At 60.8% G+C, this 54,500-nt stretch carries 57 protein-coding genes, 1 tRNA gene and 1 pseudogene (2 of these 59 running past the window's edge); 40 read left to right on the plus strand and 19 right to left on the minus strand.

What is annotated here, in order from left to right:
• On the plus strand, nt 1-125 hold the final stretch of the coding sequence (locus tag AC5SSZ_RS04430) for a T6SS phospholipase effector Tle1-like catalytic domain-containing protein (protein WP_495437184.1). Its footprint begins 958 nt before the window's first position; only the last 125 of its 1,083 coding nucleotides appear in the window; its start codon lies off the left edge, out of view; the stop codon is at nt 123-125.
• A 420-nt stretch (nt 126-545) separates the two neighbouring features.
• Here the strand turns inward: AC5SSZ_RS04430 and AC5SSZ_RS04435 are convergent, their stop codons facing one another.
• Both AC5SSZ_RS04435 and metF read right to left on the minus strand, forming a co-directional pair.
• Nucleotides 546-1,037 carry a PaaI family thioesterase gene (locus tag AC5SSZ_RS04435; protein ID WP_274838515.1) on the minus strand — a complete coding sequence of 164 codons (492 nt, stop codon included), beginning with the start codon at nt 1,035-1,037 and terminating at the stop codon, nt 546-548.
• 102 nt (nt 1,038-1,139) lie between these two features.
• Entirely contained in the window at nt 1,140-2,009 is an 870-nt protein-coding gene (metF, locus tag AC5SSZ_RS04440) for a methylenetetrahydrofolate reductase [NAD(P)H] (RefSeq protein ID WP_065270680.1), read from the minus strand.
• Between the two features lie 94 nt (nt 2,010-2,103).
• Here metF and AC5SSZ_RS04445 point away from each other — a divergent pair, with 94 nt between their 5' ends.
• Nucleotides 2,104-3,009, plus strand: coding sequence for a LysR family transcriptional regulator (locus AC5SSZ_RS04445; protein WP_274828422.1), 906 nt, complete (start codon nt 2,104-2,106; stop codon nt 3,007-3,009).
• A gap of 66 nt (nt 3,010-3,075) precedes the next feature.
• Here the strand turns inward: AC5SSZ_RS04445 and curA are convergent, their stop codons facing one another.
• Nucleotides 3,076-4,116, minus strand: a complete 1,041-nt coding sequence (curA, locus tag AC5SSZ_RS04450; RefSeq protein WP_065270678.1) for an NADPH-dependent curcumin/dihydrocurcumin reductase — start codon at nt 4,114-4,116, stop codon at nt 3,076-3,078.
• Nucleotides 4,117-4,360: 244 nt separating this feature from the next.
• Here curA and AC5SSZ_RS04455 point away from each other — a divergent pair, with 244 nt between their 5' ends.
• Nucleotides 4,361-5,146 carry an inositol monophosphatase family protein gene (locus tag AC5SSZ_RS04455; RefSeq protein WP_065270677.1) on the plus strand — a complete coding sequence of 262 codons (786 nt, stop codon included), beginning with the start codon at nt 4,361-4,363 and terminating at the stop codon, nt 5,144-5,146.
• 121 nt (nt 5,147-5,267) lie between these two features.
• Here the strand turns inward: AC5SSZ_RS04455 and AC5SSZ_RS04460 are convergent, their stop codons facing one another.
• A complete protein-coding gene (locus AC5SSZ_RS04460) occupies nt 5,268-6,050 on the minus strand; it encodes a rhomboid family intramembrane serine protease (protein ID WP_495437189.1) in 783 nt (260 codons plus the stop codon).
• A gap of 72 nt (nt 6,051-6,122) precedes the next feature.
• Nucleotides 6,123-9,563: a bifunctional proline dehydrogenase/L-glutamate gamma-semialdehyde dehydrogenase PutA gene (gene putA, locus AC5SSZ_RS04465; protein WP_495437191.1), complete on the minus strand. Its 3,441-nt coding sequence runs from the start codon at nt 9,561-9,563 to the stop codon at nt 6,123-6,125.
• Nucleotides 9,564-9,691: 128 nt separating this feature from the next.
• On the opposite strand from putA, the gene AC5SSZ_RS04470 reads away from it, so the two are divergent.
• The 3 genes from AC5SSZ_RS04470 (at nt 9,692) to AC5SSZ_RS04480 (ending at nt 11,011) form a co-directional block, all read left to right on the plus strand.
• Entirely contained in the window at nt 9,692-10,162 is a 471-nt protein-coding gene (locus tag AC5SSZ_RS04470) for an Lrp/AsnC family transcriptional regulator (RefSeq protein WP_065270674.1), read from the plus strand.
• A gap of 123 nt (nt 10,163-10,285) precedes the next feature.
• Nucleotides 10,286-10,861 (plus strand): histidine phosphatase family protein, encoded by a 576-nt coding sequence (locus AC5SSZ_RS04475; RefSeq protein WP_495437194.1) that lies wholly within the window; start codon nt 10,286-10,288, stop codon nt 10,859-10,861.
• Nucleotides 10,862-10,935: 74 nt separating this feature from the next.
• A tRNA-Val gene (locus tag AC5SSZ_RS04480) sits at nt 10,936-11,011 on the plus strand.
• 74 nt (nt 11,012-11,085) lie between these two features.
• On the opposite strand, the gene AC5SSZ_RS04485 is transcribed toward AC5SSZ_RS04480, so the two are convergent.
• The 3 genes from AC5SSZ_RS04485 to AC5SSZ_RS04495 form a co-directional block, all read right to left on the minus strand.
• Nucleotides 11,086-12,177 carry a tyrosine-type recombinase/integrase gene (locus AC5SSZ_RS04485; RefSeq protein ID WP_495437196.1) on the minus strand — a complete coding sequence of 364 codons (1,092 nt, stop codon included), beginning with the start codon at nt 12,175-12,177 and terminating at the stop codon, nt 11,086-11,088.
• 1,031 nt (nt 12,178-13,208) lie between these two features.
• Nucleotides 13,209-13,490 carry a hypothetical protein gene (locus tag AC5SSZ_RS04490; protein ID WP_495437199.1) on the minus strand — a complete coding sequence of 94 codons (282 nt, stop codon included), beginning with the start codon at nt 13,488-13,490 and terminating at the stop codon, nt 13,209-13,211.
• Nucleotides 13,491-13,720: 230 nt separating this feature from the next.
• Nucleotides 13,721-14,023 (minus strand): XRE family transcriptional regulator, encoded by a 303-nt coding sequence (locus AC5SSZ_RS04495; RefSeq protein WP_347510134.1) that lies wholly within the window; start codon nt 14,021-14,023, stop codon nt 13,721-13,723.
• Between the two features lie 193 nt (nt 14,024-14,216).
• On the opposite strand from AC5SSZ_RS04495, the gene AC5SSZ_RS04500 reads away from it, so the two are divergent.
• From AC5SSZ_RS04500 to AC5SSZ_RS04640, 29 genes and pseudogenes are all read left to right on the plus strand, one after another.
• The gene (locus AC5SSZ_RS04500; protein WP_347510135.1) at nt 14,217-14,339 is read left to right on the plus strand and encodes a hypothetical protein; all 123 of its coding nucleotides are present in this window, start codon (nt 14,217-14,219) and stop codon (nt 14,337-14,339) included.
• Nucleotides 14,336-14,662, plus strand: coding sequence for a hypothetical protein (locus AC5SSZ_RS04505; protein WP_495437202.1), 327 nt, complete (start codon nt 14,336-14,338; stop codon nt 14,660-14,662). Before AC5SSZ_RS04500 ends, AC5SSZ_RS04505 begins: the two co-directional genes overlap by 4 nt.
• On the plus strand, nt 14,659-14,907 hold the full coding sequence (locus AC5SSZ_RS04510; RefSeq protein WP_495437204.1) for a hypothetical protein: 249 nt from the start codon (nt 14,659-14,661) through the stop codon (nt 14,905-14,907). Before AC5SSZ_RS04505 ends, AC5SSZ_RS04510 begins: the two co-directional genes overlap by 4 nt.
• The gene (locus tag AC5SSZ_RS04515; protein ID WP_274840212.1) at nt 14,904-15,536 is read left to right on the plus strand and encodes a hypothetical protein; all 633 of its coding nucleotides are present in this window, start codon (nt 14,904-14,906) and stop codon (nt 15,534-15,536) included. The genes AC5SSZ_RS04510 and AC5SSZ_RS04515 overlap by 4 nt, the downstream gene beginning before the upstream one ends.
• A 275-nt stretch (nt 15,537-15,811) precedes the next feature.
• Complete coding sequence (locus AC5SSZ_RS04520; RefSeq protein ID WP_495437207.1) at nt 15,812-16,396, plus strand: hypothetical protein; 585 nt, start codon at nt 15,812-15,814, stop codon at nt 16,394-16,396.
• Nucleotides 16,393-17,088: a hypothetical protein gene (locus AC5SSZ_RS04525; protein WP_495437209.1), complete on the plus strand. Its 696-nt coding sequence runs from the start codon at nt 16,393-16,395 to the stop codon at nt 17,086-17,088. The genes AC5SSZ_RS04520 and AC5SSZ_RS04525 overlap by 4 nt, the downstream gene beginning before the upstream one ends.
• Nucleotides 17,089-17,566: 478 nt before the next feature.
• Nucleotides 17,567-17,977 carry a DUF8602 domain-containing protein gene (locus AC5SSZ_RS04530; protein WP_495437211.1) on the plus strand — a complete coding sequence of 137 codons (411 nt, stop codon included), beginning with the start codon at nt 17,567-17,569 and terminating at the stop codon, nt 17,975-17,977.
• A gap of 56 nt (nt 17,978-18,033) precedes the next feature.
• Entirely contained in the window at nt 18,034-18,483 is a 450-nt protein-coding gene (locus AC5SSZ_RS04535) for a hypothetical protein (protein ID WP_495437213.1), read from the plus strand.
• Nucleotides 18,484-18,486: 3 nt separating this feature from the next.
• Complete coding sequence (locus AC5SSZ_RS04540; protein ID WP_495437215.1) at nt 18,487-20,271, plus strand: terminase large subunit; 1,785 nt, start codon at nt 18,487-18,489, stop codon at nt 20,269-20,271.
• A 3-nt stretch (nt 20,272-20,274) separates the two neighbouring features.
• Complete coding sequence (locus AC5SSZ_RS04545; RefSeq protein ID WP_495437217.1) at nt 20,275-21,498, plus strand: phage portal protein; 1,224 nt, start codon at nt 20,275-20,277, stop codon at nt 21,496-21,498.
• Nucleotides 21,498-21,980: pseudogene (locus tag AC5SSZ_RS04550) on the plus strand (HK97 family phage prohead protease); the annotation flags it as partial. The gene AC5SSZ_RS04545 and the pseudogene AC5SSZ_RS04550, both read left to right, overlap by 1 nt.
• A 216-nt stretch (nt 21,981-22,196) precedes the next feature.
• On the plus strand, nt 22,197-23,402 hold the full coding sequence (locus AC5SSZ_RS04555; protein WP_495437220.1) for a phage major capsid protein: 1,206 nt from the start codon (nt 22,197-22,199) through the stop codon (nt 23,400-23,402).
• 74 nt (nt 23,403-23,476) lie between these two features.
• Nucleotides 23,477-23,704, plus strand: a complete 228-nt coding sequence (locus AC5SSZ_RS04560; protein ID WP_495437222.1) for a hypothetical protein — start codon at nt 23,477-23,479, stop codon at nt 23,702-23,704.
• Between the two features lie 6 nt (nt 23,705-23,710).
• Nucleotides 23,711-24,316: a head-tail connector protein gene (locus AC5SSZ_RS04565; RefSeq protein WP_495437224.1), complete on the plus strand. Its 606-nt coding sequence runs from the start codon at nt 23,711-23,713 to the stop codon at nt 24,314-24,316.
• Nucleotides 24,313-24,645, plus strand: a complete 333-nt coding sequence (locus tag AC5SSZ_RS04570; RefSeq protein ID WP_495437226.1) for a head-tail adaptor protein — start codon at nt 24,313-24,315, stop codon at nt 24,643-24,645. Before AC5SSZ_RS04565 ends, AC5SSZ_RS04570 begins: the two co-directional genes overlap by 4 nt.
• A gap of 174 nt (nt 24,646-24,819) precedes the next feature.
• Nucleotides 24,820-25,299 (plus strand): HK97-gp10 family putative phage morphogenesis protein, encoded by a 480-nt coding sequence (locus AC5SSZ_RS04575; RefSeq protein WP_495437228.1) that lies wholly within the window; start codon nt 24,820-24,822, stop codon nt 25,297-25,299.
• The gene (gene gp17 / locus AC5SSZ_RS04580) at nt 25,296-25,658 is read left to right on the plus strand and encodes a tail completion protein gp17 (protein ID WP_495437230.1); all 363 of its coding nucleotides are present in this window, start codon (nt 25,296-25,298) and stop codon (nt 25,656-25,658) included. Before AC5SSZ_RS04575 ends, gp17 begins: the two co-directional genes overlap by 4 nt.
• Before the next feature lie 51 nt (nt 25,659-25,709).
• Entirely contained in the window at nt 25,710-26,159 is a 450-nt protein-coding gene (locus AC5SSZ_RS04585; protein ID WP_369002841.1) for a phage tail protein, read from the plus strand.
• Nucleotides 26,156-26,527 (plus strand): hypothetical protein, encoded by a 372-nt coding sequence (locus AC5SSZ_RS04590; RefSeq protein WP_495437232.1) that lies wholly within the window; start codon nt 26,156-26,158, stop codon nt 26,525-26,527. Before AC5SSZ_RS04585 ends, AC5SSZ_RS04590 begins: the two co-directional genes overlap by 4 nt.
• Nucleotides 26,528-26,625: 98 nt before the next feature.
• The gene (locus AC5SSZ_RS04595) at nt 26,626-26,856 is read left to right on the plus strand and encodes a hypothetical protein (RefSeq protein ID WP_495437234.1); all 231 of its coding nucleotides are present in this window, start codon (nt 26,626-26,628) and stop codon (nt 26,854-26,856) included.
• A gap of 1 nt (nt 26,857) precedes the next feature.
• A complete protein-coding gene (locus tag AC5SSZ_RS04600) occupies nt 26,858-31,642 on the plus strand; it encodes a hypothetical protein (protein ID WP_495437236.1) in 4,785 nt (1,594 codons plus the stop codon).
• Nucleotides 31,642-32,547 (plus strand): hypothetical protein, encoded by a 906-nt coding sequence (locus tag AC5SSZ_RS04605; RefSeq protein ID WP_495437238.1) that lies wholly within the window; start codon nt 31,642-31,644, stop codon nt 32,545-32,547. Before AC5SSZ_RS04600 ends, AC5SSZ_RS04605 begins: the two co-directional genes overlap by 1 nt.
• A gap of 12 nt (nt 32,548-32,559) precedes the next feature.
• On the plus strand, nt 32,560-33,513 hold the full coding sequence (locus tag AC5SSZ_RS04610) for a hypothetical protein (protein WP_495437240.1): 954 nt from the start codon (nt 32,560-32,562) through the stop codon (nt 33,511-33,513).
• 12 nt (nt 33,514-33,525) lie between these two features.
• Nucleotides 33,526-33,861, plus strand: coding sequence for a hypothetical protein (locus tag AC5SSZ_RS04615; RefSeq protein ID WP_495437242.1), 336 nt, complete (start codon nt 33,526-33,528; stop codon nt 33,859-33,861).
• Nucleotides 33,862-33,864: 3 nt separating this feature from the next.
• Nucleotides 33,865-34,185, plus strand: coding sequence for a hypothetical protein (locus AC5SSZ_RS04620; RefSeq protein ID WP_495437244.1), 321 nt, complete (start codon nt 33,865-33,867; stop codon nt 34,183-34,185).
• A complete protein-coding gene (locus tag AC5SSZ_RS04625; protein ID WP_065270983.1) occupies nt 34,185-34,499 on the plus strand; it encodes a phage holin family protein in 315 nt (104 codons plus the stop codon). Before AC5SSZ_RS04620 ends, AC5SSZ_RS04625 begins: the two co-directional genes overlap by 1 nt.
• Before the next feature lie 73 nt (nt 34,500-34,572).
• Complete coding sequence (locus AC5SSZ_RS04630; protein ID WP_495437249.1) at nt 34,573-35,370, plus strand: glycoside hydrolase family 19 protein; 798 nt, start codon at nt 34,573-34,575, stop codon at nt 35,368-35,370.
• Nucleotides 35,357-35,695, plus strand: a complete 339-nt coding sequence (locus tag AC5SSZ_RS04635; protein WP_495437251.1) for a hypothetical protein — start codon at nt 35,357-35,359, stop codon at nt 35,693-35,695. Before AC5SSZ_RS04630 ends, AC5SSZ_RS04635 begins: the two co-directional genes overlap by 14 nt.
• Before the next feature lie 1,022 nt (nt 35,696-36,717).
• Nucleotides 36,718-36,909, plus strand: a complete 192-nt coding sequence (locus AC5SSZ_RS04640; protein ID WP_495437255.1) for a hypothetical protein — start codon at nt 36,718-36,720, stop codon at nt 36,907-36,909.
• A gap of 452 nt (nt 36,910-37,361) precedes the next feature.
• Here AC5SSZ_RS04640 and AC5SSZ_RS04645 read toward each other — a convergent pair whose 3' ends face one another.
• The 3 genes from AC5SSZ_RS04645 to AC5SSZ_RS04655 all read right to left on the minus strand — a co-directional run bounded on the left by AC5SSZ_RS04645 (nt 37,362) and on the right by AC5SSZ_RS04655 (nt 38,836).
• Complete coding sequence (locus AC5SSZ_RS04645; RefSeq protein ID WP_495437257.1) at nt 37,362-37,736, minus strand: hypothetical protein; 375 nt, start codon at nt 37,734-37,736, stop codon at nt 37,362-37,364.
• A protein-coding gene (locus tag AC5SSZ_RS04650; protein ID WP_495436877.1) for an IS5 family transposase occupies nt 37,733-38,490 on the minus strand; the annotation gives its coding sequence in 2 pieces (ribosomal slippage) (nt 37,733-38,172 and nt 38,172-38,490; 759 coding nt in all). The genes AC5SSZ_RS04645 and AC5SSZ_RS04650 overlap by 4 nt, the downstream gene beginning before the upstream one ends.
• 94 nt (nt 38,491-38,584) lie before the next feature.
• Nucleotides 38,585-38,836, minus strand: coding sequence for a hypothetical protein (locus AC5SSZ_RS04655; protein ID WP_495437259.1), 252 nt, complete (start codon nt 38,834-38,836; stop codon nt 38,585-38,587).
• 564 nt (nt 38,837-39,400) lie between these two features.
• On the opposite strand from AC5SSZ_RS04655, the gene AC5SSZ_RS04660 reads away from it, so the two are divergent.
• Nucleotides 39,401-40,225, plus strand: coding sequence for a class I SAM-dependent methyltransferase (locus AC5SSZ_RS04660; RefSeq protein WP_495437261.1), 825 nt, complete (start codon nt 39,401-39,403; stop codon nt 40,223-40,225).
• Nucleotides 40,226-40,396: 171 nt separating this feature from the next.
• Here AC5SSZ_RS04660 and AC5SSZ_RS04665 read toward each other — a convergent pair whose 3' ends face one another.
• Entirely contained in the window at nt 40,397-40,582 is a 186-nt protein-coding gene (locus AC5SSZ_RS04665) for a hypothetical protein (protein ID WP_495437263.1), read from the minus strand.
• Between the two features lie 518 nt (nt 40,583-41,100).
• On the opposite strand from AC5SSZ_RS04665, the gene AC5SSZ_RS04670 reads away from it, so the two are divergent.
• From AC5SSZ_RS04670 to AC5SSZ_RS04685, 4 genes are all read left to right on the plus strand, one after another.
• A complete protein-coding gene (locus AC5SSZ_RS04670) occupies nt 41,101-41,562 on the plus strand; it encodes a hypothetical protein (RefSeq protein WP_495437266.1) in 462 nt (153 codons plus the stop codon).
• A 692-nt stretch (nt 41,563-42,254) separates the two neighbouring features.
• Nucleotides 42,255-44,858 (plus strand): calcium-binding protein, encoded by a 2,604-nt coding sequence (locus AC5SSZ_RS04675; protein WP_495437271.1) that lies wholly within the window; start codon nt 42,255-42,257, stop codon nt 44,856-44,858.
• 408 nt (nt 44,859-45,266) lie between these two features.
• Nucleotides 45,267-48,170 (plus strand): hypothetical protein, encoded by a 2,904-nt coding sequence (locus AC5SSZ_RS04680; protein WP_495437274.1) that lies wholly within the window; start codon nt 45,267-45,269, stop codon nt 48,168-48,170.
• Between the two features lie 355 nt (nt 48,171-48,525).
• A complete protein-coding gene (locus AC5SSZ_RS04685; RefSeq protein WP_065273505.1) occupies nt 48,526-48,726 on the plus strand; it encodes a hypothetical protein in 201 nt (66 codons plus the stop codon).
• A 683-nt stretch (nt 48,727-49,409) separates the two neighbouring features.
• Here the strand turns inward: AC5SSZ_RS04685 and queF are convergent.
• From queF to AC5SSZ_RS04720, 7 genes are all read right to left on the minus strand, one after another.
• Complete coding sequence (gene queF / locus AC5SSZ_RS04690) at nt 49,410-49,874, minus strand: preQ(1) synthase (protein ID WP_274835668.1); 465 nt, start codon at nt 49,872-49,874, stop codon at nt 49,410-49,412.
• A 16-nt stretch (nt 49,875-49,890) separates the two neighbouring features.
• The gene (gene queE, locus AC5SSZ_RS04695; protein ID WP_495437277.1) at nt 49,891-50,598 is read right to left on the minus strand and encodes a 7-carboxy-7-deazaguanine synthase QueE; all 708 of its coding nucleotides are present in this window, start codon (nt 50,596-50,598) and stop codon (nt 49,891-49,893) included.
• The gene (gene queD, locus AC5SSZ_RS04700; RefSeq protein ID WP_274839510.1) at nt 50,595-50,948 is read right to left on the minus strand and encodes a 6-carboxytetrahydropterin synthase QueD; all 354 of its coding nucleotides are present in this window, start codon (nt 50,946-50,948) and stop codon (nt 50,595-50,597) included. The genes queE and queD overlap by 4 nt, the downstream gene beginning before the upstream one ends.
• A complete protein-coding gene (queC, locus tag AC5SSZ_RS04705; protein WP_274828431.1) occupies nt 50,948-51,649 on the minus strand; it encodes a 7-cyano-7-deazaguanine synthase QueC in 702 nt (233 codons plus the stop codon). Before queC ends, queD begins: the two co-directional genes overlap by 1 nt.
• 155 nt (nt 51,650-51,804) lie before the next feature.
• On the minus strand, nt 51,805-52,140 hold the full coding sequence (locus AC5SSZ_RS04710; RefSeq protein ID WP_495437280.1) for a hypothetical protein: 336 nt from the start codon (nt 52,138-52,140) through the stop codon (nt 51,805-51,807).
• 331 nt (nt 52,141-52,471) lie between these two features.
• The gene (locus AC5SSZ_RS04715) at nt 52,472-53,278 is read right to left on the minus strand and encodes a crotonase/enoyl-CoA hydratase family protein (protein ID WP_274867162.1); all 807 of its coding nucleotides are present in this window, start codon (nt 53,276-53,278) and stop codon (nt 52,472-52,474) included.
• A 72-nt stretch (nt 53,279-53,350) separates the two neighbouring features.
• Nucleotides 53,351-54,500: the 3' portion of an acyl-CoA dehydrogenase family protein gene (locus tag AC5SSZ_RS04720; RefSeq protein ID WP_495437282.1), read on the minus strand. It continues 620 nt past the right edge of the window; only the last 1,150 of its 1,770 coding nucleotides appear in the window; the start codon falls outside the window, past its right edge; it ends in the stop codon at nt 53,351-53,353.

Raw genomic sequence — 54,500 nt, forward strand, 5'->3', positions numbered from 1 at the left:
TGCGCAGTCGCCGTCCGGTGGGCAAGGACCCGAGCGAGCGTCTGCACAGCAGCGCCAAGGGTTTTGTGATCAAGGAAAAGCGCTCGGCCTGGCGCCTGTTCTGGCCCTCGCGCGCAGCACGCTAAGCCTTCGTGTTGATCAAGGGGCGTGGAGGAATGCTTTCCTATGCGAATAGAACGCTTTGATTTAGCAGATAGCTACGAAGCCGAGTGTCAGATCAGTGAGGAACACCAAGTTGGGGATATCTACCATCGACGTGGAAACCGAGTAGGAAGTGGCGCCACACTGACACCGGTTGCCCGGTTTTTTGTCTGGCGTCCTGACTACTCGGAAGGAGTAAATCCGCACTGGCGCGTTGATTGTTACGTAAAGAGGCATCGCTTGTCTGGTGCCCCCGAAAAGCTAGCCAAGGCTCTTTCTGCCGCGCTGTTGGAGCGAGGCATCTGTGAGGCACCGATGTGGATCGGCTGGCACCGGAGCGAGGAACAGGGTGGGCAAGCGGTTGGAGATCTGTTCGAACTAGACTGAAGATCACAAGGTATCGATCAGCCTTTTGCGGGCGGCAGTTTCATCACGATGCAGGTGGTTGAACCTGTCGCATAGAGCTTACCATCTTCGACGCCGCGGATTTCGCCGTGCGCCACGCCGGTTGAGCGCCCCACGTGGTCGGTGACGCCGATGCAATCCACTGTGACGCCCAGTGGAATTGAGCGCAGGATGTTGATCTTGTATTCCAGCGTTGTATAGGCGGATCCCTTGGGCACGCGGGTCATCACCGCGCAGGCCATGGCGCTGTCCAATAGCGTACCGTACCAGCCGCCATGAACGGTGCCCATGGGGTTGGTCATGGAAAACTCTGGCGTGCCACGGAAGACAATGCGGCCGTCGCCAACCTCGTGCAGAGCATAGCCCAGCTGCGCGCCGATGGGCGGGCCGGGCAGTTTGCCATCCAGAATACCTTGCATGAATTCAAGGCCCGAAAGCTGGGTGATTTCCGACATCGGCAGCAGGTCCGCAGGCGATTTTGCAATGAACATGAAAGAGATGCCCCATCCAATTGAAGTGCCCGGCGCCAAGGCCGGGCAATCAGAGTTCCATTTTGGAATGAGGCTAGGCGCGGCTTACGGCGCCAGCAAGTCTTACGCCACGTTCTCGAGCGAGACCTTGGGCGTGATGCCAAGGGCAAAACAGACATCGCGGGTCAGCTCGGGACGGTTCAGCGTGTAGAAATGCAGCTTTTCGACGCCGCCTTCCAGCAGCTCGGTGCAGAGCTCGCTGCACATCGCGGTGGCCAGCAGATCAGCGCGGTCATCGCGCAGCGCCTTTTCAAAGGCATCTTCGACCCATGCGGGGATCTTGGTGCCGCAGCGGCGGGCAAAGTTGCGGGCGCCTTTCCAGTTCTCGATCGGCAGGATGCCCGGCGTCAGTTTCGAGCCGTCAATGCCCGCCTTTTCGCAGGCATCGCGGAAGCGGAAGAAGGTTTCGGGTTCGAAGAAGAACTGCGTCAGCGCTTCGTCCGCGCCTGCGTCCAGCTTGCGCTTCAGCCAGTCGACATCGGCCTGAGCGGTTGCAGCATCGGGGTGCTGGTCAGGGTAGGCGCCGACACGCACGGTGAATTTCCCGGTGTCCGCCAGGGCCTCGATCAGCTCGACAGAATTGGCAAAGCCATCGGGGTGGGGCGTGAACTTGCCTTCGCCCTTGGGCGGGTCGCCGCGCAGGGCAACGATTTCAGACACGCCTGCCTCGGCAAAGCGGTCCGCGATCTCCATCGTTTCGGCCTTTGTTGCCTGCACGCAGGTCAGGTGCGCGGCCACGTTGAGGCCCGAGGATTTATGCAGCGTCGCCACCGCATCGCGGGTCAGATCGCGGGTGGTGCCGCCGGCACCATAGGTGACAGATACAAAGCGCGGGTCCAGCGGTGCCAGAACTTGAACCGTGTCCCAAAGGCGGAAAGAAGCCTCAAGCGACTGCGGCGGAAAGAACTCGAACGAGATGTCAGGGGTCTTCATTAGGGGATCTCCGACTGATTTGACCTCTTGTTGCACACGCAGCATTGTGAGACAAACTCATAATTCTCAAGAACAACATGAGCGACGCGATAGAATGCACATCGAATTCCGCCATCTGCGCACGATCAAGGCCATCCACGAAGCCGGCGGTCTGGCCCGCGCGGCCGAGCAGTTGAACATCACGCAAAGCGCGCTCAGCCATCAGATCAAGGGGCTGGAGGAACAAGCGGGGGTGGAGTTGTTCCTGCGCCGCTCCAAGCCGATGAAACTGTCGCCTGCCGGGCTGCGGCTGTTACGTCTGGCCGAACAGGTGCTGCCGCAGGTCGAGGCCGCGCAGGCCGAGTTTTCCAACCTGCGCGAGGGTCACGCCGGGCGGATGCATATCGCCATCGAATGCCATGCTTGTTTCGAATGGCTGTTCCCCGTCCTTGAAGCATTTCGAAAAAGCTGGTCGGACGTGGATGTGGATATCCGCCCGGGCCTCGCCTTTGACGCACTTCCCGCGCTGCAAAAGGAAGAGGTGGATCTGGTGGTCTCCTCCGACCCGGACACGCTGCCGGGCGTCGAATTCATCGAGTTGTTTGATTACCGACCGGTCTTTGTCGCCTCATCGCAGAACCCGCTGGCGGCAAAACCCTATATCGAGGCTGAGGATTTCCGGGATCAGACGCTGATCACCTATCCGGTGGAAAAATCCCGTCTGGATGTGTTCAGCCAGCTCCTGACACCGGCGGGGGTCGAGCCTGCGTCTATCCGTCAGGTCGAGTTGACCGCCGTGATCCTGTTGCTGGTGGCCTCGAACCGGGGGGTATCGGTTCTGCCGGATTGGGTGGTGCGCGAGGTCAAGTATTCCTCGGACTATGTGACCCGGCCGCTGACCGCAGAGGGGATTACCCGCAGGCTTTATGCTGCGGTGCGCAGCGAGGACCGCGAAAAGCCCTATATGCAAGAGCTGATCCGCCTGGCCAAGGTCGAGGCGCGCAAGCTTCAGCAGCAATAACGCGTTTGGCAGTGCCCCAGCCGGGCTGATCTCGGCGGGGGCGGTTTCTTGGACGTAAACAGGCGGTCAGATCAGTTTGACGATCTGCTTGCCAGTATTGCCGCCCTTCAGCAGCGAGCGGAACGCCTCGGGGGCGTTTTCCAGACCTGTGGCGATGTCCTCAAGGAAGCGGATTTCACCCGAGGCAACCTTGGGCGCGACTTCTTTCAGGAACTCCGGGTAGCGGTCGAAATGATTCGAGATGATGAAGCCGTTCACCGACAGGAATTTCACCAGGATATTGCGCCAGATGTTCGGTCCGGTCAGCGCCACATCCGATGCGCCTGCGCCCAGACCGCCGGCGTTGTACCAGGCGATCATGCCGCAGATCGGGATACGCCCATGCGGGTTCATCAGCGGCAGCACCGCCTCCAGCACCTTGCCGCCGACGTTCTCGAAATAGATGTCGATGCCCTTGGGGCAGGCCTCGGCCAGATCCTTGCGCAGGGATTTCGCATCGGCATAGGCACGGTGATCCAGGCAGGCGTCAAAGCCGAAGGTCTCGGTCGCCAGTTTGCATTTGTCGGCGCCGCCCGCGATGCCGACAACGCGCAGGCCTGCCAGTTTGGCCAGTTGTCCGACCATTGAACCAACGGGACCGGTTGCGGCGGCCACCACCAGGGTTTCGCCCGCTTCAGGTCGGCCATAGGCGGTCAAGCCATGCCATCCAGTAAAACCGGGCATGCCCAGCACGCCAAGCGCTGCAGTGATCGGACCCTGTGCCGGATCCAGCTTGCGCAGTTCTTTGGCTGGCAGGCAGCCGTGGCTGGCCCAACCCAGCATGCCAAAGGCGAAATCGCCCGGTTTGAAATGCGGGCTGTTCGACGCGATGACCTCACCCACGGCGCCGGCCTCCATGGTGCCGCCGATAGGCACCGGCGCGGCATAGGACTTGGCATCGTCCATGCGGCCACGCATATAGGGATCCAGCGACATATAGTGCGATTTAACAAGCACTTCGCCCTCGCCGGGCTGCGGCAGGTCAACGGTTTCAAGGCGGAAATTGTCATCCGTGGGCTCGCCGTCCGGGCGGCTGGCCAGCACGATACGCTGCATCTGTTCGGTCATTTGGATCTCCCTATCCATTGTGTCACTGTCCGTCTCACCTGTGTCTCACTGGGGCGATGCGGCTTATCTGAACTGTGTAGTTCAGTTTTGCGGAATGCAACCATCCTCGAAAATAACCCGACGGCAAAGAAGGCAAAGACGCTGTCCCGGAATTGCAGGGTATTGGCTCTTGGCAAGAAGGGGCAGGGCGCGTATAGGCACGGTTTGACCGGCATCTCCCCGACCGACACAGGAGTCTGCAGATATGATTGGCAGCGCGAACCTTAATGTGATGATCAAGGCCGCCCGCAAGGCAGGCCGCTCCCTCGTGAAAGACTTTCGCGAGGTTGAGAACCTTCAGGTCTCGATGAAAGGCGCGGGTGACTTTGTGTCCCGGGCGGATATTGCCGCGGAAAAGATCCTCAAGGATGAGCTGATGGGCGCGCGCCCGACCTACGGCTGGCTGGCCGAAGAGGGCGGAGAGACCCCCGGCGAGGATCCTACCCGCCGCTGGATCGTGGATCCGCTGGATGGCACCACCAACTTCCTGCACGGCCTGCCGCATTGGGCGATTTCGATTGCGCTGGAGCATAAGGGCAAGATCGTGGCCGGAGTGATCTATGATGCCGCCAAGGACGAGATGTTCTTTGCCGAAAAGGGCGCCGGTGCCTGGATGAACGACACCCGCATCCGGGTGTCGGGCCGTCACCGGATGATCGAATCCATTTTTGCAACCGGTTTGCCGTTTGGTGGCCGCTCGGATCTGCCTGCGACCCTGCAGGATCTGGCGCGGCTGATGCCCGCCTGCGCCGGTGTGCGCCGCTGGGGCGCTGCGGCGTTGGACATGGCCTATGTGGCGGCTGGCCGCTACGAAGGGTTCTGGGAACGTCGCCTGAACGCCTGGGACATGGCGGCTGGCATCATCATCGTCAAAGAGGCCGGCGGGTTGATCGAGGCGCTGGACCCCGAGGAGAGCATTCTCGAATCCGGCGAAGTCGTTTGCGCGAACGAACCGATGTTCGAAGCCTTTGCGAAAGTGATCCGGGGCTGATCCCAAGACAGGGGTGCCGGGGTTATCCCCAGGACGTCCACAAGAATTCCACATGAAGAAGCGCGTGCAATCCCAGCGGTTGCGCGCGCTTCTTCATTTATCCACCTGGGCGGGATTTGGTTTATTTGCCCCAGGGACCCGGCCTTGAATGCGGTTGGCGGCTCTTGCGGGGCAGGCGGGGAACGCGGCTGGGGCTATAGGTGTAATGGGTATCAGGATGGTCGGGGCGACCATGGGTACGGTTCCAGAACACAGGGCCGCCGCGTTTCATCCACAGGGGCAGGCAGAGCGCCATGCCAACGACGAAACCGCCCGTATGCGCCCAATAGGCGACCCCGCCGGTGTTGGGATCAGCGCCAAGCCCGCCGATGAATTGCAGCGCCAGCCAGACCCCCAGCATGATGAAGGCAGGGATCGAAAAGACCCGGAAATAGATGATGAGCACCAGAAGGATATCCACCCGCGCCTTCGGGAACATGAGAAGGTAGCCGCCCATGACCCCGGCAATCGCACCAGATGCCCCGACCGTGGGCACGTTGGACATTGGGCCTGCCATCACGTGGATCAGTCCGGCACCAAGCCCTGCCAATAGGTAGAAACCCAGAAACGGCAGGTGGCCCATCTCGTCTTCGAGGTTGTCGCCGAAAATCCAAAGGAACAGCATATTCCCGGCCAGATGCATGAAACCCGCGTGCAGGAACATCGAGGTGAACAAGCTACTGAGATGGCGACCGTAGGAGAGTTCAGCCGGAACGATGCCGTAGGTATAGTAGAAGCCTGCCATCAGCCGGGGGCTGGTGTAGGTGGTCACGGCATATAGAAACACCGCGATATTCACTGCCATCAGCAGGTAGACGACATAGGGCGTGCGCCCGGATGGATTGTGATCACGCAGCGGAAACATGCGGGAACGCTGGGCCGGTTTCGGCCCAGCGTCAAGCAGTTATCGGGCGGAGCTGTTGCCGGATCTTGAGCGTCAGGCGTTGCCGCCCAGCAGCGCGGCGTTGCCGCCGGCGGCCGTCGTATCGACGCAGACGTGGCGCTCGGCCAGGACCCGGGCACGGTCGGGCTGTCCGGGGATCAGCGGCACGATGGGGCCGTCCCGTTTGGCCAGGGTCTCTTCGATCTGGCGACCGGTGTCCTCATCGCCCCACCACAGGACGCCAGCGATATCCTGAAGGCTCTCAAGCTGCTGCATGTCCAGCATGCCGTTCGCCTGAATGGCGGTGCCGCCAAGCTGCATGACCGCCTTGGCCTGTGCGGCGGCAGCTTTGGCTCCCGGACCCATGCACAGAAGCGGCGGGCGGGCGGTGACGGTCAGCCGGTTGGATTCGCCGGTCGGCCCGGGCAGAGAGGTGGTGACGGGCGCCGTAGCCGTCCCGAGTGCGCCGGGCAGCTGGCCTGCAGCGCCTGACCAGGTCTCTGCGCTGTTTTGACGATCCGGCGCGCAGAAGCGCGACAGGTAGAAGGGGCCACCCGCCTTGGGGCCGGTGCCGGACAGGCCTTCGCCGCCAAAGGGCTGGCTGCCGACGATGGCGCCGATCTGGTTGCGGTTGACGTAGATATTGCCCGCGTGGATCCGGTCGCAGACATGCTGCACCCTGTCATCGATCCGGGTGTGCAGGCCAAAGGTCAGCCCATAGCCGGTGCCGTTGATCTCGGCGATCACCCGGTCCAGATCCCGCGATTTGAAACGCGCCACATGCAGCACCGGACCAAAGATTTCCTGCTCCAGCGCGGCGATGCCGGGCACTTCGATCAGAGTGGGCGCCACAAAGGTGCCGCCCTGCGGTGTCTGCATCTCTTTCAGCACCCGGCCTTCGGCGCGCGCGGCGTCGATATGGGCCAGAATGCCCGCGCGCGCGGTTGCGTCGATGACCGGGCCGCTGTCGGTGGACAGATGCCAGGGGTCGCCAAGGGTCAGCGTGTCCATCGCGCCTTTCAGCATCTTCAGGAAATCATCCGCGATGTCTTCCTGCACATAGAGGCAGCGCAGGGCACTGCAGCGCTGGCCTGCGGATTGAAAGGCGCTTTCGAGGATCGATTGCACGGCCTGTTCCGGCAGCGCAGTGGAATCCACGATCATCGCGTTCAGCCCGCCGGTTTCCGCAATCAGCGGCGCGCCGGGTTTCAGGTTTGCCGCCATGGCGCGGCGGATACGCAGGGCTGTTGCGGTTGAGCCGGTAAAGGCCACGCCGCCAACGCTCGGGTCCGAGGTCAGGGCCGCACCAACGCGCGAGCCGGGACCGGGCACCAGTTGCAGGGCGGAACGCGGCACGCCTGCCTCATGCAGCAGCTGCACGGCGCGATGGGCGATCAGCGGCGTCTGCTCGGCCGGTTTGGCCAGAACGGCGTTGCCAGCAGCCAGCGCTGCTGAAACCTGCCCCGAGAAGATCGCGAGCGGGAAATTCCAGGGCGAAATGCAGGTGAAGATCCCGGCTGGCGCAGCATCCGGAATGCGGGCGGCGTAGTAGCGCAGGAAGTCCACCGCTTCGCGCAGCTCGGCGACGGCATCGGGGATCGACTTACCCGCCTCCCGCGCCAGCAGCGCAAAGAGTTCGCCATAGTTTGCCTCGTACAGATCCGCCGCCTTGTTGAGCGCTGCCGCCCGTTCTGCGGCAGGGGCGTCCCAGGGCTGGGCGGAGGACAGCGCCGTTTCGATATCCGCCGCGCTCGAAGGGGTGAGCTGTCCCACTGGCGTCAGATCCGAGGGGTTGGTCACATCCTCGGCGGCATCCGGTGTGGCTGTGCTTGCCAGCAGGGGACCTGCCTGCCATTGGTGATCGCGCCAAGGCGCGCGGGCGGCTTCGATGGCAGCCAGTGTCGGCGCGTGGCCCAGATCGAACCCCATGGAGTTGCTGCGCTCGGGCGCAAACATCTCGGGGCCAGTGGGGATGCTGCGGCTGACATCGGTAACCGCATCGAAGGGATCGGCGGCCACCACCTCGGGCGGGACGTTCTCATCCACGATCTGGTTCACAAAAGAGCTGTTGGCACCGTTTTCCAGCAGACGCCGCACCAGATAGGCCAGCAGATCACGGTGCGCCCCAACGGGCGCGTAGATCCGGCAGTTGGTGCCGTTCTGCTCCTTGACCATCTGGTGCAGGGTTTCGCCCATGCCGTGCAGGCGCTGGAATTCGTAGACACTGCTGTCGCTGGCCATATGCAGGATGGCGCTGACCGTATGGGCGTTGTGGGTGGCAAATTGCGGATAGATGCGGTCGGTCATGCCCAGAAGTTTGCGCGCATTGGCGATATAGGACACATCGGTCAGCGATTTGTTCGTGTAGACCGGGAAGCCGTCGATGCCTTCGACCTGTGCGCGCTTGATCTCGGTGTCCCAATAGGCGCCTTTGACCAGCCGCACCATGAAGCGGCGGTCGTACTTCTCGGCCATCTCATAGAGCGCATCAATCGCCAGACCGGTGCGCGGGCCATAGGCCTGTACCACAACCCCAAAGCCGTCCCAGCCTGCCAGTGCCGGATCAGAGACCACCGCCTCGATCACCTCAAGCGACAGCGACAGCCGGTCGGCCTCTTCGGCATCGACGTTGAGGCCCATCCCGGCGGCCTTGGCCAGCAGCGCCAGCGCCTTCAGTCGTGGCACCAGCTGTTCAATCACCCGGGCCTCCTGCGCCAGTTCATAGCGCGGGTGCAGCGCCGAGAGTTTCACGGAAATGCCGGGGTTCTTGCGGATGTCATCGCTGTTGCAGGCGACGGCGATGGCGGAAATCGCCTTTGAATAGGACAGGTGATAGCGGGAGGCGTCCGCTTCGGTACGCGCGGCCTCGCCCAGCATGTCGTAGGAATAGGTGTAGCCCTTGGCCTCCATTCCGGCGGCGCGCTTCATCGCGCTTTCGATGCTTTCGCCCAGAACGAACTGGCGGCCCATTTCCTTCATCGCTCGGCCCACGGCGGTGCGGATCACCGGCTCACCCAGACGTTTGACGGCGCCGCGCAATGCGCGCACTGGGCTTGGCTTGGCCTCATCCAGAACCTTGCCGGTCAGCATTAGGGCCCAGGTCGAGGCATTGACCAGCGAGGAGGAGGAGTGACCGAGGTGCTTGCCCCAGTCAGACGGCGCGATCTTGTCTTCGATCAGGGCATCGATGGTGTCGGCATCCGGCACCCGCAGTAGCGCCTCGGCCAGACACATGAGGGCGATCCCTTCGTCGGTCGACAGACCGTACTCCGCCAGGAACACCTCCATCAGCCCCGGGGCCGAATGGCCACGGATATCCCGCACCAGGGCGGCCGCATTGGCGCAGATCGCCGCACGTTCGGCAGCGGGCAGGGCGGCGGTGGCAACCAGCTGGTCGCGCATGGCGTCCTGGTCGACGTAGGTGCCTGCATCAATGCGATAACGCAGTTGATCCTGCTGTGTGTCGGGGCTCTGGGGGGCGGGGGCGTGTGTCATGCAGAAGGCTCCACTATGTTCCGCAAAAAAGTCTGATGCCCAGAATACAGCAAATATTGCGGGACATTCGCCTGATTGTGGGGGATACTCAGGTCAATTGCCGCAAATTTGCGCTGTAGGAGGGGCAATTGAACTATAGTGATCTTGATAGATATGACCGCGCGATTCTGCATGTGCTGGGCGAGGATGGCCGGATTTCGGTTGCGGATCTGGCCCGCCGCATCGGCCTGTCCAAATCGCCAACCCAGACCCGGCTGAAACGGCTGGAGGCCGAAGGCATCATCACCGGTTACCGGGCCTTGCTAGATCCGATCCGGCTGGGGCTTGATCACGTCGCCTTTGTCGAGGTCAAGCTGGAAGACACCCGCGAGGCGGCGCTGGCGAAATTCAACGCTGCCGTGGCGCGGATCCCGGAGATTGAGCAGGTGCATTTGATGGCCTCCCATTTCGACTACCTTTTGAAGGTGCGCACCCATTCGATGTCGGCTTATCGCGCGGTGCTGGGAGAGAAGATTTCCTCGCTGCCGCATGTGGCCTCGACCTCGACCTATGTGGCGATGCAGGCGGTCAAGGAAGACGGCGCCCTCGCTCAGCTTTAGGTGGTGTGCAGGGGGTGCTGTTGCGCGCGTTGGGATGGACAGACCCCGGAAATTCCCCCATCTTGCCTCCAACAGCGGGCAGGCCGGGGCGCCTCGCTCGGTAAGAAAATGAGGCAGCATTACATGAGCGAGTATCCCAAAATCTGGCTATTGCGTCACGGGCAAACCGAATGGAACGCCGAACGCCGCGTTCAGGGGCAGTTGGAGTCCCGTCTCAGCCCGCTGGGGCTGGAACATGCGCAGCGTCAGGCCGAATTGATGCAGCCCATCCTGAGTGCGGAAAACCCGCCGTGCTATGTCTCGCCTCTGGGCCGCGCGCAGCAGACCGCAGAGATCGCGCTGGCAGGTCGCGCGTTCACCACGGACGCCCGTCTGGCCGAAGTTCACGCCGGTGATTTTCAGGGCCATCGGCTGGTGGATCTGGAGCAGGACTACCCGGATATCTTTGCGCGGAACACCACGCCGCTGGATATGTTCTGCGCGGCGCCCGGCGGTGAGGGGTACGAGCGCTTCCAAGCGCGGACACTGGATTTCCTGCAAACGCTCAGTGCGCCTTCGATCGTGGTGGCGCATGGGCTGCTGGGGCAGGTGATGCGCGGAATTATCTGCGGATTGGACAGATCGGAGCAGGCAAAATTGTCGAATGGACAAGGATGTGTCTATGTTCTGGAGCAGGGCCGTGAAACGGTTTTACGCTGAGCGAATTTTTGTGACAAAAAAACGCGAGGAAGCTCTTGCGCTGCCACGGGGATTTCTCTAAATCCCGCTGCATCGGGTGATTAGCTCAGTTGGTAGAGCGCTTCGTTTACACCGAAGATGTCGGGAGTTCGAGTCTCTCATCACCCACCATACCCTCCCTAATGATCAATTAAATCAATGCGTGAGTGTCCCAAATTTGGGGGCAGTTTGGCGGCGTGGGACACCTACCAGTCCATACTGGCCAGTTTTGCGACCGCATCAGCGGCCAGTCGGCGGCGTTCTACGTCTTTTGTGTAGATCTCTGACGTGGCCGCTTGGGAGTGCCCATGCACCGCCATGATTTGATGTTGCGTGGCGCCTTCCAGCGCCAATAGGTGGCCAGCCGCCTTTCGAATGCCGTGTGGGCTTCGGTCATGCAGACCGGCTTCTTTGCACCAGACCTTGAACCGGTTTCGGAAGCTGTCACTCGAGGAAAACGGGGTGCCGTGTGAGCTTAGCAGATAGCACCCATCCACATGAGACACGTTCTGCGCAGCGATAGCTTTGGCCAGTGGGGGCATTACCGGGATTTCAACATAGGTGGATCCCTTCTTTCGCGGCTGCCAGCCAAGCCAGCGGATACCGTTGCTGGTGGATTCGTTATTTCGCCCGATCCAGATTGCATCGGAGACGCGGCAGGCGGTGAACATAAAGACGGTCAGAGCTAGGTGAGCCATCGTCCCGAAGGGATGGCGCTCGCGGTATTTTTTCAGATCATCGACTGTCCAGGGGGTGGCGCCGCCTGCTGATCGGTACGTGGTGCTGATCGCCTTGGCTGGGTTGGGGCGAACATATCCGCGCTCATCGGCGAACTTATACATCGCGCGCAAGGCGCCGATGGTGTTCTTTCGGGCGCCGGGTTTCTCGATCAGGGTGTCAAGGAACTCGACAATCACCTCCTGCGGGACGCCAGCGTCGTACTCGCGCAAGAGCGCTCCATCGACTTCGTGGTCCAGGAAGCGCCCGATTACATGCTGGCGCTGTTTAATCGTTGCTGCCTTGATTTCTCCGGCGGTTTCCATGGCTTCCATGTGCTCCAGGAAAACCAGCCACAGCCATTCTGTTGACTTCTGTACTGCCATGTCCGCCGGGCGCGCTGGAGGCTCGTACAGCACTCCGGCGCGGGCAGCGTGGTAGGCTTCCATGAAGTGTGGGCTGTCCAATCCGACCTTGAGGGTGATCCGACGCCTTTTATCTCCAGCTACACGCACTCGCAGGCGGGAATTGCCAGATGGCATCGGTTCGCGGATCAGCCCTGGCAGTTCTATCTTGACCATTGTCGGGGGCCTTTTTCGGTTTTCTTCGTCTGCTTTGGTACCGGCAGGGCTTCCACATCTACCATGACTAGGGTGCCGTCCGGACGAACGGCAACGGTCTTGCCGCATTCCTCGGCTACACCTGCAAAGCGGCGGAGGTCAGCTTTGGTGAACAGGGCTGGCCGATTTCCCATGTTTTTGTGTCCTTCTGTCGGTTGCCAAGCTCGCGCTTTCAGTTCTTGCCATTGGCGCGGCGCATACGGCGGATGCATCGGTTCATGATTTTTTGTCGTTCATTGATGAGCTGGTTCAGGGCATCCTGTTTGCGCAGGATCCGCAGGTGGAGTTTTGCCAGTCGCCTGACTTCCAGATCATTGGCGAAATGCAGCCACAACGCCCGTAGGCCAAAGGGCTGTGTTTCCGAGGCTGGCCTTGTGCTTTTCGACTGTACAGCGGCAGGTGGTGTACAGCTTTCTGTTTCTGTCGTTCTGTTCAAAGCGCAGCCTGCCCATTGTAGGGGCAGTCCGGGCGGTCATCTGTTGCGCGGCGGGACGGGTCGGCCCGAAAACCTTGCCGGGCCGCGCGTAGCCATCCGCGGATAGCATCGGTCCGGCTGGCGCCATGTGCCGTCATGCCGTGCAAAGAGGCCCACCAGTGGCCTGCATCGTAATCCCAGCGGCAGTCCGCGTGTGGCGGGGTCAGGGTGCCGCCTGCCTTCCTGAACAGGGCGGCGCGTCTGAAGAGGGGCGTATTCGCCAGCTGCTGCATGTCTGAATAGATTTGTTGTTGGTGTGGAGATGCGGTGTTTCGCATTTGGGCCTCGTCTTTGATGCGCGGGCGACTTGATTTGGAGGATTGCGCCGCCCGCGCTGATCCGCGCCTTCGGGGACCGGGCGCGGAAACTCTGTTGATCAGCGGTGCAGGCAATCCTCCAGCCCGCGCCGCCTATTTGGTTGTGTCAGTGGGAGGGCGCGGGTGGGCCGCGCTGAGTTGCCTGTGTCGTTCGATGTTTGCCGTGAGTGACAGCAGGAGGAGCGACAGACCGGGCCGGGTCAGGCCACATGGCGGCGGCGGATCGGCAGGCTTTTGGCCTCGATCACAGCGCGGGCTTTCTGGCCCGCGCGGGCCAGGATCTGCTCTGTCGGTTCCGGCGCGGGTCCGGGGCGGTCCACAAGATGCTGGGGGTGCAGGCGAGCGGGATCAAATCCCTGGCCGCGCCCGGCTTTCATGGCCGCCCATGCCGCGGCGAACAGGTCAGGGTCGTCAATGTAGTCTGCCGGGGATCCTGCGATCCGGCGGGCGTCCCGCAGTACGGTGTTCTTAAAATCTTGCATTCAATCCTCCATCGGTTGATATGTTCAGATAGTCCGAAAAAAATGAACCAGTCAAGCATATGGTTCAAAAAAATCGGACAAAAATCTTGTTCGCGTTCCGGTTGGGTTCGCGCTAATGAGAACAAAAGAGGAACATTTGAGGGGGAATCAGGGCAAGATGATATTGTGGGCAGCGGTCAGGCTGCGAAAGTTAGGTGTTGATCTGAACTGGGTGTTGGACCCGATCGGAGCTATTCGCTTTGCAATGCAGCGAACAACCTATCCTGAACATCCTGCGGCAGTTGAGCAAAGTCGCCATGAAGGATGAAGTTAAAGTCAATGCGGTGCTGGCGGTAGTAATACCGCATAGTCTTAATGCTCGGAGCGCCGCGGCTTTCTTGTGAATGGAATGTCGTTTTTTTGAGGCCAAGTTCTTTGGCGACTTCGAGTTGCTGCATTCCGATAGACTTGCGGGCCGCCAGGAGGCGGCTTCTGATGGCCTCAGGGCTCACATCGCCGGTTTGTGCCAGTTGTTCTTTTTGTTCGATGTCCATGTTCTTTGATTACCTGAAATCCGAATAAAGTGAACTTTCTGGTTGTCGGATCTTGATGGTTCGCAAAATTCGGACTATCGCTTGTGGCATGACCACACGTGACCTTATCCGATCCTTGGGTGGCTATCGCGCTGTTGCGCTCCGCCTGAATAAGCGACCAACCACCGTGCATACGCACATGCAGGAGGGGGTAATGCCTTCTGCTTGGTATGATGCGTTGTGCCAGATGGCGCGGGAGCAGGAGGTGGCCGAACCGCCACGCTCGCTGTTCTCGTTCCTGAAGGTGGTTCCAACAAAGACCGAGGCCGCCGCATGAGCCGCCCGCGTCTAACCCTGATTGTGAGCAATGATGTGCCATGCGAGCAGCCTGGCACGTCTGTTGATACAGCGTCTTGGTCAAATCGGTTTGACCCCTATGCGCTGAAAACCACTGCGGCGGACCTGTGGTCTGCCTATTTCCGCGAACGCTTCAACAGCCCGCGCGAGGTGGCACTGTTTTGTGATGTGAGCTTCCAGACTGCGCTGAACTGGTGGGGCGCGGTTACTGCGCCCACCAGCCATATCGCGCTGTTGGTGATGCTGACGGACCCCGGCGCGCCGGGCTTTTTCCAGGAAGAAATGAGGAGGGCCGCAGCATGAATGTGCGGATTGAACGGATCGCCTATCAGATCTGGTGGCTGACGCGCGAGGCCGGTGGCGATTGCACGCTGGCTGATCTCGCGTCCTTTACGGGCGCCAGCGTGGAGACCTGCCGCAACATCTGCATGCACCGAGGCTGGGGGCACCGCTATCGCCGTAGGGCTGTCGCGGGTCGCTGGCGCCCGGCAGAGATGCGGCCGTATCAGTCGGGCCGGGCGCAGGATCTGACGGAGGTCTTTGCATGAGCACCGCGCCGAACTTCCTGCGCCCGGTCGATGCCGGGGACCTACCGGATTACCCGATATCGTCGCAGGACCGGCTGGACAGTCACTTCTTCATTCAGTGGAACCTTAAACGCTGGCGGCGCAGCGAATTCCGTCAGCTGGCGGAGCCGGAGGTCGGCTGGATCGGGTTCAACCTGTTCTGCGTCTCCCATGAGGAAACCCCGGTTGGCACATTGCCCACGGATGAGCGGCTGCTGGCGAATGCGGCGGAGATCTCGGTCGATCGCTGGCGGCAGCTGTGCAATCGCGAGATCACGCCTTTGCACAATTGGTCGTTGGTGCGCTGTGACAATGGAGAGGTCCGCTATGCCCACAAGGTGGTGACGGAAGTTGCCATCGAGGCGCTGAAATCCCGCCGGGCCAATCTGGCGGACAAGGAACAGCGCCGGGTGAACAAGCGGCTGAAGGATCTGCGCGACATGATCGAGGTGCGGATCGGGGCAGGGCAGCTGCTGCGGGCACCGGACTTCCTGGAGCGGTTCCACGGCTGGCTGGAAGAGACCTATCCGGATGTGCAGCGCCGCGAGGCCTTCATCCGCAAGGCGCTGGATGAATTCCAGCTGCAGGGACAGGTGCCGGGGCGGGGCTGAGCGGTTCTGTAACGACCTGTGACTTTCCGTGACGGTTACGGAACATCACGGAACAATCACTGAAAATCACGGAACTGACCCGAAAAATCACGGACGTTCCCGGGATCGATACGGTTCTCTCCTTTTTTTGCGCGGTTTCCGTCACCGCTGAAAGGAGAAGAAACGAAAAGAAATGAAACGAGACTGACGGAACGCGCACCGCAGCGGGCAGGGCCAGAGGGGCCACCGCGTGGCTGCGGCGATGTCGGAACAGGCTTAGAAAGGAGACAGAGGCGATGGATGCGAAAGAGCAGGCAGCGGGAGAAAAGCGGGTGCAGGACATCCTGATTGCGCCGCTGGAGGCTTTGGGGCTGGCGAGACCGTCAACGGCGACCCTTGCCAAGTTTGAAGTGATGAAGAAGGAGCTGCGCCAGAAGCTTGCCTATATGAGCGAAGACGGGCTGACGGATCTCAGGGAGTGGATCGAGGCGCACCCCGAAGGCAAGAACAAGGACCGGTTTCCTATTGCGCTCAAGATCCTGGTCAAGGCGCGGGAGAAGGAGGCACCTGACACCGGGCCATCGCCGCTGATGCTGAATGTGTTCCGCGATGAGCTGGGCCTCAGGGCGATCCGGCAGGGCTGGGCGCCGGAGCTCTTGGAGTTCATCACCGCCGGGAGGGAATGGCCGGGCCGGTGGAGCCAGACAAAGATCCGGGAAAGTGCGGATAATCCGGTGCGGCGTCTGGAGGATATCGAGATGCGCCTGGCGCGGGGCGATGCCATCAGCGCGGCCGAAGATCGGTTCCGGCTGCAGCGCCGGGCTGCGCTGCAAAGGTGCCAGGACATTGCGGATCAGGCCCGCCGAAAGGGGGCAGCATGAACATGGCGGTTCTTGAGCGTCCGGTTCTGGGTAATGCCCGGGGTGCGGCGCTGACCGGGGTCCGGGCCCCGCGCAGTGGCAGGCTGGCGGTCGGGGTTCTGGACCTGATCGAATGGGCGTTCCAGCGGGAAAAGGTCGGGCTCGACTTTGATGAGATCGAGCGGGAAACCGGGGCGCGACCGGGGATCGGGATGGAATACCTGATGATGCAGCAGGCGCAGCTGGGATGCCGGGTGCAGGGCGGCGGGACATCGCCGCGCCACCATGATGCGGATATGGTTGCGGCGTCATTGGCCTGCCTGCCCGAGATCTATGGCGGGCGACGAATGGCGGTGCAGATTGCGGAGCTGGCCCGGGTTGGTGAGCGCCCGGACTGCCTGATGGATGCAGAGCAGCGCTGTGCACCGTTGGACTGGCGGGGCACGAAACACGGGCGGTTTGCAGCTGTAGAGATTTGCCGTGTGCCCGGGCTGCGCTGGCCTGCGGATCAGCTGGGCAAGCGGGCGGATGGGTCCTGGTGTCCTGTTGGCTACAGCGTGACGGGACGGGAGATTGCAGCGGCCCGGCGCCGGTATCTCAGCTGGTACGGGGCGCTCCTGCACCTGCGGCACATCTTCCAGGCGGCCTGCCATCTGACGTCCTTTGTCGTGACGGAGGCGATGCCGCCAAGAACGCCATGGCAAAGGGGTTGACGCGGATCTCAATCTGTTGACATAAAGCACCTGTCTGAATTGCGCCCGAAGCAGAGATCCTGCTCCGGGCGTTTTTGCGTTTGGGAACTGTGCTTTTGTCTAACCTAAAGGATAGTTTCTCTCTCTTTTTGATGAGCATTTGTCCTTTGGCGGCGGAGCTTTCATTGGGAAAGTCTGATAGACGGTCTGCAGATCAAGAGGAACGAACCATGAGCGATACCGCACCTGCAGAAACAATCATCCGGACTGTGTGTTCGTCGTCTGGGCGCGGCTGGGGGACCCGAAGCACGAGCCAGAGCGACGCATACGCCAGCGGCGGGTTCAGACCGTTGCAAATCATGAAGAGCAGTCAACGCGATGTCTGTGTTAACAGCAGCCTGCCGGACTTTGCCGCAAGCTGACTGACGGGAAACCTGACCAGATTGATCCAGCGCCCACGGGAAACCGTCGGGCGCTTTTGCGTTTGGGGAGAGCACTTATGCCGAAGAAACCCTGTGCGCAGGGCGGGTGCTCCCGTCTGGTTGAGGTTGGGACGATCTACTGCAAGGCCCATGAGCGGGCTGAGAAGCAGAACCGGGACCGACCTTCGGAGGCGCGGCGGCGGTCAGAGCGGCCGAGCCGGAAATGGTATGCAAGCAAGGGCTGGCGGGGCAAAGGCGGGCGGCGGCTGACACAGCTGGACGCGGAACCTTTGTGCCGGATGTGCCCTGATCATTCAAAGCAGCTGGCGACAGTGGCGGACCATGTGGTGCCGCACCGGGATGATTATGGGCTGTTCTGGTTCGGGGCGCTGCAGTCGCTCTGCAAGTCCTGTCATGACAGCAAGAAACAGCGGGCCGAACGGCGCGCTGATCAGGTGGGGGGCCTTGGAAAGTCTGGGGCCTTTTGATGTGAAACCGGCGGGGGTAATCGGATTTTTCCGCGCACAAATTTAGAGGGGGGGGTATGCAGAACAGTGGAACGGACATTGAGAAACTGGTGCGCCTTCTGGGCGGCTGGCCACCTCATTTTGATGATGTGGAAAAGGCGCATGGCGAAAGCCTGCTGCGGTACCTGAAGCGGGACGGGCTGGTGGATGAGCCGGTGTTTGGCCAGGTGGTGCGCTATGCGGTGCACCGGGCGGCGTTTGACCGGCTGTCTGTGCTGATCGTGGATGAGGGGTTTGAGGCCATGGAGGGCAACTTCCTGTCTGGCCTGAGCCAGCAGCGCGCCTTTCATGAAAACCGCCTGGCGGCGCTGGAAAAGGAACTGCTGGGTACGCCTTACGTGCGGGCCAAGAATGGCCAGGCAACCCAGACCTCCTTCATGGATCTGCTGGGAGATCCTGCGCCGCCCAAGGGCGGTGGCAAGGTGACGCCCTTCAAGCCGCTGACGCGCAAGGCGGGGCGCGGGTAGGCAATGAAAGACAATCTGGTGGAGATGCCGGTCACGCAAAGGGCGTTTGACTGGGTGGATGGGGTTTTGTCTGGCGCCATCCCCAGCGGCAAGCGGATCATTCAGGCCTGCCAGCGGTTCCGAACCGATGTGAGCCGGGCGGGCACGGATGCCTTTCCTTACGTGTTCGATGCGGAAGCCTCCGAGCACATGTGCGCCTTCATGGAAACGCTGCCTCATATCGAGGGGGCCTGGGCGGCGCGCGGCGAGACGATCGAGCTGCTGGGCTGGCAGGCGTTCCTGATCAGCCAGATCGGCGGCTGGCGCCACATGGTGAGCGGCCTGCGCCGGTTCCGGACGGCCTATGTGGAGGTGCCGAGAAAGAACGGGAAATCGACGCTGCTGGCCGGGGTCGGGCTCTACTTCCTCGGCGCGGATGGGGAGCCGGGGGCGAAGGTCTATTCGGCAGCGGCCTCGACCCACCAGGCGCGGATCGTGTTTGACGCGGCGCGGGTGATGGCGCTGACGGGGGAGTTCGAGGGCACCGGCCTTGATGAGCTCCTCGGGCTCACGATCGAGGAGCACAAGATCAAGACACCGGATCCGGCGGCGGTGTTCCAGCCGATCGCGAGCCAGACCAAATCGAAGGACGGCAAGAACCCGCATTGCGCCATCGTCGATGAGCTTCACGAGCATGAAAAGCGCGATGTCTGGGATTCGATGGCCTCGGCGCTGGGGGCGCGGGAGCACCCGCTGCTGAGCGCAATCACTACGGCGGGCTATAACACGGCCGGGATCTGCTACGAGCAGCGCAAATACGTGCAGAGCCTGCTGGACGGCGCGCGGGCGAATGAACGCTACCTGGGGCTGATCTTTGAAGCCGATGAGGGCGATGAGCCGGGCGATCCCGCGACCTGGGAGAAGGCGAACCCGAGCCTCTATTCAGCCAAGTCGCTGGAATACATGCAGGACGAATGGGAGAAGGCCACGGCCAGCCCGGCGGCGATGGGGGAGTTCCTGCGCAAGCACCTGGACATCTGGACCAGTGTCGGGGCCGCGGCGCTGGATATGGATGCCTGGCGCGCCAGCGAGGATCCCGGGCTGCGGCTTGCGGATTTTGCCGGATGCAAGGCCTATCTCGGCGTGGATCTTGCGACGCGGCGCGATCCGGCCAGCGTGACGCTGGTGATCCCCGATGAGAGCGATCCGGCCAAGGGGCCGCTCAAGGTCTTCAGCTGGCACTTCCTGCCGGAGAAGCTGGTCGAGGCGCCGGGCAATGAGCACCTCTGGGGCTGGGCAAAGGATGGCTTCATCCGCACGACGCCGGGAGCCGAGCTGGATCTGCGCATCGTGGAGGCGCTGGTTCTGCAGCTGGCGGGTCTCGGGGATGACAGCTGGGGCTGGGGGCACCTGCCTGCGCTTGATATCGAAATGGTGATTTATGATGCGCTCTTTGCAGCGCAGATGGCGGCGGCCTGGGAGGCTGCGGGCATGACGGCGGTGGAGCTGCGCTCGCGCGCTTCGAACCTCAATGAACCCTTCAACAAGCTGATCGCGGCTGTGGATGATCACCGGCTGATCAATGACGGCAATCCGGTTCTGACCTGGATGGCCGGCAACACGCTGCTGAAGCAGGTGCAGGGGGGCGACTACATCTATCCGGCCAAGCTGGTGCCGGAGGACAAGATCGACGGGATTGTTGCTCTGATCAACGCGCTCTGGCCGCTGAGCCAGGTGCCGGAAGACACGGGCAATGATGACCGGCGGAACAGTTTTTTCCAGGCACTTGGCATGCCGCAGGGAGCGTAACAAATGGGTCTGATCAGCAAGGCGCTGTCCTCTGTCGGGTTGCAGCTGAAATCCGAAAGCAGCGTGAACTGGGTCGACGGCCGCGCGCAAGGCGGGGGCGGTGAAGGCCATGTGGGCAATGCGGGTGAGGTGGTGAGCGCGCGTTCCAGCCTGAGCCTCTCGGCGGTCTGGGGCTGCGCCAACCTGATCAGCGGCACGCTGTCGTCCTTGCCCTTCGAGGTGCAGCGCAGCGATGGCGATGGCTTCACGGAAACGGATCCGGGCCATCCGCTGCATGCGGTGATCCATGAAAGCCCGAACTTTGACCAGACGGCGCTGGACTTCTGGGACTTCATGAACCTGTCGATCGAGCTCTGGGGCAATGCCTATGCTTCGGTGCAGCGCCGGGACGGAAAGATCGTGGCGCTTTACCCGGTGCATCCGGAGGCAATGTCGGTGCGGCGGCTTGGGAGCGGGCGGATTGAATACCGCTGGAGCGATGGCGGCAAATCCTTCGTGCGGCTGGACCGGGATGTGTTCCATATCCGCGGGCCGGGCGGCAATGCGCTCGGGGGCATGTCGACGCTGCGCTTCGGGGTGCAGGCGTTCTCTTCGGCACTGGCGGCGGACCGGGCGGCGGCGGGCATGTTCCGCAACGGGCTGCGTCCATCAGCACTGATCAAGTTCAAGGAATGGCTGAGCGCACCGGAGCGGGAGGCGGCGGAGAAGATCGTCGAAAAGTATCTTGGGGCTGTGAACTCGGGCAAGCCGTTCATTGCCGAGGGGGGCATGGAATACGACCATCTGAGCATATCGCCCGAAGATGCGCAGATGCTGGAGACGCGGCAGTTCTCGGTCGAGGAGATCTGCCGCTACTTCCAGGTGCCGCCCGCGCTCATTGGGCATGCGGGGGCCTCGACGGCCTGGCCGACCAGCGTGGATCAGCAGGTTCTGATGTTCACCAAGTTCTACCTGCGCCGCCGGGTGAAACGGATCGAGCAGGCGGTGAGAAAACAGCTGCTGACCCCGGCGGACCGGGCAGCGGGTGTGAGCGTTCGGATCAACATGGACGGGCTGATGCGCGGGGACAGCGCCAGCCGGGCGGCGTTTTACCAGATCATGGTTCAGATCGGCGCGATGACGATCAACGAGGTGCGCAAGCTGGAGGGGCGGCGGCCTGTGGCGGGCGGCGATGAGGTGCGCATGCAGATGCAGAACATTCCGATCACGGAGACAGGAGAGGGCTGATGGTGGTGGAGACGAAGGATATGGCGGTCGATCTGACGGCCGCCGCGGACAGTGGCGCGATTGAAGGCTATGCCAGCCTCTTCGGGATCGAGGACCAGGGCGGCGATATCGTGGCGCCGGGCGCCTATGCCGCGAGCCTTGCCAAGCTGACGCAGGACGGGCGCCGGGTGAAGATGCTCTGGCAGCATGATCCGGCGCAGCCGATCGGGGTCTGGGATGAGGCGCGCGAGGATGAGCGCGGGCTCTGGGTAAAGGGGCGGATTCTTACGGAGGTGGCCAAGGGCCGCGAGGCGCAGGCGCTGATCAAGGCGGGCTCGATTGACGGTCTGTCGATCGGCTACCGGACGGTGAAGGCGCAAAAGCAAAGCGGCGGGCAGCGGCTTCTGCAGGAGCTGGAGCTCTGGGAGGTCTCGCTTGTGACCTTCCCGATGCTGCCTGAGGCGCGGGTGGCAGCCAAGTCTGATGTGCCCGCGCAGGTATTGGACAAGCTCCGTGCCGGGGACCGGCTGACGGAGCGGGAGTTTGAACGGATGGCCAAGGGAATTGGCCTTTCAAACTCGCAGGCGGAGCGTGCCGCGCGCATCCACCTGAAGGGGCAGGGGGAGCCTGCCACAGCGGAGAGCGAGGCGGTGTCGTTTTACGCCGCGATGCTGGGTTCCTGACCCGCACACAACCCTAACATTTATAGGAGGTTCCCCATGTCGGGAGAGACCAAAACCGCTGCAGAGCTGGCAGCGGAAACGAAAGCTGCGTTCGATCGTCAGTTCGACGCTGTGAAAGCCATTGCCGAGGATGCTTTGGGTAAGGCGCAGGCCGGTGAAGAGCTGGGCCGGTCGGTCAAGGAAAAGGCCGATGAGGCCCTGGTGGAAATGAATGGCCTCAAATCCACGCTGACCGAGCTCGAGCAGAAGCTGGACCGCGATGGCGGTGCGGCGGGGACCGAGCACAAGACCGTGGGTCAGCAGTTTGTTGAGAGTGATGAGTTCAAGTCCTTCGGGGAAGACGGGTTTGGCCGCAATTCCAAGGCGCGGATGGAGCTCAAGGCCTCGTTGACGCTGGCGACCACGGATACCGATGGTGCAGTGGGGGCCGGGGTGGGCGCAACGCGCCTTCCGGGCATTCAGGAGATGCCGCAGCGGCGGATGACGGTGCGCGATCTGCTGTCGCCGGGCCGGATGGATGGCAACACGCTGGAATATGTGCAGGAGACTGGGTTCAACAACAACGCCGCGCCTGTTGCCGAAGGCGGCCCGAAGCCGGGATCTGACATCAAGCTCACTGAGAAATCCACCGGGGCCAAGGTGATCGCGCATCATATGAAGGTGTCGCGCCAGGCGCTGAGCGATGTCTCGCAGCTGCGCTCGATGATTGACCAGCGGCTTCTCTATGGGCTGGACTTCAAGGAAGAGGTGCAGATCCTGAACGGCGATGGCACCGGGCAGAACCTGCATGGGATCATCCCCAATGCGACGGCCTATGCGCCTGCCTTTGCGGTTGGGGCGGAGACGGTGATCGACAAGCTGCGGCTTGCGATGCTGCAGGCGGCGCTGGCGGAATATCCGGCCACGGGCCATGTGCTGAACCCGATCGACTGGGCGCGGATTGAGCTCACCAAGAACGCCAATGAGGACTACATCATCGGCAATCCGCAGGGCAGTGCGCAGCCGATGCTGTGGCGCCTGCCGGTGGTCCAGACGCAGGCGATCACGGTGGACAAGTTCCTGACCGGGGCGTTCCGCATGGGTGGCCAGGTCTTTGACCGCTGGGATGCCTCGATCGAGACCGGCTATGAAAACGATGACTTCACCCGGAACATGGTGACGATCCTGGCCGAGGAGCGCCTGGCGCTGGCGATCTATCGCCCGGAGGCCTTCATCTACGGGGATCTGGGCTTTGTTGCCTGATCCGGAGTGATCTGAGCCATGAGGGGCGCGCAGTTTTGCGCGCCCTTTTCTTTTGAAGGAGCGGGAGAAAGCCCATGAAATACATCGTCAAACGTCCGCATCAGGGCGACCAGTGGTACAATGAGGGGGACGCGCGGGAGGCGGATCCGCGCGATGTTGCGCATCTGGTGGCGCGCGGCGTGCTTGTTCTGCCCGAAGAGGAAGAGGCTGCAGAGGCGCCGGAAGATCCGGAGGGCGGCAAGGCCAGCCCGGTTCCGGAAACCAAGGCTGCCGAGCCTGCTGAAACCAAAGGGCAGGAGTAAGCCGCGATGTGGCTGGAACGGCTTTCTGGTGGCAATGCGGCGCTGATCACGCTTGCGGATGCAAAGGACAAGCTGCGGATCCTCACGCCTGAAGGAGAAGATCCCGAGCTTGATGCGGAGATCTCCCGGGCCATTGCTGCGGCTTCAACGCATTTGGATGTGGATGGCGACGGCTTTGGTGGCCTCGGCTTTCCATTGGTCTCGCAGCAATGGGTGCGCAAGGGGGCAGGGTTCACGGGTGATCTGCTGCGCCTGCCGTTTGCGCGGATCCACTCGGTGGATGCGGTGCGCTGCCTGCAGGAGGATGGATCCAGCCTGACTGTGCCGCCTGGGGATTACATCCTTGCCGGATCCGGCCGGGCGCGGCGCATCGAGCTGTTGCCCGGCAAATCCTGGCCCTCCCATGCGGCGCGCGCCGATGCGGTTGAGGTCGAGTTCACGGCGGGTTTTGCCGCCGCTGAGGCGGTGCCGGAGGATATCCGGGCGGCGGCGCGTGAGCTGGTGAAGTTCTATTATGATCATCCGCTGGCGGATGCGGCTCTGGGTATTCCGGAGCAGGTGCAGCGCGGGGTGGACCGGCTGACCCGCCGCTACCGGGCCTTTGCAGGATGAGGGCGGGAGCGGCGCCGCGTCTGGATCGGCGGATTGTGATCCTTGAGGCGAGCTTTGTGGAGAATGAGGCCGGGGAAGAGGTTGCCACCGGCTGGGCGGAGTATGCCCGGGAGCGGGCGGAGTACACGCCTGTCTCTGATGGCGAGCGCATGCGGGCGGCATCCGTGGAGCAAAAGACGGATGCGCGGTTTGTTGTCCGCTGGTCGGTCAAGCTGGCTGCGGTCAGCGGCGAGAACCGGATCCGGTTTGACGGGGCGGACTGGCAGATCACCGGCGTAAAGGAGCTCGGCCGCAGGCTCTGGGTCGAGATTACCGCGTGGAAGGTCTGATAGCTGGGGGGATTGCGTCCTGAAGTGTGCAGCCCGCGATGTTGCTCAGTAGGGGCGGAGATTATCACGGGCTGCAGCTTAGTAGGGATGTTCCTCACCTAACAATGTTCGAATTGCGTTGAGATTAACGGATTGAATTTTTTGAGGCTTTTTGATGAGGCAAGGATCTCAGACATGTCAGTCAAGATGAAGATCGAAGGCGCCGGTGACATCGAGCAGGCGCTGGGGCAGCTTGCGCGGGGCACTGCCAAGGGGGTGCAGCGGCGGGCGATGAAGAAGGCGCTGCAGCCGGTTGCGACGATGGCCGATGCGTTGTCGCCCTTCACGGTGAAGGTCACCAGCAAGCTGACGGCCCGGCAGGCACGAGAGGCGCGCGGGGACCGGGGGCGCAGCAAGGTGGTGCTTTACGTGGGGCCGGTGCAGCCGGATGACAGCGATGCACCGCACGGGCACCTTTACGAGTTCGGCACCGGACCACGGGTGCAGGCTTCGACAGGCAGGTTCGTCGGAGCGATGCCTGCGCGGCCTTTCATGCGGCCCGCCTGGGATGCCAACAAGGCCCAGATGCTGGAGACCCTGAAGCGCGAGACCTGGGCCGAGATCGAAAAGACCGTGGAACGTGCGCGGCGCAAGGCGGCGCGGGCTGGCGCATGAGCATGGAACGCGAGCTGAAGGATCTCCTGAAGACCCTCGGGCATCCAGTGGTCTGGGGCGTCTTTGACCGGGACGTGGGCTTTCCCCGCATCAGCCTGCAGCGGATCAGTAACGTGTCGGCCTATTCCCAGACCGGGCGCGGGGATGTGGAGACCGCGCGGGTGCAGGTGAACATCCATGCCCGCAGCTATGGCGAGATCATCCCGCTCGCGCGGCTGCTCTCGCAGACCCTGACAGACTATCGCGGCGGGTCTGTGATCCGCTGCAAAGAGATATCCCGCCGGGATGGGACGAACCCCTCCGGCGGCGATGTGATCCGGCTTCAGATGCTGGACATTCAGGTGCGCTACCGCGCCTGACCTCTGGCCGGGTGACCGGCTCAATCAACAAATGATGGAAGGAAGAAGCCAATGGCAGAGAATGTCATTCCGGGCGATCTCGTTGACATGGAATGGTCCGTCGACGGGGTGGACGGGAACTTTGCGGTGATCAAGGGCTGCAAGACGATCGGGATCCCGGAGGTTGACCAGGAATACCGGGACCGGACCTCGCTGGACAGCCCGGGCCGGTTCAAGGAATGGGGCCTTGGCCTCAAGGATGGCGGGGAGATCACCCTCAACTGCTTTTACTCGACCGAGCTTTACAAGCAGGCGGCGGCCTATAACGCGGCAGGCAAGCCGGTGTTCTTCCGGGCGAAGCTCCCGCCGGGCGAGGGGCAGAGCACGGGCGATCTCTTTGCCTACAAGGCCTACGTGGTTCCGACGATCCCCACCACCGACCAGGATGGTGATCTGATGACCGATCTCAAGCTGCGCACCACCGGCGCGGTTGACTGGGTAGAAGGGACGGCAGCGGTATGATCAACCACGCGAAGATGAAGGTGGGCAAGACCACCCACAAGCTGAAGTTCTCGACCGCCGCTCTGATGCGGATGGAAGCGGAGAATGACGGCAAGCCCTTTGATGCGCTGGTGGACCATCTGATCAGCGGCAAGGGCGGCGCGTCTTTTGTGGTCTCCGTGCTGGCTGCCGTGATGAACGATGGCGCGGGCGGCGAGCGGGACGAAGCCGTTGCCCTTGTCGATGGGGCAGGCGGCGTGCGCAAGGTGCTGGCCTCTCTCGGCGAGGCCATCGCGGTTGCCTTCCCAGCCGAGGCGGATCCCGACGCTGATTCCGATGAGGACGCAGAAGGAAACAGCGAGGGAAACGGGCAGGCCGCAGGGGCGTAAACTGGCAGGCGCTCTATCGGTCGTGGTGCAGGCTGGGTCTGCACCACGATGACTTTGGCGCTGTCACCCTGCGGGAATACGATCAGATCACCCGGGCGGTGATCGATGGCAAGAACGACCAGGTCCAGGCGCGGCGGGTGCTGCAGCAGGAGCTGGCGGTTCTGATCAGCCATGCATTCCACAGCCCAAAAACCATCCCCGACTTCACGAAGGCCGGGAATGAGACATCCAGCAAAACCAAGCGGGACAAGAAAAGCGATGCGCAGGCTGTGGAGCAGCTGCGCGCTTCGCTGATGAGCCTGCACTTCCACAATCAGAGAGGGGCATGAGATGGCCGCGATTATCGGCGCTCTTCGGGGCGTTCTGTCCATGGATTCGGCTGCCTTTGAAAGCGGCGCCAAGCGGGCGCAGTCCACCATGGGCAAGACCGAGCGGCGCATGCTGCGGATGGGCGCTGCGATGGAGAAGGCCGGGCGGCGGATGTCGCTGGGCCTGACCCTGCCGCTGGCGGGCGCCGCTGCGGTGGCGGTCAAATCCAGCCTGCAGATGGTGGATGCGCAGGCCAAGATGGCGCAGTCGCTGGGCACCACCGTTAAATCCATGCAGGTGCTGGACCGGGCAGCGGATCTGTCGGGCGTGTCGATCGGGGAGGTGCAGCAGGCAACCATCCAGCTGACCAAGCGGCTGAGCCAGGCGGCAGGCGGATCTGGCGCCGCGGCCAAGGCGCTGAAGCGGCTGCATCTGAATGCCTCCGATCTGCAGCGCCTGCCGCTGGATGAGCGTCTGGCCCGGATCCAGGGGGCACTGGCGGATTATGTGCCGCAGGCAGAACGCGCGGCGGTGGCCTCGGATCTCTTCGGCAGCCGGGCCGGGCTGATCTTCACCCGCATTGATGGCGCCACCCTGAAACTCGCCGCAGAGGATGTGAGCCGCTTTGGCGTGGCGATCTCCGAAGTGGATGCGGACCGGCTGGAGACGGCCAATGATGCGATGTCGCGGATGGGACTGGCCGGGCGGGGTCTGGCCAACCAGCTGACCATCGCCCTGGTGCCTGCAATGCAGACGGTGAGCGATGGCGCGGCCTCGGTGGCGGAATGGTTCAACGGTCTGGGCGAGGGGACCAAGCGGGTAATTGCGCTCGGCACGGCGGGCGCGGCTGCACTGGGGCCGCTGGCGGTGGGGCTGGGTCTTACTCTCAAGCTGACCGCGCCGCTGGGTGTGGCGATGGCGGGGATGCTTTCCACCGTTGCGCTGGCGCCGGTGCGGTTCCTTGCGGCTGCAAAATCTGCGGTGGCTCTGGAGATGGCGCTGGGGGCCACCACGACCCGGGCAGCGCTTGGCAGTGCTGCGATCAAGGGCCTGTCGCGGGGGCTGGTGCTCTTGCGCGGTGCGGTGATCACCACCGGGATCGGTGCGCTGGTCGTGGGCGCGGGGTACCTGGCCATGAAGTTCCACAAGCTGGTTACCGCCACCGGTGGCTGGGGCATGGCACTGCAGGCGCTTGGGGATCTGGCTTCGGGCGTCTGGGAGGGGATCAAGACCAGTGCCCGCTCGATCGGCCCGGCGCTTGGCGCGGTCTGGGAGACCGTCAAGGCAGGCTTTCTGCGCATGATGGGGACGATCTCGGAAAACTGGTCTGCCTTCCTGTCGGGGCTGGCGGTTCGGGTGAAGAACATTCCGGGCATGTCTGGGGCCTTTGATGCGCTGAATGAGGCCTCTGGCCGCGCCTTTGAGGGCGTTGCGAGGTACGATGCGCTGGCGGTGCGGGCTGCAAACAGTAGCGCGGCACTGAAGAAAGAGGCCAAGGGGCTGGTGCGCGAGGGTTGGGATAAGGCCGCGGCTGCGCTCAAGACCCTGACGCTGCAAATGGACAGCGCCAATGCAGAGCTGGATGCGGGCGATGACAGCGCCGATGCATTGAAGAACAGCCTCGAGGATCTGAACGATACGCTGGATGACGGATCCGGTGGCGGCACCAAGGGCAAGCTGGATAAGACCAAGAAAAAGGCAAAGGACCTGTCCGAGGAGCTGAACGGGCCGCTGTCCTCTGCGGTGGATGGCGTGGCGCGCTCCTTTGGGGACTGGGTTGCGAATGGCCTGCGGGATTTTGAAGGCCTCTGGGACGGGATCAAACAGGCGGCAAAACGCGGGCTGGCGGATCTGGCGTCCTCCTTTGCGCAGAACACGCTGAAGATTGCACTGGGGCTGTCGGTGACGGGATCCGGCAGCGCGGCCAGCGCAGGAACTGCCGTGCTGGGCGGTGGCAGCGGTGGCGTGAACCCGCTGGGGATCTTGAGCAATGTCGGCGGTCTGGTCGGCGGGGGCGGTATTGCCGCCGGGATCGGATCCGGCCTTGGCGGGGTTCTGACAGGCGGTGGCCTTGGCTCCAGCTTTGCCAACCTCGGCGGGCTGGTCAGCGGTGCCTCCAGCGGCTGGGGCGCGCTTGGGGCGGCCCTGCCTGCGGCGGGTCTCGTGCTGGGCGGCATTGCGCTTCTGGCCAAGGGTCTCAGCCGAAAATATGCAGGCTCAGGGATCCGGGGGCGTTTTGGCGCCGATGGCTTTGAAGGCTCCTCGATCGACTTCTACAAGGGCGGCTTCCTGCGCTCCAACCGCACCGATTACAAACCGCTGGAGGCAGACTTCGAGGCGGCGCTGGATCAGAGCGTCACCGGGCTGACCGATGGTGTGAAGGATATGGCGGCCTCGCTGAACCTTGGCACCAAGGCGCTGGAGGGCTTCACCAGCGAAGGCTTCACGCTCTGGACCAATGGCAAGAGCCAGGAAAAGATCCAGGAGGAGCTGCAGGCGCGCATTGAAGAGACCGGCGCGGAAATGGCCGAGCTGGTGCTGGGCACGGATGACTTCAGCCGCGCCGGAGAAACCGCGCTTGATACACTGGGGCGCCTGTCCGGCAGCCTCACTGCGGTCAATGATGCGGCGGATCTCCTCGGCCATGGTCTCTTTGATGTCTCCCTGAAGGGCGGTGATGCGGCCTCGCACCTGGTCGATCTCTTTGGCGGCGCCGAGGCCATGGCGGGATCCGTCTCGGCCTACTTCGGGGCTTTCTACTCCGAAGGCGAGCGCACGGAAGTGATCCTGCGGCGTCTGCGCGAAGAGTTCGGGGAGCTGGGCGTCGCCATGCCCGCAAGCCGGGATGGCTTCCGCGAGCTGGTCGAGGGGATCGATACCACCACGGAACACGGGCGCGCGCTTTATGCGGGGCTTTTGCAGATGTCCGGCGCCTTGGCCGAGGTGCTGCCGCAGGTCAGCGCCTATTCCGCCGAGCTGGCGGGCATGGTGGGGGAGATCGGCGGCGAACTTGGTGCCCAGATCGATGCGGCCCGCGCCCGGGTCTCCGAGGAACGCGCCACAGCGGAAAGCTGGAGCCGTGCGGGCAGCGGGCTGCGGGATCTGGTGGATGGGCTGATCACTGGCGATCTGACCGGCGCCAGCGCGGCGCAGGCAGAGGCAGCGCAGCGGGCACGGCTGGACGGTGCGCTTGCAGCGGTGCGCGGCGGGGACCTCTCCGCAGCGGAAAGCCTGCCGGAGCTGGCGCGCGCCTATCTGCAATCGGCCCGGGCCGGTGCAGGATCTGCGCTGGAATACCGGCGCATCGCGGCAGAGGTCCAGGGTCAGCTGCGGTTTGCGGCTGGGGTGGCGGATCTTGAAAGCGGCAATGATGAGGTTCTGGCCGGTCTTTATGAGCAGCAGATCGAGGTTCTGACTTCGCTTGGCAGCTTCCTGCAGCTTGAAGGGCTGACCGGCGATCAGATCGCGGATCTGAGCCAGGGCGTGCAGGATCTGGCAGCGGATTGGGACGGCACCGTCAGCGCATTTGAAACCTCCCTCGGGGCGCTGGAGGATGCGATCAGCCAGGCTGAGGCCTTCAGCTATGACGATCTGGTCGGCGCGCTGGATGTAGCGGTGACGCTGGCCGATGATGCGCCGCGCTGGCTGCGCCGGATGGTAGAGCAGGCAGATAGCGGGATCCGTACCACCCTGGACTTCATCATCCGCCGGGATGACCTGACGGCGGCGGACCGCTGGATTGCCACCCATGCCCTGTCGCAGCATGTGGCCAGCCTTGACCTGGTGCTGCGCGAGGATCTGGACCGGCAGACCCGGAAGCTGGTTCTCACGAACACCGAAGAGCTGCGCCGCAAGCTGATGCTGCAGCTGGGCCGGAATCTTGATCCGGACACCCGGGCCATGGTGTTGACGCGCAGCGCCAATCTGTCCCGCCGGGTGAACGTGGCGCTGACCCGGGAGGGCGGCGACACAGTGGAGCGGCTGACGCGTCTGCAGGATCTGATCGGGGTGCGGGGGCAGGCCGGGCGGATCAGCTTTGGCGGAGCGGTGCGCCTGACGGCGGATACCGTCTTCAGCGATCTGACCTTGGCCACCGGGGATCTGCTGCAGCCGATGGAAAACCTGCGCGCCATGCTGGGGGATCTGCGCGCGGCGGTGCGGCTGGACACGGCAGAGCGGCAGGCGCAGTCCAAGGTTGCCTCCCTGCAGATCCGCGGCGCGGGGCTGGCCGATCGCACAGAGATCAAACGAGCAGGGGGCGCCGAGCTGATCGGCCAGATCGAGGATCTGCAGGCCTCCACCGGGATCAAGCTGCTGCGCGGGGCAGGCGAGGACGCCATCCTGCGCCAGCGCGAGGATGGCACCATTGCCTATCGCGCGGATTACACCAGCGGCGGCGCGGGGCTGGCGGCCTTCAATGCGGCCTTCCGGGGCGCGGATGGTCTGGAAGCCAAGATCGCGGCCTACAATGAGCGGATCAGCGGCAGGAACGACCGGCTGGAGCGCCTGCGGGCGCAGATCCGGGGGCTGGGCGGTATTCCGCAGTTTGCTGCTGGCGGTGCCCATGCGGGCGGCTTGCGCATCGTCGGGGAGCGCGGCTGGGAGATCGAGCGCACCGGCGCTTCCCGCATTCACAGCCATGCCGAGTCCGTGGCGATGCTGGATAACCGCTTCGTGGTGCAGAGCGTCAACGCCCTGGCCAAACAGGTCGGGGTGCAGGGGCAGAGCATGGAGCTGTTCGTGCGCAAGATCGCGCAGTTCCTGGAGGACTGGGATGAGGCCGGGCAGCCGGAGGTGCGGGTCTGATGGACTTCAACATCATCGCGCCGATGGCCGTCACCGATGCCGAGCTGACCACCTCCAATATCCCCGAGGATGATCATCCGGAATGGTCGGCAGGCACCACCTATGCCAAGGGCGATCTGGTGATCTCGCTCACCTCGCACCGGATTTACCAGAGCATGCAGGATGGCAATCTGGGCAAGGATCCTCTGACCGATGATGGCAGCTGGTGGTTCGACCTGCGGGCCACCAACCGCTGGTCTGCCTTTGATCAGCGGCGCTCCAACACGGCGTCACATCCAGACCAAATCACCTATTCGATCACCCCGACGCAGGATTGCGATGCGATCGCGCTCTTCGGCCTCACAGCCGGGTCGGTGCGGATCGAGGTCTGGGACGGTCCAAGCCAGATCTATGATGAGACCTTTGTCATGGTCGACACCGGCCATGTGGTCAGCGTCTATACCTGGTTCTTCGGCGGCATTGTCTACACCCGCCAGAAGGTGCTGAACGGCTTTCCCGGCTACATCGGCCACCGGATCGACATCACCATCGCGGCGGTCGGGGCCACGGCGAAGGTCGGACACATCGTTCTCGGCCGGAACCATCTTCTGGGGCAGGTGATGAACCTGCCGCGCATCTCCTTCGTCAGTCACAGCCGCAAGGGCTACGATGACTTTGGAGACGAGATCCTGGTGAAGCGCGGCTCCACCCGCAAGATCGAGGTGGCCTTGCTGGTGCCGACCATCCAGGCGCCGCGCGTGATGGACATCATGGCCGAGATCGATGGTCTCGCGACGGCCTTCTACGCCTCGGGCACGGGGCCAACCTACGGGATTGAGGGGCTGGGGTTCCTCGATGACCACGGCCAGCCGCTGGATGTGGCGGGCGAAAGCACCTTCCCCCTGATCATGAAAACACTGAAATAGGACACGAGAGCCATGAGCTATCCGGAGTTCTCCGACTTCCCGCCGATCCCGCAGCGATCGGCGGCGGAGGCGGATTTTGACACCAAGATGTCTGCGCTGTTCCAGCACTTTGCCACCACCCACCGGACGGAGCTGATCGCGCTGATCGATTTTTTGAAGACGGGCAGCACCATCATCGGCGGTGCGCTGAACGCCACTACCGTGGGGCTGGATACCCCAGCGGCTGCGGCGTTCACCTCGCTGCTGGCGGATAGCCTTGGCGGAGATGCGGTGCAGTCGAGTGCGACCGATGCTGCGGCGGGGAAGCTGCTAACGGTCGGTGCTTTCGGTCTGGGGCACAACACCCAGAACCTCGCGCCAAATAACGACATATCAGACGGCATTCCTTCCGGCTTCTACACTACCGACGCGAGCACATCGGGAACAGGTAACGAAACATCTGTAAATGGCTCTTTACTGCATGTTGCTCGGGCCACGGGGGCAGGCAGCCCAGGTGCGTTCCAGCTTTGGCAGCGCGGTGTCGGTGATCTGCTGTATCGGCATTTTAGTAGTGGCGTACCGACTGATTGGGCTCCGATATACACCACAGGGAATATCCTCGGAACAGTCTCGCAGGCAGGGGGAATTCCGACCGGCGCAACCATCGAGCGCGGCAGTAACGCCAATGGCGAGTACGTGCGCTTTGCTGATGGGACGCAAATTTGTTGGCATGATGATGCCGACGACCTTGACGCGACCAGCGCGTCCGGCTCCTTGTATCGGTCTTCAGTCTCGGGCAATTGGACATTCCCTGCCGCCTTTCTGGGAGGATCCAGCATCAGTGTCTCAGCGCAGCCGGATAGTAGCGTACGATGGGCGCAAGCTCACGTATCGTCATCCACCAGCGCGGTGTTTCGGCAATTTCAGGCCACAGCTTCATCAACCACAATTAGCACACGGCTCTTCGCCATTGGCCGCTGGTTCTAAAGGAGTATTCACGTGCAAATTACCTGCACCTGCATCGCCGGTCTGCCCGGCCAGCCCGAAACAACTGCCAGCGTCAGCGGCGAAGTAATCACCGTGGATGGCGTTGCCTATGACCTCTCCGCCGTGCCCGAAGACGGCTATGCCGAACCGGATGGCGAGCATCCCTTCACAGGCCGCATTGAGCGCATCGGAGGCGAGCTGCATCTGTCCCTGCGTTGGACCTATGACACGTCCACCGCCGAGGCTCACCAGCCCGCCTCCGCGCCTGTCCTGACCGTTACCGAAGGGACGGTGCCCGATCCCATCATCCGCAAGCCTGCACCGCAGCCAGAACCTCAGGAGTCCTGAGCCATGACCTTCACCCTCAAGATAATCACAGCTGCCGAGTTGACCGAACAGGATCTGGCGCTGTCCATGGGAGAGGGAAAGGCCGAGTGCCGCCGCCGGATCCTTGCTGTCGTCAATGAGACCGCGCAGATCAATCTGGCCGCAGCCGCTGCTGCGGACCAGCTCACACCTGAGCAACGCACGGCCTATGTGGCAGGTCTGGACTGGATCATGCAGATGCGCGCAGCATGGCCTGCTTTGGCCACGTCCGGCGCGGATCTTGCCGATGATGCGAACTGGCCTGTCGTTCCTGCAGGCGCTGCCGAGCTGGCGGGGGACTTCTGATGGATGAAACCGGCCTGGTGGACTGGCTGTCCAATCTGATCGGCGGCGCGGCAACAACGCTGGTGGGCGCTTCCTTGGGGCGCCTGATGTGGCACTCCGGCGAGGTGCGCAAAGGACAGCGCCGCTTCTTCGGCCCGGAGCTTCTCTGGGAAATCCCGGTGGCCTTCGGCATGGCCATCATCGGGGAGGCGATCGCCAGTTACCTTGGCGCCAGTGCCACGGTCAGCACCGGCATTGTCGCGCTGGCCGCCTACATCGGCCCGCGCGGCGCCGAGGTGCTGCTGGCCAAATGGCTGACTCGCGCCAAACCCTGACCTGATCCCCCGAACCCTGAAACCGCCCCGCCAAGGATGCCCTTGCGCGGGGCTTTTGCATTGGAGGCTTTCCATGCCTGACATTCTCACCTTTGAAACCCTGCAGAAGATCACCGGCCCGATCGCGCCGGGCAGTAACCAGGCGCGCAATGCGCAGTCCTTCCTGCTGGCCCTGAACCGGCACGGATACGATCTGGGGCTGAACCAACCGCACCGGCTGGCCTACCTGCTGGGGCAGGTGCTGCTGGAATGCGGCGCCTTCCGCTATGACCGTGAAATCTGGGGCCCGACCCCGGCGCAGGCGCGCTATGACACCCGCACAGATATCGGCAACACGCCGGAACGGGATGGCGATGGCTACAGGTTCCGGGGCCGCACCGGAATGCAGATCACCGGGCGCGCCAATTACCGCGCCTTTACCGCCTGGGTGCGCCGCCTCGATCCCACCGCACCGGATTTTGAAGCGGATCCCGATGCGGTGAACCTCGATCCCTGGGAGGGGCTGGGGCCGCTCTGGTACTGGTCCGAGCGCGGCCTGAACCCGCTGGCAGATCGGGGTGATATCCGGGCGGTCACGCGGCGTATCAATGGCGGCTACAATCATCTCTCTGAACGCAAGCGCTGGACCCTGCGGACGCAGCTGGTCCTGCTGGGATACGGCGCGACGGATCTGCGGGCCTTCCAGCGCGCTGCCGGTCTCAAGGTGGATGGCATTCCCGGCCCGAAATCCCATGCGGCGCTGCATGCGGCTCTGCTGGCACTACCGGGATCCGCGCGCTCCTTGCGCGGTTCCTGCCCTGGCTGGCGGCCTGATCCGTCGGACGTTTCTTTCTCACTCCAAAACAGAGGACACCCCAATGAACTGGACTGACATTCTACAACAGCTTCAGCCCGCGCTGATCAGTGGCCTGAGCTTGCTCCTGACCGTGCTGATTGGCGGCGCCGCACAAGTGGCCAAGCAACGCTTCGGCCTTGAGATCGAGGCCCGCCACCGCGAGGCCCTGCACAGCGCGTTGATGAGCGGCGCTCGTGCCGCCATCGAGGACGGCCCGGGCGCCGGGAAGGATGTGCTGGTCGAGCAGGCCGTCACCTATGCCCGCGAGTCGGTGCCCGATGCCATCGCGCGGCTGCGGCCCAGTGAGGCGGTATTGCACCGCCTGGTGATGGGCAAGCTGAAGGAAATTGGGGAAAGGTAGGGCGTTGAAGAAAGTGGCCCCACCATGGGGTGGGGCCTTCTATGGATGTTAGCTAAGCACACCGTTCGGCTATAGCCAGATCCCAAGCCATATGAGAGCAATAGTCATAGGGAGAAAAAAGAAAACGAAGGGGTACAAAAGGCTGAGGGAAATATCCTTAATCAATCCCTCGCTACCCACGATGCCAAAACTTATTGCCTTCCATTGTGCGAAAATTGCAGCGTTGAATTCGTTCTCGGTTTCTGTTTTGTTGCTGTGTAGCTGTTTCATTCATTTCCTTAATTTGTGAATGTTGCGGGGCAAGCTGCATTCATGGGACGGCTATCCAAATGATGCAGCTTGCCAAAGCCCCTTCCGCATTTGTTTTAAGCCTCAGGTCTATTTGTACTGTCGCGGGAAGGCTGCGCCAAGGGGGTGCGCGCATGCACGTGTGTTGGTGGTGGATTTAAGTCCCTGTAATTATGTGATAAAACGCCTGATGGGCGCTATCGCGTGGTTTGAATTCGGAACGCAAGCATGTGCCGTTCGAAATTTTTCCGTAAACCTTTTCAAGGCTTTAAGAGGGAAGATACGCACAATACATGACGTAAATAGGTAAGTTTGGAATTCCGTCCCAGATCGACACTCCGTTTCCAGAAATGTTTCCTGAACATAGCTGGAAGTTTGAGAAACTTTCGGAGGAACCTGCGTTCAGATCCGCGAAACTGTCGCGAACCTTCCACGTTGATTCGGTTGTGGATTTTCCTTGATCTGATTCTGGTGGCGTTTAGTTTTGATAAACACACCCAGCCCCATTAGAGATTGGCGGGCACTGTACCGATTGGGGATGACCACACCCTGCTGGAATGCTCTTTGTGTGCGTGTCCACGAACGGCTGGAAGCGGTGCCTTTGAGATCCCGGACTGGTCCGATCTGATCGCCTGCTATGACGGGGCGCAGGCCTAGTTCTATCTCGATCCGCCTTACTGGGGGGGGGGAGCGACTATGGCAAGGGCATGTTCGAGTGAGATCACTTCCAGGCGATGGCTGACCAGCTCTCCGGGATCCGCGGCAAGTTCATCCTGTCGATCAACGATCGGCCAGAGGTCCGCGAGATCTTCGCGGCCTTCCGGTTTGAAGAGGTGGCGCTGAAATACACCGTCTCGGCAGGTGGGGCGACAGATGCGGCCGAGTTGATCATCTCGAACTTTGAGCCGCGGGTTGGGTTGCTTTGAGGCGGTGATGTGGTGGCCTCGTCCCTAGTGGGACGGGGCCTTCGATATTGGCTGGTTTGCGCTGTTGCCCGTCTTTGCAAAGTAGTGGCTACAACGCGGTGTGGGCGGACGCGGTCGATTCCAAAGCCGATATTCGCTCCTAGGACCGGGAGTAACCGCTTCCAGCCCAACCACGACATTCATGCAAGGCGCAGCAATTTCTCTGCTGCAAGTGCGAAAAGCTTCCCGAAAGCTGCCATTCAGTTGGCGATGACAGGCACGGTTGATGCTGCATCAAGCACGAGTGACAGCGAAGCGCAGGAAGCGGACTTTGCAAAGTCGAGGGATCTGCCGACGCGTCGGCAGTCCTATGCTGCATGGCCATTGGAAAGAGCTGACCTTCGCTGCAGATGCAGACGAGTTTTGTCACGGAATAGGGACGGCACGGACAAAGCGGACATTGTCAAAATCTTCTACGCGACCTCTGGAAGCAAGAACACTGTGCGGGCCAGTTCTGTATGGAGGCGCTCATCTCCATACCATTTTTCTAGCACTCTCTTTGACAGAAGGTCCGGGTTGGCGGAAACGAATGCCTCGAATTCCAACGTGGGCGATAGTGCGAGCCTTTCCGCGATCAAGCTCATGAAAGCGTACGTTATCGTCAGATTGAATTTCTGCGGCGCCCCGGCTTTCGTTGCAATGGTGTGAATTCCCTTGGCGTAAATCGCAGCTGCATCGATGAAGTCATATTTCCGCAGTAGATCAAAGGCGACGCGAACGTGCTCTGCGTGATGAAACTCAGAATTATCAATACTATGCGTCTCAAATGCCTTAGGGTCAGGATTCATAACCAGAACATGACCACAGCGGCCAAGGCACATGCGGACAGGAAGACCTTCGGGCATCTGTCGTAGCGGGTCGCGACCCTTCGCCAATCCTTGAGCCGCGCGAAGCTGTTCTCGATCTTGTGGCGTTTGCGGTAGCGGGCCTCATCGTGGGGGATCGGGACCTTGCGGTTCTTTCGCGATGGGATGCAGGGAGTTATCCCTTTGTCTTCAAGGGCTTCACGATACCAATCGGCATCATAGCCACGATCTGCCAGCAGATGTTTGGCGGGCGGCAGAGCATCCAGAAGCGCCCGCGCGCCGATGTAATCGCTCCGCTGGCCCGCCGTCAGAAACATCCGCAGCGGGCGGCCTGCCGCGTCGGTGACGGCATGCAGTTTCGAGTTCATCCCGCCCTTCGTGCGTCCGATCAGGCGGCCACGCCCCCCTTTTTCAGCCCTAGGCTGGAGGCCGTGCGGTGCGTCTTGAGATGGGTTGCGTCGATCATCAGCGTGTCGGTCTTGCTGCCCTGATCAGCCAGTTCCAGGAGCATCCGAGCAAAGATGCCTTTCTCGCTCCACCGCTTCCAACGGCTGTAAAGGGTCTTGTGAGGTCCATAGGCCGCTGGGGCATCCCGCCACCGTAACCCATTGCGATTGATGAATATAATGCCACTCAACACGCGCCTATCGTCAACACGCGGCTTGCCGTGGGATTTGGGAAAGAAAGGCTCCAACTTCGCCATCTGCGCATCGCTCAGCCAGTAAAGATCGCTCATATCACCGCTCCGTTTTGGGAGCCGTGAATCAGACCTCTACAGGAAAATCAATGCATCCTGACCCTAGTAATCGCGGAAGGTTCAACTTTTTGGGTCACGCCTCGTCCTCTTTGAATTTGTGGCTGTCATCAGCACTCAAGTCTAAGTCGTAAACAGCCTTGAGCTGCCCAATCTTCTTTTGGGTTTCCTCTGAGAAGGGCGGCTTGTTCTCAAAGCTGTGAAGAGCGATGCCCTCGATCAGGTCACCGACAGACATGTCCAGATGCTCTGCCGTTCCTTTAAGGACCTTCAGCAACCGCTTTTCGATGCGAACCCCGGTCTGTACACGTTCAATCTTCTTACTCATATTTGTATATATGTACCAAGATAACGCAGAGTCAACTTCTAATATGGGCTCGAAGCAGTCATGGGGCGGCGCGGCATGAGGGTTTTAGCGATAGGGCGCATGGTTGCCGCCGCCAGATGGCGCCAGCCAGCCCCAAGCGGACCTTCAAATCTCCGCAGGTACGCAGGTACCTAGTGCGACACAGCGATCCGATCAGCGCTTTGTAAAACCCAGAACGCAGAATTATGGTGCTCGCGCGTGCGAAGAAAACGGTACAGACCGCCAATCACTGTTTTAGCGTCGTTTATCCTTGAGGGCGCTTGTCTAGACCGGAGTTGTTGCATTTATGAATAGTGGCACTATCCGCTCATATTCTGCCACCGGTACGCTGATCGAATGAGGCCCACTTCCTGTTTTCGTCGTCATGTACGCCTTGCGGTTTAGGCTGGTGTGGTATAGGCCGCACCACGACGCACATGATGTTTCATATCCCCTTTGAACTTACCTGCTGGAGAAATCCAGCTGGATCTCTTGGTGCGGCTCAAGAAGTAACGACTTCTTGCCGCGGTATGAAAGAAGCATATCATGTACAATACACTCTCAAAACTCGTGCATAAGCCCGCTCTCTTTGAGACGTTCGACACGGCAGCGCTCTGGACTGACCCTCATATTGCAAAGATGATGCTCGCTTTGCATCTGGATGAGACAAATGGCTTGGCGTCACGTCCGATTGCTGAGATAGACTCAATGGTGGGTTGGATATCGGAGGCAATCAACCTTAAAGATAAACACTTGGTGGACCTTGGATGTGGTCCAGGTCTTTATTCGACACGTTTCTCGTCGGCCGGAGCAAAGGTCACAGGAATGGACGTATCCAAGAACTCGATTGAATACGCCCTGTCTCAAAGCATACCGAGGGCAACGTTCATCACTGGTAACTACCATACGAGCGATCTTCCAAATGCTGACGTTTATACACTGATTTACGGTGATGCTTGCGCGATGTCCCCTGAAGCTCGAGCGATCTTGTTTAGCCGAATTCATGAAACACTTTCCCGTGGCGGCTCATTCATTCTTGATGCCTTCGATGCATCCTTGTTTGATGGCCTGAGCGAAGGAGTGGCAATTGAAAACAATCGCGAGGCAGGGTTTTGGTCGCCTCTGCCCCACGTACTTATAAAGTCCACCTTTCTATATCCTGAAAGCACGACTTCCCTGGACCGTTTTTTGATTGTCGAAGAAAAGTGCTCAAGATGGGTAAACAATTGGATGCAGTATATGCACCCCGAGCAGTTGAGTGCCGAATTAAGGGTCGCAGGTTTTCATGTGGGTGAACCGTTGGATGTACTGAATGGAAAACCCGTCAGTGAGACGCGCCAGATGTTTACGCTTGTCGCCAGTAAGGCCTAACTGCGTCTGAGAGCGGCCCCGTGGACATCTTGCCTCGGGGCCGCCCTTCGGATTTGGTGCTATAATTGCCCCCATTAGACACTTCATTTAGGAAATGTCGGCCAAGGCTGAAATGCGTACTTGAGTCAGTTGCAACCCCAAGCGGGCACGTCCAACCGCGTCAAAAAAAGATCATTTTTTGTTTTTTGGCTCTGTGAACAAGTTGATCAGGGTGGCGCCTAAGATCCAAACTGCAAACATCAGGAACGTAGCTAGAGCCATTGAGTAGAGCTGACCAATGTAGCCACCAAGCCCCAGAACAAGCCCTACCGCTCCGTTGACCGCCTGCAACTCTCTTCTTTTGGACTTGAAAGCCATTTACTGTTCCCGCAACGTTTTCGCAATGATACCTGTGGAATGAAGTGGCGTCCATGATCGTGATCACTAATTGTCGGTCATATACAGCTATGCTCTGCAGACCTGTTTTGCCCAACACCCCACGATCCTGGGTTTACAGCGAAAGTCCGGCGCGACTGGCCGCTTAGCAGCACTGGAAGTACCCGACTAACAACGTCTTCAGACCGTCTTCTAGATTCTGCAAAGTAAACTTTTTGCGCGTCGCTGCCGTTTGAGCGAGGCGCAACGTCACCTGGGGCAAGTGAGCAGACTTGAAGGTCCGCTTGCGGGAAGTGTTGCGCGCTCACAGCAGAGCCCTCGCTGCCTCTTGCATGAATGTCGTGATTGGGCTGGCTGGTGTCATCTGGCGGCGGTAACTAGGTGCGGAATCGCTGCCACCCTGCCGGCGCGACGCGGCATGTCGGCTTCGAGCCCATATTGACGACTGCGTGTTGGCGAAGCATTGTCGCCGGTCAAAGCCGAGGAGGTGAGGCGTTGGGATGAAACTGGTGGTTCGATACCTTCTTGTCTTTGCAATCCCTCTGCTGGCTTCCTTGCTCTTGTTCTATGGCAGTCTTCCTCTCAGAACAGAGGCCCATCAGATCTCCAACGAATGGTTAAGCCTTGCGCTGTCCTCAAACGTTCGGGACAAGGGCGCTGCCTTCGCAACCCTCGGTAATGACGAACATGCTAGAATTTTCAGGAGGATAGAATATCTGGCTATTTTCACCGTCTTGCTCGCCAGCCTTGTTTGCGCCTTGATCATCCCGCCTGATCTTTCTTTTGAACGGAATCTGAACTTGCTTACGGCGATGGTCGTAGGGCTTTGTGCTGCAGAATTCGTAATCGGTTTCGGGCTTCTGAACTGGCGGGAATTTGGAAAGGCCGCGGCAGCCGGATCGGTTCTCGCGGGTTCAGTAGTCTGGCTGCGGAATGCTGTCATGCGTGGGCAGACCAGCTGACACGGACGGCGGCTTCGTCCGCATTCCCGCCGTTCGAAGGTGGTCAGCGGCTGCACCTGCGGCGAAGGGCAGCTCTTCCTTGTGCGTCTGCGGCATGGATTGCTCGCCATGTCGCCGGATCCGCCGACTTTGCAAATGTCGCTATCTGCGCAGCGCTTCCGTTCGTGAACAACGCTCCGAACAAACGGCTCACCGCCATTCATGCACGTCGCTGTGTTCTACTTGCGTACCAGGGCGAATGCCGCGTTTCGGCAGGGAGTAATCCAACGACCTTAAAGATGCGCGGATCCCGGGGGCTAGGCCTGCAATGCGCAGGTTTCGGACTTTGCGAAGCGTAGTGATCGGCGCATAGCTTACATCCGTGCATCGCGTTGAAGCTGTCCACAGTTGGCCTAAAGCACATGTCTTTCGATGCTATCTTTCTGCGTTCCTGGTTTGCTGTGAGATCTGGCTGGCGCCTTGGTCTCGCGCCCTTCGCGTGTACGCGTTCTCAGGGTGAGAAGCAGTCTCTTTGAAAATGCCGCGCCGGGGACACTGGCGGACGACCTAGTGATAGAGCCTAAATGGTCGGGAAACCGCCCGCAATTATACGCTTCGACGCAATAATACTGAACTCATATCATCTTTTTTGCAGTGCATTGAGGTGAATTTGATATATCTATGATGTTGTCTTTGCCAGTTCTGAGGGTTTCATGCCTACGATTTACGATTCCGTTGCCGATACCGCGGGGGGGGCAATTCGCCTTGAAGTTGGCAGCCCATACGAATTTACGTTGAGCCAGGCTGAGCTTGATGCTGCGGCAACCTTCGGTAACCCAGAGTACGACTACTTCGAATTTTACGCAGACCCACTCACGACCTATACGGTTCAAGTGATCGCTGCGAATGACGCCATAGACGGATCGCTCTGGCTGCCGTCACCGACATGGCCCGGATACGATTCCGAGTTTGGCTTCACAGCTCCTTCCGGTACGATGGTTACTCTGGAAAACGGTTATTCTGTACGCAATTGGGATCCGGGCGACAGGCTCGTAACTACCCTTGTTGAGGGCGGGCTTGTCCGGATGGCAGTGCGCTTTGATGGCTGGGTACAAGAGTATTCAAGCGGTGAAGACTTTTCTGATTTGCGCGCGACTGACCGTAGTTTTTTCATCCGCGTCGTCGAGGGGGATGTAGCTGGGACGCAGCCGCAGATTGACACAGTGGGCACTGGGGCTGACGCCGCAACAGTCGGGTCAGAGGACGCGGCGCTCACCGTTGGAGAGCTCGAAGATCTCGACGGGGTGCCCGACGTCGACGACTATCTTTTTTCACTCCGAGCGGGTTTTCATTATGACGTAGTCGTACGCGGCACCGCCGGTGCGCAGTCTGGCGAAATTCCAGACATGTTCCGGGTGACTGTCAGCGAAGAAGATGGTGCAAGTTCCTGGAGTCTCGAGTCGGGTATCGATCGCATGTCGACGGGTGATGTCGAGCAGACGATCACCTCCGTACGTATCGGAGATAGCTTTGGAGATCCTCTGCTGCAGCCAGGCGAAGAGGTCGGAGTACGTGTCTCAATCGAAAGTCTATTCGACCCTGAACGGGAAGTTGGCCCTTATCATACTGGTGGCTACTCCGTGGGCGGATTTGAAATCGAAATCGTACCGCTTGACGACGATCACGGAAACAACCGTTTGAGCCCAAGTACAATTTCAATTGGAGAATGGCAGTCCGGGACGCTAAACTCGTTCTACGAGATCAGCGCAGCCGAACCTTTTGGTGATCGCGACTGGATGAAAATCGTCGGCGGTGTCGAAGAAGGCCGCTACTATATTGCAAGCTTCGACTACGAAGAGGGGCGCCCCTTCTCCATGTTTGCGGGCTTTCACAATGCGGTTGCGACAGAAACGGTGCGGGCGCCCGATTATGCGATCTGGAGGCCCGACTATACGGGTGCGGCCTGGCTTGAAGTGGATGCCGATCTAGAAGGCCCCGCAGACTGGCGCGTAATCCTCGGCAGCTATGAAACGCTCGAGCTTGGCAATCGGTCTGATGAAAGGATTTCTGGTACCTCAAGCGAGAACTTCATTGACGGACGCAAGGGCGAGGATCTGCTACTAGGAAGGGGGGGCGACGACCAACTCGTTGGTAGTCGAGGTAACGACACCCTAAAAGGCGGCGGCGGGTACGACATTCTGAACGGCGGCGCGGGCAAGGACCAGCTCAAAGGCAATAGCGGCAGCGACATTTTGTATGGCGGAGCACGTGGCGACAAGCTCATCGGCGGCCGCGGTTCCGATACGTTGTTCGGTGGGGATGGCAGGGATATCCTAAAAGGTGGCGGCGGCCATGATGCTCTTTATGGCGGAGCAGGCCGCGACAAGCTGATTGGGGGCGGTGGCAACGATACGATCACGGCTGGCTTTGACGGGGATGTGGTCAAGGCTGGCAGCGGCATGGACACGATAATTGTGGGGGCACCAGAAGGCACCAAAGATCTACGTATCAGGGGGACCATGGAAGAGGGTGATACTCTTAATCTGTCTGCCTTGGACATTGTCTCATACTTCGTTGACGAAGCGTTCGTGGGCGGTGGTGTGTCGTCCGTGCGTACCCGTCAGGATGGTTTAGGCTTCGATATTGACCTTGACGGGGATGCCGTAGGTGATCGATCAATCCTGTTCGGAAGCAGCGAAGATGCTGATCGGATCGAGCTGGAGGGAGTAGCGATCAGGACGCCAGAAACAGTCTATGAATACCTCGCCAGCACCTTAACGCCGCTTGAGTGGACGCCGACTAGAGAGACAGTCAGTTTAGGCCTTTACGGAAGAACTAGCTACGATTTGATATCCGGCACCAATGAGTCCGATCTTATTCGAAATGATGAGGGGCCGGACTATTATCTATTCAATCCCCAGGTTCGAGCCGGTAGTGGTGATGACATCATTGACATGCAGCCTACGAGAGTCCTGGAGTTCTACGGGGGCACAGGAGATGACTTTTTCGTTTGGCATCCATCGTCCGAGTCCGGATTCAACAACTACTCGATCGCGCTAAATGATTTCCGGCAGTACGGTGAAGAGGATTATATCGTCGTACGCGAAGATATTTGGGGCGATGGTGTGAGCATCGACAATATCACGTTTGACGTCCTGCGTGGCGATGGCGACTATCTGGAAGCCCATATAGTTGGCACCAATGGTCTGGAAGGTACGATTTACGTGCGTCAACCGGTTCGGTCTTCTGACGTCCTCCGCAATAATGATGCAACGTCTGCTGATTTCCTCAGTGAGGATGCGTTCATATTTGTATGACACGCGTCATGCGGTCAGTTCCTTTCTGAATATACATAGAGAATACTGTTGCATACGCTAGTTTTGCGCTTTGGCCCCATGACGAACGGCAGCTTTCCGTTGGCTCCTGAATTGCTCATGACCGCTTCGGGCTGAGAGCGGTCGGCAGTTCTTTAGGCTGTACAGCTCCAGTCATCTGGATTTGCTTGGTGCGGATAGTGTGCGATATGGGGCTGGCGCCAGAGTTGTCATGCGTTCCCGGTCCAGGGCGAGCCTGTGTGAGATGGAGGCGTAGGCAGGCGGAAAGCTTTTGAGGATGCTTGATGGTGCCTAAACCTTGATCTGAGATGCAAATTACCGCAACCATGCGTTACCGCGCGTGTTTTTGTGAGCGCCCATTCGAAACCAATAGAACAGGCAGATTGTGTTATGCGGCTTCGCCTTCTTGGAACAGACACCCATTTTTTCAACAGTGCCCTCCTCGGGCAGGTTCAGGAACAGGTTGCCGCTGGACCCATTGTCTTTGTGGATGAGCTTGGCCGTCGAGTCGAAGCGGATGCTTCTCCCATCGAATTTGGTACGGACAATGTGCCTTATGACGGTCTTGTCTCCGAGATGCGTTTTTACTCTAGCTCGGGTGAGCTTCAGGCGGTCATGGACGAATTGGAATGGAGCCTTGCCGATTTCTTGACCGCACGTTCTGAACTCAATGCTGGGCGCCCGGATGCCATGGCGGCCTTGTTCGAGATGCCATCCAATTTGGATGTGCAGTCCCGGAATGCTGTAGACTTCAACTTCACCGACCTTTTTGGCTCGATTGTGGATGAGTTGGAGAAGTCGATGCGATTTTCTGGCAGTGCTGCGAATGATCACGCAAGCGGTGGCAGTAAGAACGATCGCCTTTTTGGCGGAGGTGGGAACGACACCCTCCGCGGCATGAATGGCAAGGATAAGATATTTGGCGGAGCGGACGACGACTTCATATCGGGCGGAGGTAAACGGGACCGACTCGTCGGAAACGGAGGCGACGACATCCTGCTTGGCGGCGGCGGGAAAGACAAAATCAAAGGTGGCGGGGGCCACGACCGTCTGATCGGGGGTAAGGCTGACGACCGTTTGTTTGGCAATTTCGGTGGTGACGAACTGCGGGGCAATGCTGGGCGCGATCAGCTTGATGGTGGGGACGGGGCAGACACGCTGTTGGGCGGCGGTAGAGGCGATTACCTGATTGGTGGCGACGGAGATGACAGCATGGCTGGCATGGCTGGCAGTGATGCTCTTCTTGGTGGTCGTGGAGCGGACACTCTCTCAGGGGCAGGGGGGCGCGATACGATGGCTGGTGGGTCGGGAGATGACTACATTACCGGTCAAAGCGGTGGCGACTTCCTGTACGGTGACAGTGGTGATGACACCCTTTATGGCGGTAGCGGCGACGATGTCCTGCGAGGAGGAGCAGGTGCCGACTTGCTGACCGGAGACGGCGGGGACGATACGCTCGTGGGCTATAGTGGCGATGATGTGTATTGGGGGGGCGAAGGTGAAGATCATTTCCGGTTCAACACCGTCGGGGCCTCCTACACCGTCACGAATTCTTACTGGGGTTTTGTACAGTCGGCCGGTGCCTTTGGCGCAGACGGGGATGATACGGTCCGCGACTTCAGCGCAGAGGACACCCTGACAGTAGGCGGTCAGCGGTTTACTGCGGATAGCTTGCGAACCTATGCTGCATCAGACGGGAACCGGGACGGGGCCTCGATCTGGGTTGAAAGCGGGCAGGGCGTCGGGGCTACGGATACGGTTATTCACTATGACCGCCAGGGGTCAGTTAACCCCGACACCGGGGAGTCAAATCATACCTACCTGTCCAGCGTGACACTTTCGAGCTTTTCCACTAGCGCGTCGTCCGGCGGTGGCACTCCTGGCTCCGACCTTGCTGGTTTGTCCGGGAATTTCAGAGGCTTTGAACTCACTGGAATGACGCCATTGACGGATGAAGATCCTGGAGGTCGCTTTGGTGATTTCAACGGTGACGGACGTTCGGATCTGCTTGTCAGGGGAAGTAGCCAATCTGCCTACGAATATCATGTGCTGTACGGTGCTGCATCACAGGCGGATCTTGTCAACGTGGCAGAGGCTGCCTCGGGAAGTACCGGGTTCACGGTGACGCTTGATACCGGAAACTGGCTGGATCTTGCCAACTTCATCGGTGTGCTGGAAGACGTTGATGATGATGGGCGTGCTGACTTCGTCATGGGCGTTTCCAACTTTGAAGGTATAGGCGCGACCTTCGTCTACACCGGCTCCTCCAATGTGACACTTGCAGATGGAACAGAGCCGAATACCAGCCTGATCGAAGGCGCCGGGGAATTTCTTGGAACACTGGGGATTAATGGGGCCGCGCTAGGTGACATCAATGGTGACGGCAACAGCGATGCTCTGGTCATGGACAGCTCGCGCGTGATTGATGATACCGATTTCAATCACCTGATTGGCTACGTCATCACGGATACTTCCCTATCCAGCGTGCACCCTATCGAAGGTGGGGAAGGGGGCTTTGTAATCGACTCTGCAGATGGATTGGCGACGGGCGCCACTGTCAGCTCCGCCGGAGATACCAATGGGGACGGGCTGGATGACATGGTGATCGCCATGCGGCACGTCGCCGACAAGACGGAGAGCTTCTTTGTGGTGCAAGGCCGGAGCCAGGGTTCGCCAGTATTCCTTGAAGACGGGTTTTCCGACGATGGGTTCCAGATACGCTCGCATCTGCAATATGCCGATGACTTGGAATGGGCGGAAACTGGCGGTGCCCAACTGTCAGGTGGAGGCGACTTCAACAACGATGGTTTGGACGACATCCTGATTGGCCTGCCTTACGCAGATCGCGGCGATCGGGAAAACACAGGCGCAGCCTATGTTGTCTTTGGAAGTGCAAACCCTGCTGCCGTTGAACTGGATGACCTCGGCTCGCGCGGGGTCGAAATCATGGGGACACAGGAACTGTCTGCTATTGGCAGCTCCGTAACGTTCCTCGGAGATGTAAATGGCGACGGGCGCGACGACATTGCCATTACGGGCAGCGACGTGAACACTGGAGAGGCGCTTGGCGTTTACGTGATTTTCGGGACGGGTTCGACTGAGGCTATTCATCTGTCTGATATCGCCGCGGGGACCGGCGGTTTTGTCATTCGCCCGGCAGATGACACATCCACCAACTACGTGGACTCTACCGCTGCTGCAGCGGGTGACATGAACAACGACGGATATGATGACATTCTTGTTACCCTTTCAGATGTCCAGAACTACGTAATTTACGGCGATGATATGCTCTAAGTTGCGGTAGTTGGGCTTTGTTCCATGTTTGGGGCGGTGAACGCGCTTCGCCTTTCCCAGCTGGGATTGTCCTAGGGACACTGTGACAGCTATGCCCAGAGCGGCGTAGGAGCTGGGGACCCCAGGTTTCGGATTGTCGCGACTTGCCTGCACGTGCTGTGGCTGCCAAATCTGCCGCGGATAGGACAACGTTGGAGTGCAAGCCTGAATGCATGTCTTTCTGCTTACAGGCAGCGGAAGGGCGCTAAGGGGTTCTAAAAGGTCCAGAACGTGGAATATGAAGGGTGGTATTCGGGGGATCGCTTGGCGTTTTGTGCCGCTGGTGACTTCGGTAGACCACAAAAGGAGGCTTTTGATGAGTGAAGCGCGGATAGAGGTTTCGAGGTTGCCCGATGGCCAGGTCAGTGTTCGCAAGGGGTTCTGGAGCGACGTGTTCGCGGAGGAGCGCCGAGAGCCTTGGGCCGCATGGTATGAAAGCATGCACGCGCAGTATGGATATTCCGGCTATCTGGAAATGGCGCGTGCCTTGCGGGAGCTTGCTCCGGCGAACGCTTGATTTAGGTGAGTCGAACCTAGCAAACCAGGCGAAAACAGTTCCGCACTGCCTGACAGGAAAAACTGGAAACCTTTGAGGGTTTCCATAATCCGCCGAGCAATCAAGGCCCCTGGGATGTGATCCGAGAGGGGTAAATCGATCACAGGGGAAGGTGCGCCGAAATATCTAACGTAAGCGCCGGAAATGGCGGCCTAAGACCGGAGCCTCAGCAAGTTTCCGAGGCTGCGGACACAGCAATACCGCAAGCTAACTGCCGACTGGGCTAAGATGGTTTTCGTGGGACACCGGTCCTGTAAGTGGTTGTTTTCTATATCCGGGTTTCACTGCTGGCGTGGGACACTGCGGAACTGAATTCTTTCAGTAATTTTTGGTTTGTTTCCGTCTCTCATCACCCACCATTCCCCCTTCATTTGTATGGCAAAATCATCTCCGCGCGGCAGAAAAGTTTTCAGGCCAGTTCTCGCATGGCGATGCGTCTGCGCATAGCGTCGCCATCTCGGAAATCTGCTGCGGAGATCTGGTTAGGGTGAATTCTCACCGGCGGCTGGCCAACCGTTGGCCATAGCGACCCGTTGACGCAATGGCGGCCTTGCGCGATGTCTTTTCCCTAATCGTCGCGATTGGCTGGGGCGTCAGGCCTGACGCCCCCTAGGTGGATTGTTGTGTTGTTTGTCGCTAGGCGATCAACCCCGTCCGCGATAGGGCGGCACGCCTTGGTCCGGGATCCACACGCTCTCAGGCAGTGGGCCGGTTTGCCAGAAGACATCAATCGGAATGCCGCCACGCGGATACCAGTAGCCGCCGATGCGCAGCCATCTGGGATCAAGAAAATCCGCCAGTCGGCGTGCGATGGAAATTGTGCAATCCTCGTGAAAGGCACCGTGATTGCGGAAGGAGGTCAGAAACAGCTTCAGCGATTTTGATTCGACCAGCCAGTCGCCGGGCACATAGTCGATCACCAGATGGGCAAAATCCGGCTGTCCGGTCATCGGGCAGAGCGAAGTGAATTCCGGCGCGGTGAAACGCACGTTGTAGTCCACATCTGCCTGCGGGTTGGGCACCCGCTCCAGTTCCGCCTCTTCGGGGCTGGTGGGAATACGGGTTTCTCCGCCCAGCTGTTTGAGATTGCTGTAGATATCGTTTGTCATGGAAAACTCCAATCGGTCAGACGCCGCGCTTGTTGCCCCAGATCAGGACATGCAGTTGCGGCAGGATACGGGGGGCGAACCAGCCATCTGTCATGGTGCGTTCGGTCAGCCATTCCAGCCGGTCCGCAAGATCCTGGGGATCCACAGGGGATTCCGGGTCTACATCGGGATTGCCCGGTTGCAGGTAAAGCGGCAGGTCGGGGTGGCGCGCGTGGGCGTCCTTGGCCCAATCATAATCGGCCTCGTCAAAGATGACGATCTTCATCACCATCTGGCGGGCAGTCTGCCCGGCCTTCACGCAGGCGGCAAAGGCTGCCCAGTCGACGCTCTCACCGCTTGAGGGCGGTTTCGGGGACAGCACCAGCGTATCAAGGTCGCCGAACCAGGGCCGGGAAACCGATCCTTGCGTTTCGCAGGCGAACCGGTAGCCCGCCGCCCGGCCGCGCGCGATGAGTGGGGCGAAATCCTGGATCGCGGGGTTGCCGCCGCTGAGCGAGACGGTCAGGGCCTGCCCGCCTGACAGGCGCAGAACCTCGTCCCAGATCTCCGCGTCACTCATCGGTGTCCAGGTGTGGCGATAGGCACTGTCCACCGCGTGCAGGCTGTCGCACCAGCTGCAGCGATAGTCGCAGCCCCCTGCGCGTACGAATACGGTCGGCTCACCGATCAGGGCGCCTTCGCCCTGGATCGTGGGGCCGAAAATCTCGGCGATACGCAGGGTCATGGCCGGTATTCGGCCCAGGTCTTGGGCGTCTCACTCACCAGAACCGCGCTGGTTTCAGGCCAGCGGGCCGCGCACCAGTCATGGAAATGGCGCGCCATGTTTTCAGCCGTCGAGGCGACATCCAGCACATCGTTCAGGTGCCGGTGATCGAAGGTCTCGTCGATATAGGTCTTGAGCGGTTTGAGATCGTGATAATCGCGCACGAACCCATCCGCGTTCAGCGCCTTGGCAGCCAGTTCCACCACAACGATGTAATTGTGCCCATGCAGGCGCGCGCATTGGTGGTCGTCCGGCAGATGGGAAAGCTGATGCGAGGCGGAGAAATGAAACTCCTTGCGGATGCGGAACATCAGTGCCCCTCCTTTCCGGCAATGGCGGAGAGCCAGTAGTCCGGGTCGGCATAGGCTGTCGGATCCGCGACCCCGGCGAGGTGGAAGGCCTCGCGGCGCTCGACGCAGGTGCCGCAGCGCCCGCAATGCAGATCGCCGCCCTTGTAGCAGGACCAGGTCTCGGCAAAGGGGGTGCCGTGGCGGGCGCCATCGGCGACGATGTCGGCTTTGCTACGTTCTACAAAAGGCGTGTAGAGATCGACATCGGCATAGCCGTCTAGCGCGGCCCTCTGCATGGTCTCGAACGCCCGGGTGAACCCGGGACGGCAATCTGGATAGATGAAGTGATCGCCGCCATGTACGGCAGTGGCGACGGCCTCATCCCCGTTGGCGGCGGCAACGCCGAACCCGATGGCGAGCATGATGGCGTTGCGGTTTGGCACGACGGTGATGCGCATCGTTTCTTCTGCGTAATGACCGTCGGGGACGTCGATGTCGTCGGTGAGCGCCGATCCGGTCAGCGCGGCGCCGATGGGGCGCATGTCGATCAGGTGGTGGGGGACATTAAGGCGCTGCGCGGCAGCGGCGGCAAAGTCCAGTTCCTTGCGGTGGCGCTGGCCATAGTCAAAGGAAACAAGCCGGGTGAGCTGACGCTCAGCGGCGACGATATGCGCAAGCGACACGGAATCGAGTCCGCCTGAGCAGATGACAAGTGTTTTCATGTTGGGCCCTTGTTTTGGTATCCGGGTAGGCTGCGACCGGATTTCATGGCGCTGCCTATCAACGCGTCGCGGGGGAGGCAAGACACCTATTTGCGATCCGGCGTTCGCCGGTCACTGCCTTACGGCGCTGGCGCAACGCGCGCTGTGTCGCCTTATCAATCGCGCAGCTTGGTCAGGATCAATTTGAACGGAATGTCAGGGGCTTCGGGGCTGTGTCCGGTGCCAGCGATCCGGCCGCCTTCGATCTGCTTGCCCGTGATGCACAGGGTGCAACAGTCCGTTTTAAAAATCGGCTGCATGTGTCCCAGATGCGAATGGCGGCAGACCTCCAGGTCAAGGGTCACATCACCGCCGGAGCAGTCGCAACTGCCAACGTAGGACATGATCGAGTCGCCCCCGCGGGCGGTTCCACCCGCGATGGCCAGAACACCGAACCCGTGGTGTTCTGGTGTCATGAATTCGGCCCTGTAAAACCCTTCGATCGCGGTCATCTTGTCTTCTCCCAACCAGCAACGGCTTTGGACCCGGTGGCGAGGTGAAGTTCAAGGCATTTATGATGATCAATTTAGAGCAAATAGTCCCGGATGTCCTACAAAAACCGGGGGTTCCGTGGACGGATTGGGGCAAGTGGTGCCGAATTTTAACGTCGGAACAGACAGTTGGTCTGTCGTAGCGGGGGGATTTCAACTTGTGAGACACCAGCTGCTGTGATGTGCTCTCTGTCGAGCTGCGCGCATTCGTCGCTCGTCGGCACGTGCGCTCGGGGAGGCATGTAGTCCGGGCGGAGCCGCCCGGACCATTAGTTTCAAAGGGCGGCTGAGATCAGCTGTCGGGGCGCACGCGGGCGGCGCTTTTGTCGGCAAAGGCCGCCAGGCGCGCGCGCGCGTCTGGTTGGGTGTTCACCACGCCGGCCACCACGGCTTCGGCATAGGCTGCATCCAGCGCCGACATGTTCTGCATGTGGCTGACGGCCGAACAGATGGCAAAGTTCGACAGGGGCAGGTTTTCGGCAGCGCGGCGGGCCAGTTCCATCGCCTTGTCCAGACTGGAGCCTTCGACGATATATTGCGCAAGGCCCAGATCGCTGGCTTCCTGGCCTTTGTAGACCCGGCCGGTCAGCATCATGTCGATCATGCGGGATTTGCCGACCAGATCGGTGACCCGGATGGTGGCGCCGCCGCCGGTGAACAGGCCGCGCTGGCCTTCAGGCAGGGCGAAATAGGTGGTCTGGTCCATCACCCGGATATGGGCAGAGCTCGCCAGCTCCAGCCCGCCGCCGACAACCGCGCCCTGCAGGGCTGCGATGATCGGAACGCCGCCGTACTCCATCTTGTTGAAGGCTTCGTGCCAGCGCAGGCAGACGTGCATGAAATCGGCCGGACTGCGGTCTTCGTCGTGGTGTTCAATGAGGTCGAGGCCGGCGCAAAAGTGATCGCCAGCCCCGGCCAGCACCACTGCCTTGACCCCGGCACGCGGCGCCAGTGAGAAGAACTCAACCAGTTCTTCGATGGTGTCGATATCCAGCGCGTTGCGTTTGGTCGGCCGGTTGAGTGTCACCACCCAGACGCCATCCTCCTGCGCGTCAATGGCCAGGTTGGTGAAACGGGAGATGTCGATTTCGACGGTCATGGGGATGTCCTTTCGGAAAATGTGGGAAAAGGGCGGCGGCCGCTAGGGCCACCTGCCAGGGATTGGGGGAGGTCAGAGCACCGCGGCCAGCAGGCTGTCCGAGCCCTTGAGGATCCGGTCGGCTTGCGTCCCGACATCGTTCAGGATGTGATCAGCGTAAAAGCGCGCCGTGGCGATCTTGGCCTGCATGAAGGCCGGGTCCTCGCCGGCCTGCAATGCGGTTTCGGCAGCCATCAGGGAGCGCGCCAGCTGCCAGCCTGCCACCAGATTGCCCGCCAGCATCAAATAGGGCACTCCGGCGCCAAAGGCCGCCTTGGGGTCTTCCTTGCCGGTTGCGGCCATGTGGCGAACCACAGCCTCAAAGGCTTGCCGCGCATCGGACAACCGCGCGCCGACCGATTTCGCCTCGGCAGAGCCTTGCGCCAGATCCGTCTCGGTCTGCGCGATCATCCCGGCCAGCCGCAGCGCGGTTTCGCCGCCATCGCGCAGTGTTTTGCGGCCCACCAGATCATTGGCCTGGATCGCGGTGGTGCCTTCATAGATCGGCAGGATGCGCGCGTCGCGGTAATGCTGGGCCGCGCCGGTTTCCTCGATAAAGCCCATGCCGCCGTGCACCTGCACCCCGGTCGAAGCCACCACGACACCCATTTCGGTGCAGAAGCCCTTGACCAGCGGGGTGAGGAACTCCGAGATCGCGGTGGCGGCAGCGCGGTCATCGCCGCTGGCGGAATGTTTCGCCAGATCCTGCCAGCCGGCGGTAAAGGCCGCCATCGCTCGGCCGCCTTCGGTCACTGCGCGCATGCGCATCAGCATCCGGCGGACGTCGGGGTGGTTGATGATTGCCACCGCCTCGCGGCTGGAGCCATCGACCGGGCTTGATTGAATGCGTTCGCGGGCGAAACTGACGGCCTGCTGATAGGCGCGTTCGGCAATGGCAACCCCTTGCAGACCAACGGCATAGCGGGCGGAGTTCATCATCTCGAACATGTAGCGCAGCCCGGAGTTTTCGTCGCCGATCAAAAAGCCGGTGGCGCCTTCGAAGTTCAGGACTGCGGTCGGGCTGGCCGTGATGCCCAGCTTGTGTTCGATGCTGGCACAGTTCACGGCGTTGCGCGTGCCCGGGGTGCCGTCGGAATTGACCATATATTTCGGCACCAGAAACAGACTGATGCCTTTGACGCCTGCGGGGGCATCAGGCGTGCGGGCCAGCACCAGATGAATG

It is taken from the genome of Phaeobacter sp. CC-HEC084 (genome assembly GCF_059429255.1).

What these genes read in the sequence shown, in the direction of transcription:
- AC5SSZ_RS04435 (WP_274838515.1), bottom strand. Translation starts at nt 1,037, where the DNA reads ATGTTCATTGCAAAATCGCCTGCGGACCTGCTGCCGATGTCGGAAATC.
- metF (WP_065270680.1), bottom strand. Translation starts at nt 2,009, where the DNA reads ATGAAGACCCCTGACATCTCGTTCGAGTTCTTTCCGCCGCAGTCGCTT.
- AC5SSZ_RS04445 (WP_274828422.1), top strand. Translation starts at nt 2,104, where the DNA reads ATGCACATCGAATTCCGCCATCTGCGCACGATCAAGGCCATCCACGAA.
- curA (WP_065270678.1), bottom strand. Translation starts at nt 4,116, where the DNA reads ATGACCGAACAGATGCAGCGTATCGTGCTGGCCAGCCGCCCGGACGGC.
- AC5SSZ_RS04455 (WP_065270677.1), top strand. Translation starts at nt 4,361, where the DNA reads ATGATTGGCAGCGCGAACCTTAATGTGATGATCAAGGCCGCCCGCAAG.
- AC5SSZ_RS04460 (WP_495437189.1), bottom strand. Translation starts at nt 6,050, where the DNA reads ATGTTTCCGCTGCGTGATCACAATCCATCCGGGCGCACGCCCTATGTC.
- putA (WP_495437191.1), bottom strand. Translation starts at nt 9,563, where the DNA reads ATGACACACGCCCCCGCCCCCCAGAGCCCCGACACACAGCAGGATCAA.
- AC5SSZ_RS04475 (WP_495437194.1), top strand. Translation starts at nt 10,286, where the DNA reads ATGAGCGAGTATCCCAAAATCTGGCTATTGCGTCACGGGCAAACCGAA.
- AC5SSZ_RS04485 (WP_495437196.1), bottom strand. Translation starts at nt 12,177, where the DNA reads ATGGTCAAGATAGAACTGCCAGGGCTGATCCGCGAACCGATGCCATCT.
- AC5SSZ_RS04490 (WP_495437199.1), bottom strand. Translation starts at nt 13,490, where the DNA reads ATGCAAGATTTTAAGAACACCGTACTGCGGGACGCCCGCCGGATCGCA.
- AC5SSZ_RS04495 (WP_347510134.1), bottom strand. Translation starts at nt 14,023, where the DNA reads ATGGACATCGAACAAAAAGAACAACTGGCACAAACCGGCGATGTGAGC.
- AC5SSZ_RS04500 (WP_347510135.1), top strand. Translation starts at nt 14,217, where the DNA reads ATGCCTTCTGCTTGGTATGATGCGTTGTGCCAGATGGCGCGGGAGCAG.
- AC5SSZ_RS04505 (WP_495437202.1), top strand. Translation starts at nt 14,336, where the DNA reads ATGAGCCGCCCGCGTCTAACCCTGATTGTGAGCAATGATGTGCCATGC.
- AC5SSZ_RS04510 (WP_495437204.1), top strand. Translation starts at nt 14,659, where the DNA reads ATGAATGTGCGGATTGAACGGATCGCCTATCAGATCTGGTGGCTGACG.
- AC5SSZ_RS04515 (WP_274840212.1), top strand. Translation starts at nt 14,904, where the DNA reads ATGAGCACCGCGCCGAACTTCCTGCGCCCGGTCGATGCCGGGGACCTA.
- AC5SSZ_RS04520 (WP_495437207.1), top strand. Translation starts at nt 15,812, where the DNA reads ATGGATGCGAAAGAGCAGGCAGCGGGAGAAAAGCGGGTGCAGGACATC.
- AC5SSZ_RS04525 (WP_495437209.1), top strand. Translation starts at nt 16,393, where the DNA reads ATGAACATGGCGGTTCTTGAGCGTCCGGTTCTGGGTAATGCCCGGGGT.
- AC5SSZ_RS04530 (WP_495437211.1), top strand. Translation starts at nt 17,567, where the DNA reads ATGCCGAAGAAACCCTGTGCGCAGGGCGGGTGCTCCCGTCTGGTTGAG.
- AC5SSZ_RS04535 (WP_495437213.1), top strand. Translation starts at nt 18,034, where the DNA reads ATGCAGAACAGTGGAACGGACATTGAGAAACTGGTGCGCCTTCTGGGC.
- AC5SSZ_RS04540 (WP_495437215.1), top strand. Translation starts at nt 18,487, where the DNA reads ATGAAAGACAATCTGGTGGAGATGCCGGTCACGCAAAGGGCGTTTGAC.
- AC5SSZ_RS04545 (WP_495437217.1), top strand. Translation starts at nt 20,275, where the DNA reads ATGGGTCTGATCAGCAAGGCGCTGTCCTCTGTCGGGTTGCAGCTGAAA.
- AC5SSZ_RS04555 (WP_495437220.1), top strand. Translation starts at nt 22,197, where the DNA reads ATGTCGGGAGAGACCAAAACCGCTGCAGAGCTGGCAGCGGAAACGAAA.
- AC5SSZ_RS04560 (WP_495437222.1), top strand. Translation starts at nt 23,477, where the DNA reads ATGAAATACATCGTCAAACGTCCGCATCAGGGCGACCAGTGGTACAAT.
- AC5SSZ_RS04565 (WP_495437224.1), top strand. Translation starts at nt 23,711, where the DNA reads ATGTGGCTGGAACGGCTTTCTGGTGGCAATGCGGCGCTGATCACGCTT.
- AC5SSZ_RS04570 (WP_495437226.1), top strand. Translation starts at nt 24,313, where the DNA reads ATGAGGGCGGGAGCGGCGCCGCGTCTGGATCGGCGGATTGTGATCCTT.
- AC5SSZ_RS04575 (WP_495437228.1), top strand. Translation starts at nt 24,820, where the DNA reads ATGTCAGTCAAGATGAAGATCGAAGGCGCCGGTGACATCGAGCAGGCG.
- gp17 (WP_495437230.1), top strand. Translation starts at nt 25,296, where the DNA reads ATGAGCATGGAACGCGAGCTGAAGGATCTCCTGAAGACCCTCGGGCAT.
- AC5SSZ_RS04585 (WP_369002841.1), top strand. Translation starts at nt 25,710, where the DNA reads ATGGCAGAGAATGTCATTCCGGGCGATCTCGTTGACATGGAATGGTCC.
- AC5SSZ_RS04590 (WP_495437232.1), top strand. Translation starts at nt 26,156, where the DNA reads ATGATCAACCACGCGAAGATGAAGGTGGGCAAGACCACCCACAAGCTG.
- AC5SSZ_RS04600 (WP_495437236.1), top strand. Translation starts at nt 26,858, where the DNA reads ATGGCCGCGATTATCGGCGCTCTTCGGGGCGTTCTGTCCATGGATTCG.
- AC5SSZ_RS04605 (WP_495437238.1), top strand. Translation starts at nt 31,642, where the DNA reads ATGGACTTCAACATCATCGCGCCGATGGCCGTCACCGATGCCGAGCTG.
- AC5SSZ_RS04610 (WP_495437240.1), top strand. Translation starts at nt 32,560, where the DNA reads ATGAGCTATCCGGAGTTCTCCGACTTCCCGCCGATCCCGCAGCGATCG.
- AC5SSZ_RS04620 (WP_495437244.1), top strand. Translation starts at nt 33,865, where the DNA reads ATGACCTTCACCCTCAAGATAATCACAGCTGCCGAGTTGACCGAACAG.
- AC5SSZ_RS04625 (WP_065270983.1), top strand. Translation starts at nt 34,185, where the DNA reads ATGGATGAAACCGGCCTGGTGGACTGGCTGTCCAATCTGATCGGCGGC.
- AC5SSZ_RS04630 (WP_495437249.1), top strand. Translation starts at nt 34,573, where the DNA reads ATGCCTGACATTCTCACCTTTGAAACCCTGCAGAAGATCACCGGCCCG.
- AC5SSZ_RS04635 (WP_495437251.1), top strand. Translation starts at nt 35,357, where the DNA reads ATGAACTGGACTGACATTCTACAACAGCTTCAGCCCGCGCTGATCAGT.
- AC5SSZ_RS04640 (WP_495437255.1), top strand. Translation starts at nt 36,718, where the DNA reads ATGGCTGACCAGCTCTCCGGGATCCGCGGCAAGTTCATCCTGTCGATC.
- AC5SSZ_RS04645 (WP_495437257.1), bottom strand. Translation starts at nt 37,736, where the DNA reads ATGAATCCTGACCCTAAGGCATTTGAGACGCATAGTATTGATAATTCT.
- AC5SSZ_RS04655 (WP_495437259.1), bottom strand. Translation starts at nt 38,836, where the DNA reads ATGAGTAAGAAGATTGAACGTGTACAGACCGGGGTTCGCATCGAAAAG.
- AC5SSZ_RS04660 (WP_495437261.1), top strand. Translation starts at nt 39,401, where the DNA reads ATGTACAATACACTCTCAAAACTCGTGCATAAGCCCGCTCTCTTTGAG.
- AC5SSZ_RS04665 (WP_495437263.1), bottom strand. Translation starts at nt 40,582, where the DNA reads ATGGCTTTCAAGTCCAAAAGAAGAGAGTTGCAGGCGGTCAACGGAGCG.
- AC5SSZ_RS04670 (WP_495437266.1), top strand. Translation starts at nt 41,101, where the DNA reads ATGAAACTGGTGGTTCGATACCTTCTTGTCTTTGCAATCCCTCTGCTG.
- AC5SSZ_RS04675 (WP_495437271.1), top strand. Translation starts at nt 42,255, where the DNA reads ATGCCTACGATTTACGATTCCGTTGCCGATACCGCGGGGGGGGCAATT.
- AC5SSZ_RS04680 (WP_495437274.1), top strand. Translation starts at nt 45,267, where the DNA reads ATGCGGCTTCGCCTTCTTGGAACAGACACCCATTTTTTCAACAGTGCC.
- AC5SSZ_RS04685 (WP_065273505.1), top strand. Translation starts at nt 48,526, where the DNA reads ATGAGTGAAGCGCGGATAGAGGTTTCGAGGTTGCCCGATGGCCAGGTC.
- queF (WP_274835668.1), bottom strand. Translation starts at nt 49,874, where the DNA reads ATGACAAACGATATCTACAGCAATCTCAAACAGCTGGGCGGAGAAACC.
- queE (WP_495437277.1), bottom strand. Translation starts at nt 50,598, where the DNA reads ATGACCCTGCGTATCGCCGAGATTTTCGGCCCCACGATCCAGGGCGAA.
- queD (WP_274839510.1), bottom strand. Translation starts at nt 50,948, where the DNA reads ATGTTCCGCATCCGCAAGGAGTTTCATTTCTCCGCCTCGCATCAGCTT.
- queC (WP_274828431.1), bottom strand. Translation starts at nt 51,649, where the DNA reads ATGAAAACACTTGTCATCTGCTCAGGCGGACTCGATTCCGTGTCGCTT.
- AC5SSZ_RS04710 (WP_495437280.1), bottom strand. Translation starts at nt 52,140, where the DNA reads ATGACCGCGATCGAAGGGTTTTACAGGGCCGAATTCATGACACCAGAA.
- AC5SSZ_RS04715 (WP_274867162.1), bottom strand. Translation starts at nt 53,278, where the DNA reads ATGACCGTCGAAATCGACATCTCCCGTTTCACCAACCTGGCCATTGAC.